At 41.8% G+C, this 57671-nt stretch carries 51 protein-coding genes, 1 pseudogene and 1 riboswitch (1 of these 53 cut by a window edge); of the genes and pseudogenes, 38 read left to right on the top strand and 14 right to left on the bottom strand.

What is annotated here, in order from left to right:
* Window positions 1-1061, bottom strand: the 5' portion of a protein-coding gene (locus tag DK428_RS07345) for a PhoH family protein (RefSeq protein WP_420837003.1). The gene continues 16 nt to the left of window position 1, outside the view; 1061 of the gene's 1077 nt are visible here — the first part of the coding sequence; it begins with the start codon at window positions 1059-1061; its stop codon lies beyond the left edge, outside the window.
* A gap of 657 nt (window positions 1062-1718) precedes the next feature.
* Here DK428_RS07345 and DK428_RS07340 point away from each other — a divergent pair.
* From DK428_RS07340 to DK428_RS07275, 14 genes are all read left to right on the top strand, one after another.
* Window positions 1719-1964, top strand: coding sequence for a Flp family type IVb pilin (locus DK428_RS07340; protein ID WP_109063452.1), 246 nt, complete (start codon window positions 1719-1721; stop codon window positions 1962-1964).
* A 75-nt stretch (window positions 1965-2039) separates the two neighbouring features.
* Window positions 2040-2255, top strand: a complete 216-nt coding sequence (locus DK428_RS11885; protein WP_109063451.1) for a Flp family type IVb pilin — start codon at window positions 2040-2042, stop codon at window positions 2253-2255.
* Window positions 2256-2269: 14 nt separating this feature from the next.
* A complete protein-coding gene (locus tag DK428_RS07330) occupies window positions 2270-2698 on the top strand; it encodes an A24 family peptidase (RefSeq protein WP_109063450.1) in 429 nt (142 codons plus the stop codon).
* Between the two features lie 46 nt (window positions 2699-2744).
* Window positions 2745-3569 (top strand): CpaB family protein, encoded by an 825-nt coding sequence (locus DK428_RS07325; protein ID WP_109063449.1) that lies wholly within the window; start codon window positions 2745-2747, stop codon window positions 3567-3569.
* 1 nt (window position 3570) lies between these two features.
* A complete protein-coding gene (locus tag DK428_RS07320) occupies window positions 3571-4965 on the top strand; it encodes a type II and III secretion system protein family protein (RefSeq protein ID WP_109063448.1) in 1395 nt (464 codons plus the stop codon).
* The gene (locus tag DK428_RS07315) at window positions 4962-5465 is read left to right on the top strand and encodes an RcpB protein (protein ID WP_109063447.1); all 504 of its coding nucleotides are present in this window, start codon (window positions 4962-4964) and stop codon (window positions 5463-5465) included. The genes DK428_RS07320 and DK428_RS07315 overlap by 4 nt, the downstream gene beginning before the upstream one ends.
* 14 nt (window positions 5466-5479) lie before the next feature.
* Entirely contained in the window at window positions 5480-6601 is a 1122-nt protein-coding gene (locus DK428_RS07310; protein WP_109063446.1) for a P-loop NTPase family protein, read from the top strand.
* 13 nt (window positions 6602-6614) lie between these two features.
* Window positions 6615-7898, top strand: coding sequence for a TadA family conjugal transfer-associated ATPase (locus tag DK428_RS07305; protein ID WP_109063445.1), 1284 nt, complete (start codon window positions 6615-6617; stop codon window positions 7896-7898).
* The gene (locus tag DK428_RS07300) at window positions 7895-8779 is read left to right on the top strand and encodes a type II secretion system F family protein (protein WP_109063444.1); all 885 of its coding nucleotides are present in this window, start codon (window positions 7895-7897) and stop codon (window positions 8777-8779) included. The genes DK428_RS07305 and DK428_RS07300 overlap by 4 nt, the downstream gene beginning before the upstream one ends.
* Complete coding sequence (locus DK428_RS07295; RefSeq protein WP_109063443.1) at window positions 8776-9642, top strand: type II secretion system F family protein; 867 nt, start codon at window positions 8776-8778, stop codon at window positions 9640-9642. The genes DK428_RS07300 and DK428_RS07295 overlap by 4 nt, the downstream gene beginning before the upstream one ends.
* A complete protein-coding gene (locus tag DK428_RS07290) occupies window positions 9632-10393 on the top strand; it encodes a tetratricopeptide repeat protein (protein WP_109063442.1) in 762 nt (253 codons plus the stop codon). The genes DK428_RS07295 and DK428_RS07290 overlap by 11 nt, the downstream gene beginning before the upstream one ends.
* 13 nt (window positions 10394-10406) lie before the next feature.
* Window positions 10407-10985, top strand: coding sequence for a TadE/TadG family type IV pilus assembly protein (locus DK428_RS07285; RefSeq protein WP_109063441.1), 579 nt, complete (start codon window positions 10407-10409; stop codon window positions 10983-10985).
* Between the two features lie 38 nt (window positions 10986-11023).
* The gene (tadF, locus tag DK428_RS07280) at window positions 11024-11611 is read left to right on the top strand and encodes a tight adherence pilus pseudopilin TadF (protein ID WP_109063440.1); all 588 of its coding nucleotides are present in this window, start codon (window positions 11024-11026) and stop codon (window positions 11609-11611) included.
* A 15-nt stretch (window positions 11612-11626) separates the two neighbouring features.
* Window positions 11627-13438, top strand: a complete 1812-nt coding sequence (locus DK428_RS07275; protein ID WP_109063439.1) for a pilus assembly protein TadG-related protein — start codon at window positions 11627-11629, stop codon at window positions 13436-13438.
* A gap of 174 nt (window positions 13439-13612) precedes the next feature.
* On the opposite strand, the gene gshAB is transcribed toward DK428_RS07275, so the two are convergent.
* Window positions 13613-15886: a bifunctional glutamate--cysteine ligase GshA/glutathione synthetase GshB gene (gshAB, locus tag DK428_RS07270; RefSeq protein ID WP_109089980.1), complete on the bottom strand. Its 2274-nt coding sequence runs from the start codon at window positions 15884-15886 to the stop codon at window positions 13613-13615.
* Between the two features lie 231 nt (window positions 15887-16117).
* Here gshAB and DK428_RS07265 point away from each other — a divergent pair, with 231 nt between their 5' ends.
* From DK428_RS07265 to clpX, 3 genes are all read left to right on the top strand, one after another.
* Window positions 16118-17719: a phosphoethanolamine transferase gene (locus tag DK428_RS07265; RefSeq protein WP_109063437.1), complete on the top strand. Its 1602-nt coding sequence runs from the start codon at window positions 16118-16120 to the stop codon at window positions 17717-17719.
* A 249-nt stretch (window positions 17720-17968) separates the two neighbouring features.
* On the top strand, window positions 17969-18550 hold the full coding sequence (clpP, locus tag DK428_RS07260; protein WP_109063436.1) for an ATP-dependent Clp endopeptidase proteolytic subunit ClpP: 582 nt from the start codon (window positions 17969-17971) through the stop codon (window positions 18548-18550).
* A 9-nt stretch (window positions 18551-18559) separates the two neighbouring features.
* Window positions 18560-19807, top strand: coding sequence for an ATP-dependent protease ATP-binding subunit ClpX (gene clpX / locus DK428_RS07255; RefSeq protein WP_109063435.1), 1248 nt, complete (start codon window positions 18560-18562; stop codon window positions 19805-19807).
* A 50-nt stretch (window positions 19808-19857) separates the two neighbouring features.
* Here clpX and DK428_RS07250 read toward each other — a convergent pair whose 3' ends face one another.
* From DK428_RS07250 to DK428_RS07240, 3 genes are all read right to left on the bottom strand, one after another.
* A complete protein-coding gene (locus tag DK428_RS07250) occupies window positions 19858-20703 on the bottom strand; it encodes a DUF817 domain-containing protein (RefSeq protein ID WP_109063434.1) in 846 nt (281 codons plus the stop codon).
* A 71-nt stretch (window positions 20704-20774) separates the two neighbouring features.
* Window positions 20775-22934: a heavy metal translocating P-type ATPase gene (locus tag DK428_RS07245; protein WP_109063433.1), complete on the bottom strand. Its 2160-nt coding sequence runs from the start codon at window positions 22932-22934 to the stop codon at window positions 20775-20777.
* Window positions 22935-23255: 321 nt separating this feature from the next.
* A complete protein-coding gene (locus DK428_RS07240) occupies window positions 23256-23468 on the bottom strand; it encodes a heavy-metal-associated domain-containing protein (protein WP_109063432.1) in 213 nt (70 codons plus the stop codon).
* Between the two features lie 94 nt (window positions 23469-23562).
* On the opposite strand from DK428_RS07240, the gene DK428_RS07235 reads away from it, so the two are divergent.
* Window positions 23563-23949: a MerR family DNA-binding protein gene (locus DK428_RS07235; RefSeq protein WP_109063431.1), complete on the top strand. Its 387-nt coding sequence runs from the start codon at window positions 23563-23565 to the stop codon at window positions 23947-23949.
* A gap of 71 nt (window positions 23950-24020) precedes the next feature.
* On the opposite strand, the gene tsaA is transcribed toward DK428_RS07235, so the two are convergent.
* The gene (tsaA, locus tag DK428_RS07230; protein WP_109063430.1) at window positions 24021-24758 is read right to left on the bottom strand and encodes a tRNA (N6-threonylcarbamoyladenosine(37)-N6)-methyltransferase TrmO; all 738 of its coding nucleotides are present in this window, start codon (window positions 24756-24758) and stop codon (window positions 24021-24023) included.
* A gap of 112 nt (window positions 24759-24870) precedes the next feature.
* Between tsaA and DK428_RS07225 the strand changes: the two genes are divergently transcribed.
* The 3 genes from DK428_RS07225 (at window position 24871) to DK428_RS07215 (ending at window position 27912) form a co-directional block, all read left to right on the top strand.
* The gene (locus DK428_RS07225) at window positions 24871-25776 is read left to right on the top strand and encodes a 1,4-dihydroxy-2-naphthoate polyprenyltransferase (RefSeq protein WP_109058868.1); all 906 of its coding nucleotides are present in this window, start codon (window positions 24871-24873) and stop codon (window positions 25774-25776) included.
* A 51-nt stretch (window positions 25777-25827) separates the two neighbouring features.
* On the top strand, window positions 25828-26328 hold the full coding sequence (gene rraA, locus DK428_RS07220) for a ribonuclease E activity regulator RraA (RefSeq protein ID WP_109063429.1): 501 nt from the start codon (window positions 25828-25830) through the stop codon (window positions 26326-26328).
* Window positions 26329-26520: 192 nt separating this feature from the next.
* A complete protein-coding gene (locus tag DK428_RS07215; protein WP_109063428.1) occupies window positions 26521-27912 on the top strand; it encodes a DASS family sodium-coupled anion symporter in 1392 nt (463 codons plus the stop codon).
* Window positions 27913-27977: 65 nt separating this feature from the next.
* On the opposite strand, the gene yjgA is transcribed toward DK428_RS07215, so the two are convergent.
* The gene (gene yjgA / locus DK428_RS07210; protein WP_109063427.1) at window positions 27978-28511 is read right to left on the bottom strand and encodes a ribosome biogenesis factor YjgA; all 534 of its coding nucleotides are present in this window, start codon (window positions 28509-28511) and stop codon (window positions 27978-27980) included.
* Window positions 28512-28630: 119 nt separating this feature from the next.
* Between yjgA and pmbA the strand changes: the two genes are divergently transcribed.
* Entirely contained in the window at window positions 28631-29992 is a 1362-nt protein-coding gene (gene pmbA / locus DK428_RS07205; RefSeq protein WP_109063426.1) for a metalloprotease PmbA, read from the top strand.
* 242 nt (window positions 29993-30234) lie between these two features.
* Complete coding sequence (hpt, locus tag DK428_RS07200) at window positions 30235-30777, top strand: hypoxanthine phosphoribosyltransferase (RefSeq protein ID WP_109063425.1); 543 nt, start codon at window positions 30235-30237, stop codon at window positions 30775-30777.
* A gap of 74 nt (window positions 30778-30851) precedes the next feature.
* Here hpt and DK428_RS07195 read toward each other — a convergent pair whose 3' ends face one another.
* The 3 genes and pseudogenes from DK428_RS07195 to DK428_RS11870 form a co-directional block, all read right to left on the bottom strand.
* Complete coding sequence (locus DK428_RS07195; protein ID WP_109089979.1) at window positions 30852-31991, bottom strand: glycerate kinase; 1140 nt, start codon at window positions 31989-31991, stop codon at window positions 30852-30854.
* A 24-nt stretch (window positions 31992-32015) separates the two neighbouring features.
* A complete protein-coding gene (locus DK428_RS07190) occupies window positions 32016-33272 on the bottom strand; it encodes a GntP family permease (RefSeq protein WP_109063423.1) in 1257 nt (418 codons plus the stop codon).
* Window positions 33273-33396: 124 nt separating this feature from the next.
* A pseudogene (locus tag DK428_RS11870) lies at window positions 33397-34464 on the bottom strand (sugar diacid recognition domain-containing protein).
* A gap of 189 nt (window positions 34465-34653) precedes the next feature.
* Here DK428_RS11870 and DK428_RS07180 point away from each other — a divergent pair.
* The 6 genes from DK428_RS07180 to DK428_RS07155 are packed head-to-tail and all read left to right on the top strand — an operon-like array spanning window position 34654 to window position 43770.
* The gene (locus DK428_RS07180; protein WP_239493755.1) at window positions 34654-35838 is read left to right on the top strand and encodes a glycosyltransferase family protein; all 1185 of its coding nucleotides are present in this window, start codon (window positions 34654-34656) and stop codon (window positions 35836-35838) included.
* 44 nt (window positions 35839-35882) lie between these two features.
* The gene (locus DK428_RS07175; RefSeq protein ID WP_109063421.1) at window positions 35883-37133 is read left to right on the top strand and encodes a glycosyltransferase family 4 protein; all 1251 of its coding nucleotides are present in this window, start codon (window positions 35883-35885) and stop codon (window positions 37131-37133) included.
* A 9-nt stretch (window positions 37134-37142) separates the two neighbouring features.
* The gene (locus DK428_RS07170) at window positions 37143-38333 is read left to right on the top strand and encodes a glycosyltransferase family 4 protein (RefSeq protein ID WP_109063420.1); all 1191 of its coding nucleotides are present in this window, start codon (window positions 37143-37145) and stop codon (window positions 38331-38333) included.
* A gap of 18 nt (window positions 38334-38351) precedes the next feature.
* Entirely contained in the window at window positions 38352-40205 is a 1854-nt protein-coding gene (locus DK428_RS07165) for an ABC transporter ATP-binding protein (RefSeq protein ID WP_165819771.1), read from the top strand.
* Between the two features lie 40 nt (window positions 40206-40245).
* Window positions 40246-42564 carry a phosphotransferase family protein gene (locus DK428_RS07160; RefSeq protein ID WP_109063419.1) on the top strand — a complete coding sequence of 773 codons (2319 nt, stop codon included), beginning with the start codon at window positions 40246-40248 and terminating at the stop codon, window positions 42562-42564.
* A gap of 36 nt (window positions 42565-42600) precedes the next feature.
* Window positions 42601-43770: a nucleotide sugar dehydrogenase gene (locus tag DK428_RS07155; protein ID WP_109063418.1), complete on the top strand. Its 1170-nt coding sequence runs from the start codon at window positions 42601-42603 to the stop codon at window positions 43768-43770.
* Window positions 43771-43852: 82 nt separating this feature from the next.
* Here DK428_RS07155 and DK428_RS07150 read toward each other — a convergent pair whose 3' ends face one another.
* The 3 genes from DK428_RS07150 to pnp all read right to left on the bottom strand — a co-directional run bounded on the left by DK428_RS07150 (window position 43853) and on the right by pnp (window position 48885).
* Window positions 43853-45655, bottom strand: a complete 1803-nt coding sequence (locus DK428_RS07150; RefSeq protein WP_109063417.1) for a DEAD/DEAH box helicase — start codon at window positions 45653-45655, stop codon at window positions 43853-43855.
* A gap of 106 nt (window positions 45656-45761) precedes the next feature.
* On the bottom strand, window positions 45762-46667 hold the full coding sequence (nlpI, locus tag DK428_RS07145; RefSeq protein WP_109063676.1) for a lipoprotein NlpI: 906 nt from the start codon (window positions 46665-46667) through the stop codon (window positions 45762-45764).
* 88 nt (window positions 46668-46755) lie between these two features.
* Window positions 46756-48885 carry a polyribonucleotide nucleotidyltransferase gene (gene pnp / locus DK428_RS07140; protein ID WP_109089978.1) on the bottom strand — a complete coding sequence of 710 codons (2130 nt, stop codon included), beginning with the start codon at window positions 48883-48885 and terminating at the stop codon, window positions 46756-46758.
* Window positions 48886-49154: 269 nt separating this feature from the next.
* Here pnp and nanQ point away from each other — a divergent pair, with 269 nt between their 5' ends.
* Window positions 49155-49625, top strand: a complete 471-nt coding sequence (gene nanQ, locus DK428_RS07135; RefSeq protein ID WP_109063415.1) for an N-acetylneuraminate anomerase — start codon at window positions 49155-49157, stop codon at window positions 49623-49625.
* Between the two features lie 472 nt (window positions 49626-50097).
* Here nanQ and ampD read toward each other — a convergent pair whose 3' ends face one another.
* Window positions 50098-50652: a 1,6-anhydro-N-acetylmuramyl-L-alanine amidase AmpD gene (gene ampD / locus DK428_RS07130; RefSeq protein ID WP_109089988.1), complete on the bottom strand. Its 555-nt coding sequence runs from the start codon at window positions 50650-50652 to the stop codon at window positions 50098-50100.
* A gap of 124 nt (window positions 50653-50776) precedes the next feature.
* Here ampD and DK428_RS07125 point away from each other — a divergent pair, with 124 nt between their 5' ends.
* The 8 genes from DK428_RS07125 (at window position 50777) to DK428_RS07090 (ending at window position 57465) form a co-directional block, all read left to right on the top strand.
* Entirely contained in the window at window positions 50777-51226 is a 450-nt protein-coding gene (locus tag DK428_RS07125) for a pilin (protein ID WP_005701262.1), read from the top strand.
* Window positions 51227-51250: 24 nt separating this feature from the next.
* Entirely contained in the window at window positions 51251-52660 is a 1410-nt protein-coding gene (locus DK428_RS07120) for a GspE/PulE family protein (RefSeq protein ID WP_109063414.1), read from the top strand.
* Window positions 52653-53891: a type II secretion system F family protein gene (locus DK428_RS07115; RefSeq protein ID WP_109063413.1), complete on the top strand. Its 1239-nt coding sequence runs from the start codon at window positions 52653-52655 to the stop codon at window positions 53889-53891. Before DK428_RS07120 ends, DK428_RS07115 begins: the two co-directional genes overlap by 8 nt.
* On the top strand, window positions 53888-54580 hold the full coding sequence (locus DK428_RS07110; RefSeq protein WP_109063412.1) for a prepilin peptidase: 693 nt from the start codon (window positions 53888-53890) through the stop codon (window positions 54578-54580). The genes DK428_RS07115 and DK428_RS07110 overlap by 4 nt, the downstream gene beginning before the upstream one ends.
* 52 nt (window positions 54581-54632) lie before the next feature.
* The gene (gene coaE, locus DK428_RS07105) at window positions 54633-55253 is read left to right on the top strand and encodes a dephospho-CoA kinase (protein ID WP_109063411.1); all 621 of its coding nucleotides are present in this window, start codon (window positions 54633-54635) and stop codon (window positions 55251-55253) included.
* Window positions 55246-55458 (top strand): DNA gyrase inhibitor YacG, encoded by a 213-nt coding sequence (gene yacG / locus DK428_RS07100; RefSeq protein ID WP_005701268.1) that lies wholly within the window; start codon window positions 55246-55248, stop codon window positions 55456-55458. Before coaE ends, yacG begins: the two co-directional genes overlap by 8 nt.
* Window positions 55458-55724 carry a GNAT family N-acetyltransferase gene (locus DK428_RS07095; RefSeq protein WP_005704566.1) on the top strand — a complete coding sequence of 89 codons (267 nt, stop codon included), beginning with the start codon at window positions 55458-55460 and terminating at the stop codon, window positions 55722-55724. The genes yacG and DK428_RS07095 overlap by 1 nt, the downstream gene beginning before the upstream one ends.
* Window positions 55725-55871: 147 nt before the next feature.
* Window positions 55872-55988, top strand: a riboswitch (glycine riboswitch).
* Window positions 55989-56091: 103 nt separating this feature from the next.
* Complete coding sequence (locus DK428_RS07090; protein ID WP_109063410.1) at window positions 56092-57465, top strand: alanine/glycine:cation symporter family protein; 1374 nt, start codon at window positions 56092-56094, stop codon at window positions 57463-57465.
* Window positions 57466-57671 lie beyond the last annotated feature (206 nt).

Below are 57671 nucleotides of genomic sequence, written 5' to 3'. Positions count from 1 at the left end.
GCTTTACGTTGATCCGCCAAGTCGCAACGACGAATTTCTTCCTGCGCATCCCAAGCGTCATACGCTTGCACCACTTTCGCCACCACCGGATGGCGCACAATGTCTTTGCTGTCGAAGTAATTAAAACTTAATTCTTCCACGCCGGACAACACTTCAATGGCATGACGTAAGCCGGATTTTTGCGAGCGAGGCAGGTCGATTTGCGTAATATCACCGGTAATCACCGCCTTAGAATTAAAGCCGATACGGGTCAAAAACATTTTCATTTGTTCCACGGTGGTATTTTGACTTTCGTCTAAAATAATAAAACTGTCATTTAAAGTTCGACCGCGCATATACGCCAACGGCGCAATTTCAATCACATTGCGCTCCATGAGTTTTTGCATGCGCTCAAAACCTAACATTTCAAATAACGCATCATATAATGGGCGCAAATACGGCTCGATTTTTTGTCCTAAATCACCCGGCAGAAAACCCAGTTTTTCACCGGCTTCCACCGCAGGGCGGGTCAACAAGATACGACGAATTTCCTGCCGTTCTAAGGCTTCTACCGCAGCGGCAACCGCTAAAAAGGTTTTTCCCGTCCCAGCAGGCCCAATGCCGAAACTGATGTCATAACGCAAAATATTGTGCAAATACTGAATTTGATTTGGCCCGCGCGGTTTAATTAAGCCCCGCTTGGTTTTAATGGTGGTGCTATACACTTTATTTTCATCGCGATGATCTGCGACAGATTCCGCATCGCCTTGCGCCAACGCCCGACTTTCCATTAATGCGATATGAATGTCTTCTAAATCCAACTCTTTGATCTGCCCCCGCACCGGCGCGGTTTGCGCATATAAATCATGTAATAAATCCACCGCACTTTGCACCACACCGACATAATGTGACGCAGGATTGTTATCTTGCGGTTGAATGGTGAAATCAAAGCCACGACGGGAAATCGACAGGTTGAATGTTTTTTCAATAAGCGCCAAGTGAGCATCTGCTGCACCACATAAGGAACGCAAGCGTTCATTATCTTGCGGCTCAAGCGTAAAGGTTTGACTAAAAGGTTGCAAAATATGACCTCAATAAATAGGAGGAATAAAGTAAACACAATATAGCACAACTTATAGGAAGGTTATATGCGTGGCTATATCAAAACAGGTAAAAACATTAAAAGAAGTAAAATTGATTTATTGCAAATAACTCTCTTTTATCTCCAATAATGAACTTAATTCAAATAAGGTTATTATTCCTAGTAATAAGCTCAGTCTAAATAAGGTTATCATCTTAAATAATAAGCTCAATCCAAATGAGGTTATTTCCAATAATAAGCTCAACCTCAACAAGGTTATTATCTCCTAAAACCTGCCAAGACTCTTCCAATATCAAATAGTAAAAACAGGCATGATCAAATCCACATATATTTAAATCTGTTTTTTGTAATAAATATTAAAATTTGTAAATTTACTGTAAAATAAATTCAAAAAATAGAGATTAGACCACTTACATAGTGTCTCATCCCATTGATAAAAAACAACATTTACCACACAAAATAAACATGACTATATACCGAATTTATCACTTTTTAAAATTTGATTTTTAATTTCTTAGGACTATAATGCACCTCGTTTATTTAATCGTACACTTATTAAATAAATGACATTAATTCTCATAAAAGAATTCTTAAATTCTATTTTCCACAAAAAAACCAAAAATTAGGAGCATAAAAAATGTTAAACGCATTAAACTCTTTAACCACTAAAGCATATATCAAAACAACTGAAGCAATCCGTGAATTTAAAAATAATCAACAAGGTGTAACTGCAATTGAATACGGTTTAATCGCTGTAGCAGTAGCGGTATTAATTATTGCTGTATTCTATAAAGAGGGTGGTTTCATTGATAAACTAAAAGCTCAATTTGCTGAATTAGCGAAGACTGTTGGTGGTGAAAGCCTGAAAAAAACAGGTAACTAATTAGCACTTAAGTTAAATTAAATATATTGGTTAACCTCTGATAGAGGAGGTTAACCTTTAGTTTTTAAGTATAAAATGTTTTTTTATTACATAGTCGTATACTCCTTTGTTCAAAGATTCTACAAAAATCAAAAAGGAATAACGTCAATTGAATACGGCTTAGTCGGGCTTGCTGTTGCTACACTTGTAGTTGCCGTGCTCTATGGTGAAAATAACTTCATTAACGTATTAACCGATAAGTTTAACGCGCTTGCTGATCTGGTAATCTCAGTCATACTTAACAAAAGCTAACACAATAATAAACAATGAACTGGCTTATTAATTTATTAGTAATCACCATCGCTCTATTATTGATCACATTATCTATTACGGATATTCGTTCCAGAATCATCAGTAATCGGATCGTTCTTCTGTTACTAATCACAATTATTCCACTCAGCCTATTAAAATATCAGACCATTTTCTTGATTCCCGCATTATCTACTTTCGCTATTGGTTTTATGATCTTCACTTTAGGAATAATGGGCGCCGGTGATATTAAATTGATTTCTGTTTTAATGCTGGCGATTCCGCATAATGAAATTATTTACTTTTTCTTCTTTACTGCATTTTTCGGATTGCTGTTAATCATTGTAGGTTGGCTGTTTTTTCGTAAATCCATTAAAGAAAACGGTTTACCTTATGGTGTGGCAATTAGCCTTGGCTTTATGACTAACCTAGCTCTATCAAGCTAATTTGATAGCGACTAACTTTACTTTATTAAAACAATAAGGGTAAAAAATGAATTATAGAACGCTCTTGATCATTTCCGTGCTTACACTTGCCGTCGGTATCGGCGGTATTATGTTTATGCCCACAGAGGGTGATGGTTCAGAAAATCAACAAACGACTACTCAACCTCAGCCGGTAGCTCAACCGGAGAAAAAACCGGAACAAGTCATTCTTATTGCGGAATTAAAACGTGACATTGGCAAAGGTCAATTATTACAGGCTGATGATTATGCACTAAGCGAAATTTCCGTCACTGAAGATAGTCCATTGCTAAACAATAATTTGAAAAATGTTGTTGCTGCTAATGGTATTCAAGGTTTACAAGGTTACCTCATGGCTGAAAACATGAAATCCGGTTCCTTACTTTCCGATAAAACCATTATCAGCCCCACAGATCCAAGATTCTTTACTGCAAGTTTAGATCCTAACCAAGAAGTTGCTTATAGAGTCTATTTAAAAACAGGTGACGACTATATTCTTAACACTATTCATGGTGGCGATTATGTTGTTATTTATAATCAACAAGTTGCAAAGGACTCCCGTAACACTTACGACCGTAAAGAATTAGTCAAAGTCTCCGGTAAGACTTTAGTTTTGCAGACAAAGTCTTTTGCTGAAGAAACTGCAAAAAATCCCGGTGATGAAAAATCCGCTGATGGAATTCCTAAAAACCAAGAATACGCAGGTTACGTTGCACTAAAAGTTACCGGTGAACAAGCCAAAAAATTCTATTCACTCGATCAGGGTTCAAAACTCGTTATATTACCTGCCGAAGATAATGATCAAAATATCGATTCACGCGGTGTATTCATTAGAAAATTAAGAGGTCAATAAGATGCTAACTTGGAAACACGCACTTAGCAAAAAACAATTGGTGTGCTACGCCGCTCTCGGAGCCATGTTCTCATTGAACGCTTACGCACAAAACTTCTCACTAGAGAAAGGTGCTACACAATTAGTTCAAACTAAAGAAAAAATCGATACTATTTTCGTATCTTCCCCAAATGTTGCCGACTATGAAATTTTAGACGACAACACTTTTATCATTTATGCCAAAGACGAAGGCAAAGCAGAAGTCACCGCGTTTGGTGCTGATGGACGCCCTCTGACTTCAGATACCGTCAATGTAGATAATGCTGTTGCAGGCATCACAGACACAAATAAACAACTTAAAGCCCGTTTCCCAAATACCGACCTTTCCGTGAAGAAAGTCGGCAAAGCCTATGTCATTGAAGGTAAGGCGCGCACTCAGGAAGAAAGCGATGAAGTCCGCCGTATCGTAGGTGAGGCATTAGGAAACGGCCGAAAAGTAACCGAAACAAAATTTAAACGAGATGGTGGGGACGAACATTTACCATTTCTTGATAAATATCAATATGACGGCGTAATTGATTCAACAAATGTCAGAGACACAACCCAGATTAATGTGAAACTGACTGTTGTTGAAGTAAATAAGAAACTCTCTGAAGCTATGGGCATTAACTGGAGCCACATTGCGGGAAATGGTCCGCTATTAGGTGGAAACTTTAGTGCCGGAGGCGGATTTAACGGCACTCAAGGTATATTACGTTTGGACGCACAAGGTATTTCTGCCTTTATTAATGCGTTGGATAATCAATCTAACGGTAAAGTCCTAGCGGAACCAAATATTTCTATGTTATCCGGTGAAACTGCCGATATTTTAGTCGGTGGCGAGATCCCTTTTGCACAACGAGACAAAGAAGGTTCTCCAACCATTATCTATAAAGAATTCGGTGTAAAACTATTGGTCGGCGCGAAATTACAAAAGAATAATCGTATTCGTTTAGTGTTAGATCAAACAGTAAGTACCATTGCCGGTAACTATAATTTTGAAGGTCTCGGTACTATCCCTTACTTTAATACACGTAGAGCAAAATCCTTATTTGAAGTTGCTAATGGTGAAAGCTTTATCATTGGTGGTTTATTTAGCTCAAATGATATTGAAGGAATCAATAAGGTGCCATTGTTAGGCGATATTCCTATCCTAGGTTCATTTTTCCGGAATGCAACAACCGATCGTGAAAAGAAAGAATTGGTTATTGTGGCTACTGTAAACGTAGTTAAACCGGTAGATGAAAAAGATATCGTCTATCCTGACTTTGAACAAACCGGAACAATGGAGAGATTTTTCCATACGACTCCATTAAAGAATGTTTATCACAAAACATTAACGTCTAACTTCTTAAAAAATAGTGGGTTTATTCAATGAGAAAATTAGTTATTTCGGCCACCATTGCTTTGGCCTCAATTACGGCTCCGGCAACCACATTCGCAATAAATGAACTAGTTAAAGATTCGAGCGTAGCCCAACCAACAAAAAATAGTGAGTTTAATCGTACTCAATTAGTTAATCGCTATGCACTACCGGATTATTCTAATGTGAGTTACAGCAATTTATATCATTCTGTAATTCGTGATATTGGTAGCAATAACCAAAAGCAAGTGAATATTGTTTGGCGTGATGCTACCGCCAAAAAAGCCGCCGCAAAAATTCGTGCGAGATTAGTGAAAGACGGAGTAAACAGCAAATCTATTTATATCGAGAAAAAAGCACATAAAGCAACAACTTATCCGATTTATGTGGAAGTCGCACAAATTGCTGCTAGAAAAGCGGTTTGTACTCCAAGAAGAGGGGAAGTTGTATTTTGGAATTCAAATGAAACTTCTTGCGCAATTAAAAGCAATCAACGTGTTCAACTGAAATATTAATAGAAGGTATTTGTATGTTATTACTGGATCAAGAGACCATTACGGTTGACAGTGCACGTACCATCGTTGTTGTTTCAAACCGTGAAGAAATTCAAGCTGAAGTAGCGCAAATATTGCGTACTCGTGGACTAGAGAATGTTGAAGTAGTTAAAAAAGATTTTTTTACCTCATCTGATGAAATTTCATTTTCAGCAGAGGATTCTATTGGTGTCATCATTGATATTATCAATGAAGCCAATGTAAAGACTATTGTTGAACGTGTATTTAGTTCTGTACCACAAAATGTATGGTGTTGCTTAATTGGGGATAGCGACTCAATCTCACTATCTCAAAAATTATTAGATGAAGGCATTCTTTACTTTAACTCACACACACAATTAAGCCAGATGGTAGGCAAAATCATCTCAGGTGTAAATGTTCCTCGGGTGAGAGATTCGGTAAAAATTGCCGTACTAAGTTGTAAAGGTGGTATTGGTGCGAGTTTAATCAGCTCACATATTGCCAATGAAATTGTTGTCAATAAAAAGATCCCCGTGTTATTAGCGCAAGGCACTAATGGTTCACAAGATTTGGATCTATTATTTGATAAAAAATTGTCCGGTAGCATAGTGGAATACACCTCTAACCTAGATTTATTTAATGGTGATTTAGGCTCATTAGCACCTGCGACAACCGAAAAATATAATTTTATTATTTATGATCAACCTATTTATAACGTTAAAAAAGATAACTTCGTTCAACTTTTAGAAAGTTATAGTAGCTTTGTCTTGGTTGTCGAAAGAAAAATTGGCTCACTACGCTTAGCAAAACAATTCTTAGATGAATGTGAGCGTATCCGTAGTACAACAGGCAAACCTATCCGTACCTTTATTTGTATTTCTGATAGCAGATTGGAAACATCCAAATTAATGGCTAAAAATGATATTGAAACGTTAATTGGCTCTCAGGTGGATGCTGTAATTCCATTTATCAAAAATACCAATACCAAAACTGTTTTGGGAATGAATCTAGGTCGTAATGGGCAAAAAGAAATTAACTCTCTGATGATGAAAGTGATTGGTGCAGTATCTCGTAATAGCAAGCCCAAAGAAAAACAAAGTTCAATTTCTTCATTATTTGCCAAACTCATTAAATAACTAGTGACTAAAAATGCTAACCAAAGAACAACAAATCTTCTTTAGAAGTGAAGTATTAAGCAATCTTGATATTGAAAAGATTGATGAACTTCAAAGCGAAAGAAACTTACTGGTAAACGAACTGGTTCAGATTGTTAATCGTGTTGCAAGTAAAAGCGGTACTTATTTGACGTCTGCGGACACATTAGTGATGGCAGAAATCGTTGCTGATGAAATTGAAGGTTATGGTCCATTACGTGATTTAATGGCTGATGATACAGTCAATGATATTTTGGTCAATGGACCAAACGATATCTGGGTTGAGCGCGCCGGTATCTTGGAAAAAACCAATAAAGAATTTGTAAGCAATGAACAATTAACAGATATTGCAAAACGCTTGGTTTCGCGTGTTGGTCGTCGTATTGATGATGGGAGTCCTTTAGTGGACTCCCGTTTGCCCGATGGCAGCCGTTTAAACGTCGTTATCGCACCAATTGCACTAGATGGAACATCGATTTCAATTCGTAAATTCAGTAAGAATAAAAAAACCTTACAAGAGCTTGTAAACTTCGGTTCAATGACTCGTGAAATGGCTAATTTCTTAATTATTGCCTCAAGATCGCGAGTAAATATCATTGTTTCGGGGGGGACAGGTTCAGGTAAAACAACCTTACTTAACGCTTTATCTAACTATATTTCTCACACCGAGCGGGTTATTACATTGGAGGATACGGCGGAGTTACGCTTGGAACAGCCCCATGTAGTCCGTTTAGAAACCCGTTTAGCCGGAGTAGAACGTACCGGAGAAGTGAGTATGCAAGACTTGGTAATTAATGCTTTGCGTATGCGTCCGGAGCGAATCATCGTTGGTGAGTGTCGTGGTGCAGAAGCATTCCAAATGTTGCAGGCTATGAATACCGGTCATGACGGTTCTATGTCAACTCTGCATGCGAATAGTCCGCGTGATGCCACGTCCCGTTTGGAAAGTATGGTCATGATGTCTAATGCATCTCTTCCATTGGAAGCCATTCGTCGCAACATTGCCTCCGCAGTAAACATCATTGTACAAGCCTCCCGTTTAAATGATGGTTCAAGAAAAATTATGAACATCACTGAAATTATGGGAATGGAAAATGGACAAATCGTACTACAAGATATTTTCTCTTACAAAGCGAGTAAATATCGTGATAAGAACGGCAAAATCGTAGGGGAATTTGTTAACCATGGTTTATTAACCCGTTCCGTAGTGTACCAAAATGCGCAAGTATTTAATCTTAGTGCAGAATTACAAAGCATTTTTGGAGACGTTCAACAATGAATATACTCTATTATGCCATTTTAACTTTTGGTGTCGTATTACTTTTATATACAGCCAGAGGTTGGTTTTCTGCTAAAAGAAAAATTAATGAACATGATGTATCTGAGAGTAAATTTTCTATTTTTCTCAGAACGACAAAAGCTAAAATTGGCTTATGGGCATATTATTTTACAGCAGGAAATAAAAAGAATTTACCTCGTAGTATTATCATAAGCTGTTTTGCTTTTTTCACTCTATTCGTTGTAAATATTGCGTATATTAAAATTGATAGGCTTCTCTTCAGTATCTTGTTTCTTGTGGTATTTATCGTATTAGTTTGGAAACTGGGACAACGACGCAACCAAAAAATTTTTAATGCGATGTTCCCTGAAGTCATCCAAATTTTAAACGCAGCAGCAACCTCCGGGGCAGGTTTATTACAAGCATTAGAACGTTGTGGCAAAGACCTGGCCGGACAATTAGGTGAAGAATTTAAAAGTATTCATAAACGCCTAGCAATTGGTGAAGAACCAATGGCCGTATTTGAGGACAGTTATAGACGTTATCCATATAAAGAGTTCTATTTCTTTATTACGATTGTTCGTACTAACTTAACTAAGGGTGGCCAAATCAGAGAGGTTATCTCCCGTTTAGGCCGGGTTATCGCCGATAGTAATAAAATGGAGAAAAAGAAAAAAGCCATGACATCAGAGGCGCGTATGTCGGCCATGATTGTCGCCTGCTTCCCTATTGCTTTCTTTTTATTCATGCAATTTACTATGCCTGACAACTTTGATTTCTTAATTAATGATCCTAGCGGGCGATACATACTTTACTACGTTTTTGGTAGTGAATTATTTGGGATGGGAATCATTTGGTGGCTGATGAGGAAGTCAACATGACACTTAAGATATTCCTAATTTATGCATTACTAACTATCTTTGGTCTAGCCGTCTTATTTGTAGCGCTTTCTGCAAGAAAAAAATTCCAATATAGTAAAGAAATTATTTTGGGAGAAAGACCAAAAGATACTAATAATGATGAAGATCATAAAGGTAAAACAAAACAGCAAATAGAACTTGAGCTTTTATTAATTAATAACAATCCGGTATTAAAAACATTGGGTCTTATTGATAAAAACATAAAACTTAAGTTGTTTATTATGTTTGCGGCCTGTGCTCTGTATTATTTATACCTATTAAAAGATGGCGAACCGGATTCTTCATCCTTATTTATTGGCTTTCTATTAATTTTAATATTTACGATTATCATCCCGGGAATATTAATTGGCTCTATTTTGAAAAGTAAAATCAAAAGAATCATGAATGATTTAGCCGGTTTTATTGACTTGGTAGCGGTTAATGTTCAAACCGGTATTAGTATTGAGGCGGCATTAAAGCAAGTTGCCACTGATTTTAAAAAACTAAATCCTGATTTAACTTATGTCATGCTACGTATCATTCGTAAATCAGAAATTACCGGCATGTCTCAAGCATTACAGGATCTTTCAATTTCATTGCCAACAACAGAAATTAGAATGTTCTGTACGGTAATGCAACAAAGTTTAAATTTCGGTTCCTCTATTTATCATCAGTTAATTCAATTATCGTCTGATATTAGAGAACTACAATTACTGGCAATAGAAGAAAAACTTGGTACTCTCTCGGCCAAAATGAGTATTCCTTTGATTCTATTTATTATGTTTCCAATTATCATCTTAATCCTAGCACCAGGTGTAATGAGGGTATTTCCACATGTATTCTAAATCTATCAAAACAGTTTTATTTTGCGGCATGGTTCTGTCTATCACAGCTTGTTCCGCAGTACTAAATAAAAAACCATTAAGCGCAGATAAAGTTACTGCAAAAGAAACGCTTTACCAAAGCACTCAAAATAATGATGCATTGGTTAATATGTATCGTGACATATTGAAAAATAAAGAAGATCCAATTATTCGTTATAAATTGGCTGAAACCTACTATAAAAAAGGCGATAGCAACTCTTCTCTATTGTATTTACAACCATTGTTAACAAATGGCGGCAACTTAACTGAAAAAGCTAAAATTCTACAAGCGAAAAACTTGAATCAATTAAAACGTTATCAAGAAGCTTTGGAAGTTGAAAATAGTCTGTTAGCTACATCACCAAAAAATGGTGAAGTCTATAATATTCGTGGTGTTACCTATGCATTAATGAATAACCCGAATAAAGCGAGCGAAGATATTAATAAAGCGCGTGAATATTTCTTAAATGATGCCGTAGCAGTAAATAATCTTGCTATGTTAAGTATCGTTAATGGAGATTATCGTAATGCCGTTTCATTATTATTGCCTCAGTATTTAAATGGTGTAAGAGAACAACGTTTAGTTCATAACCTCATTTTTGCTCTAGTGAAAAACAATGATATTGATTATGCAAAAGATATTATTGTTAAAGAAAATATTAACTCATCTCCTGATGACTTAATTAATGCATTGAAAAAAACCGAACGAGTCTCTAACAATATCGCCAGATAAATAAGGTTTTATAATGAAAAAATTCCTATCAAATAAGAAAGGAGTATCAACCGTCGAGTTTGCCTTGACGGTTGCATTTTATTTCTTTGTCGTATGCTTAATTTTAGAATTTTGTCGTATTTCTATAACTACTGCATACTGGGACTTAGCCATTACGGAAAGTGTCAGAGAAGCTAAGAATCAGGCTGCTGCAGGAAATGATTATAAAACAGCTTTTGAAAAAGCATTGCAAAACCAAAAAATAACGCAAGATAATTCTCCAATTGGTTATTTAGCCTTATCCTCTAAAAATACTTATGATGTGCAAGTCAAATATGTCGATTGTCTTCAAGGTAGAAACTGTATAAAGGCATTACTTGCCGATAAATATAAGATGAAACCGGACCCGTCAGATCCTAAAAAACAAATCTTATCTAATGATGGAACATTAGCGACTTTGGCAGTTTATACGATAGACTTTAAATACAACTTTATGTTCTCACTACCGTTTTTATCAACAGCGCCGGTTGACCGATTAATCAAGCGTGAATTTATTACTGTACAAGAACATAATAGATCACAATTCCAATTCAACACTCAAAATAATAACTAATAATTTATTGGTTTTGAGAGTCATTTATGGTAATAAAAATGAAAGAGAATTTCTTATCAAAAATTAAAGATTTTTTACCCAATAAACGTGGTTCGGTAACAATCGAATTCATTTTTATGTTAATGCTATTAACCTTTATTTTTGCTTTTTTGGCAGATTTTGTTATTGTGCGGTCAACACAAGGTAAATTAGATAATGCCTCTTATTCATTAGTGAATGTTTTACGTGAACGAGTACAACTATTTGGAGATAATGGCACCGCTAATTTAACGGATGATGATCTACATGATTTTGAAAAAGTCGCTCGTGGATTATTATATGGCGATAAAGATGATGACAACCAAAAAGTCTTTATTGTATTGGAACACTTTTGGAAAGATCCGGTATCTAAAAAGAATCAATTTGAGAGATTTCCAAAATCATCAAATGGCTGTGAGCCTTATCGAAATATTGAAAGTTTAGTCAATTTATCACCTAATTCTGAAATCAATGACGGAAGAAAAATTCCACTTTACCAAGTGACCCTCTGTGCAGAAACAAATAGTTTTTTTAAAAGCCTATATCTCAGCAAAGAAAATCAATCTCTTGGTTTAATCCGCTCTTCTTCATTAGCGGTTTCACGATAACTTGTAGGTAATTTTATGAACAGAAAATTAAATGCGACCCGATATATTTATCGTCAATTTAAGCTTTTTTACATAAACCAAAAAGGCGCTTATGCCGTAATGACAGCGTTATTGGCTTTCCCTTTGCTCTTCTTAATTGCATTCACGATTGATGGTACAGGAATGTTATTAGATAAAGCGCGCTTCGCTCAAGCAACTGATCAAGCAGCATTGTTATTAGTCGCAGAGAATAATGCATATAGAAAAGGCAACGATCACAATGACCTCAAACGTCAATCCGTGCCACAAAATGAACTTGATGCTTATAAACGTGAATTCCCATCTGATGAAAAGCCTAAACGTAGCCTACAAACCCAAAAACGTAATCAGGAATTAGTTCAAGGCATAGTTAAACTCTACTTACGTTCCGATGACAGCAATGGCCAAAGCAATAGCTCGCCAATTACCATTCCAAAAGATTTCATTGCTGATTGTAGAATTTCAAGTAAAACCCGAACTAACGGGGAAGCAAACACTGTGGCTTGTAAAGTTGACGGAGACGTTGAACGTAAATTCTTTTTACCTTGGAGCCGTACACTAACCAGTAATAACCAAGATAAAACCGCTATTGGTTCCGGTACGTCTTATGCCGTTAAAGAAAAAGATGTTGTTGTGCCAATTGATTTAATGTTGGTTAATGACTTCTCGGGGTCTATGGAAGACCCTCCTCCAGGTCAAAACAAACCTAAAATTAATATTCTTAAGAATGTGGTTGGAAATATTGCGGATGAGTTGATTAAAAAAGATCTCCCGGAAAATATTAGCCAATATAATCGTATCGGGTTTGTCTCTTTCGGGTTCGGTGCACAACAATTAAGTCAATTAACTGCTGATCGTGGTCAATGTGTATTGCCGTTTGATGGTAATGCCGGTGATAAAGTAAGAGTTAGGGTAGGCCACTGGGTATATCCTAACGGTGGTCGCTCTCCCTATATAGGTAACGCATACGGAGTTCTAAGCAGACAGTTTCAGCTTAAAAATAGTGATTATAGCACTCCGTTTAATCCAAAACCTCAATATAACGATGGTTATATGTATATTGAAGATAATGCCGTCAAACTTGCTTCAGCATTCTTAGGAGAATGGGTGGATAATACTATTGCTTACTCAGATACAGAGCCCGAAAATCCAATTAAAACGGTTTTTTATAAATATTTTGATATAGAAAAAACATTAAACAGAATTGATGCCTTTGATGGTTCTCCTAAAAAATACGATATTGTTTTTACCAAAGGTTCGCCTTGCTTGAAAGATAGACAGACAGGCAGTATTCAAAACACAACAAATATTTGGTATAGCAAAGGAGAGAGTGAAAAATTTAAAGTGGAAATGAACGCACTTAATCCGGAAGGGTGGACATTGGCAAGTTCGGGAGTCTTAATCGGCGCAAATCTGTTAATGGATAAAAATACAGATGCCGGAGCAGCCCCGGCAAAATTAAGAACAAACACTCAACGAATTCTCATTGTATTATCTGATGGTGAAGACAGAGGTTTACATCACCTAACAGAAGAATTGATTGAGAAAGGAATGTGTACCAGAATTAAAAATCGTTTGGATACATTACAAGACACAGGATATCGCAATCTGCCGGCCAAAATGGCATTCGTTGCGTTTGGTTATAAACAGACCGATAGTGTTAAAAAATCATGGAAAAGCTGTGTTGGCGATGATAATTATTATCAAGCAGATGACCCACATACCCTGTTAAAAGTCTTTAAACAAATTATCGGTTTAGAAGAAGAAGTCGGTCGCTCATCTTCCTATGCACCTGACTTATTCAAGTAATACATTGCTCATAAACAAAAACCGTCTTTGCCTCCAAAGACGGTTTTCTTTTACCCAAAGTGCGGTGGATTTTCCACGTGTTTTTACATACGAAAAAACGCGACAAAAAACGACCGCACTTTTAGGCCAAACAAAAAGGCGAATCCTCAGATTCGCCTTTGCGTTCTTGGAATATTATTTCAACTCCGGAAAAAGCATCTTCAGCACATTTTGCGTCACCCGACGGGATTGTCCTGCGTACGGGAAGATGTGCATCATCATCATCGGGTTGAAATTGGCTTCAATCACGCCCCAAGATTGCAAACTTGGCTCGGCGGGTTTGGTTAAATCGGGAATGATTAAATCCACGCCACACACAGCGGCGCCCATGGCTTTGGTAATACCGACCGCCAAGGCTTTGTAGCTTGGATGCATTTGGTCGGTCATGTCAATAGAATCGCCACCGGTGCTGATGTTGGAATTGGCACGTAGCTGCACCAACTGATCTTTTGCTGGCACACTATCAACGGTTAAGCCCTGCTCTTTTAACTGTAACTGTTCGATGTCGCCCAACGCAATTTTCTTCAATGGCGTACGGCTTCCATCGCCACGCAACAGATGATCGTTTTTCTGTGCCACTAATTCCGCCACCGTATGCACGCCGTCGCCAATCACATTCGCCGGCACGCGTAACAACACAGCAAGCGTTTCATCACCTAGCACGAAGAAACGATATTCCGTGCCAGTGAGGTAATCTTCCACCATTACTTCTTTATCTTCACGGAAAGCAATTTCAATAGCTTTGGCAAAATCCTCACGATCATACACACCCTGTTGGAAAATACTGATGCCCAAACCGTAATTGGTGGATTTCGGTTTAATCACTACGGCACGTCCTGCAAATAAAGCGTAATTGGCCACGGCTTGTTCAACGCTAGTAAATTCCACGCTTTGCGGCACGTTAAAGCCGGCTTTCGCCAAGACTTTTTTGGTCACCACTTTATTTTCCATAATGAGTGGCGAAATGTAGCTGTCGTGAGAGGTCATGTTGCCGTTTTTCACATATTCCAAGTGGTCGCCGAATTGCAGACTTAAGAACTGATCGCGCTCGTCTAAAATCTCCATTTTTAGGCCTTTTTGAATGGCATCAAACATCAGCGCTTGGGTGGAAAGTTCCATGTTGTCGAAAGCCGACAACGCATAAAAACGTTCAAAGGCTTGTTTTTTGTAACGAATCGCCAGTTCCGCGCCCAGTTTTTGATAGCCGCCATGCGCTTCGATGGCATTGACCAAACGGGCACCAAGGGTTTGACTAGGATCAGCAAACTGAGCCAATTTCTCTTTGACGATAGATTCCATTTCCTCGTCAGCATGAATTTCCGTCAACATCGCTAGCAATTGCTGTAAAATGCGCTCCCCTTCCGCTTGGAAGGCCGTTGCCGACAATGGATTTTCCCATGCCACTTGGGCTAATTTTTCTTTGCCTAATTCCACCGCACTTTCCAAGGATTCTTCGTCCAGCCACGCCATTAATAAAATAAAATAATGCACAAATTTGGCGTCATTTAATGCAATACCATAGGCTTCAAAAGGGTTCAAATCGAACAAACGGAATTCCAAATATTGAATGCCATTTTGTAGCAATTCACGCGCCTGTTTCGCGCCACGCAAACGCACGTTGGAATAAAATTCTTTTTCGGCAATAAGCTGTCCGCTGTTGACCGCGTGTTCTAAGGTATTCACATAATCGTTTAGGCTGTCATAAGACACTTTCACGCTTGGATCATTCACATAACCATACCGGCTGGAACGCAAACTACGTACATACTGCCCTACTTTTAACGGCGTGCCGTTGCGGAAATAATTGGCGTCAACGGTTGGAGTGGCAGCTAATAAATAGACGAGAATCCATTGGTAACGTAAGAAATTGCGGGCAACTTTCAAATATAAATCGTTCTGAAAATCCACCGCACTTTGATATGTGTTTTGCCCTGCGAAAAGCTGTTGAATAAAGGTTGGATCGAGTTGGAAATTATAGTGAATGCCGCTGACCATTTGTTTGTTTTTGCCATAAGACGCTACTAAATGCTCACGGTAGGCCACATCTGCCGGATTTTCCAATTGCGCCACTTTGATTTGGTCTTCCGGTGGCAATCCGGCTGGCATACTCAAGGGAAAAACAAATTCGTCCTCCGGTAAAGAGCGTAACACCACTTCATGGATAGCAGATAACCAACGCAGGCTATCTTCAATTTTTTTATTGGGCGGAGTGATTAATTCAAGTTGGCTTTCGGCAAAATCTGTTTGAATATAAGGGTGATAAGAACGGCTGCCAAAACATTTCGGGTGCTCGGTAACCACAATAGATCCGTCTGCGTGAACACGTTGGCTTTCTTTTTCAATGCCGAACGAGCCTTGTTGAAACAATAACTCCAAACGATTATCTCTAATAACTTGCTGAATTTTCATAATATTTCCTTTTAGCTAAACCAGAAATCTAGCAATTTCAATCAGTTTTACTTGCATAAATTTCTAAAAAATAGCCACATTATTAAAATTAATGGGCTTAAATGCAAATAAAAAAATCGAATTTCTCATAAACGATAGTTATAACTTAATGTACTGCAAGGAAAATACTTTATTTTAGGGAACAAAGAGACTAAAATTTTGCCTTATAAAAAAACATAACCGGTAAACTAGATGTCTCAGCTAAAAAAATCTCACATTCTCTATCACAATTTCACTTTTGTTTTACTGTTATTGAGCTTTGCTTTCCTTTCTCACATTGCATTGGGAATTTTAGATAATTATCTCACCAACGCGTTAAGCATTTTGGCATTGGGATTATTGCTTTTTACTTTAAAAAAACACAGCAATAAATTCTTTCTGATTGCGTTGATTTTTGTTTTTGTTATCGCCTTTGGTTACATCCCTTCAGGCATATTATATGGCCCGGCATCTATTGGCGTCATTGCCTCCGTGTATGAAACCAACTTTAGCGAAACCTTAGGTTTCTTTCGCGCAATGCCATTATCTATTTATATTTTCACTTTCGTTTATCTTCTTTTATTTATTGTTTTATTATTTATCAGCCGCCATATTACACCAAGTAAAAACAATAAATCGGCATATTATCTTATTTATCTTATTCTTCTCGTATTTGCCTTATATCAACCTGTTTCAAAAGAAATCACCAATACCGATAAAGAAAAAGAATTTAGCATAGCGGACTTTTTTAAAGCCTCTCATTTTTATCCTGTCAGTTTTATTTCGAATACCCTTAAAGTCAATCACACCTATTTGACCCAACGGGATTTATTAAACGACGCATTAACCAAAACACCGGAATGGAATATCCTTTCCGTTGAGCCCAAATATCAAAATTATGTGTTAATTATCGGCGAAAGTATGCGTCGTGATTACACGTCATTATATGGTTATCCACAAAAAACCACGCCGTTTTTGGAACAAGTGAATGGCTTGATTTTTAATCTTTACGTCGCCGCCGGCCCGAACACGCAACCGTCTTTACAACGCACGCTCTACCGTTCTATCAATGATAATGAAGAGACGGTTTACACGGATAATATTATTTCTCTCGCCAAACTTGCCCATTACAAAACCTATTGGCTATCCAACCAAGGTAAAGTCGGCGAATGGGACACCATGGCATCGCGTATCGGTATTCAGGCTGATGAATATTTCTTTACCAAAAAAGGCGGCTATGATTCCGGCAACACTCCGGACACCGTATTATTGGAACCGTTAAAACAGCTATTGGCGAAAGATAAAGATCAAACCAAATTGATTGTTTTACATTTAATCGGTTCCCATCCGACATTTTGTGCGCATTTAAATGGCGAAGCGCCGAAATTCCATTTAGTCAGCCAAGAAATGTCATGTTATTTGGACACCTTAAAACAAACGGACACATTATTATCGGAGATTAATACAATTCTGAAAGAACAGAACCAAAGCTATTCCGTCATTTATTTTTCGGATCATGGTTTAGCCCATTTAGGCGAAGGAAAAAATCTTTCCATGTTAAATAATAAAGAATACAAACAAAGTTACGAAGTGCCGTTTGTTCGTTTTTCCAGCGATGATAAGAAAAGAACGATGATTAAAAATCCGCAAAGCGCTTTTAACTTTATTCATGGTTTTGCACAATGGTTAGGCATTAAAGAAAGCCATTTAAGCCAAGAAGATTTTTTTAATCCGAAAAAACAATCGATTAAAGTATTTAACTGGCGCGGGCTGGTTGACTACAACACATTAAAAGATGACCCTGCAAAAAAATAGTACGATAAACTTAGGCATGGTCACTTTCAAAGTGCGGTCATTTTTTCAAACGAATTTTTTGCAAAGGATACCCGCACTGTTATTTTTGTCCGAATGCAATTCAGCAAAGGTAAATTTTCAGGTAGAATACCCCCCATTCTCGACGAAACCTCGTGGTTTCCGCGGCACTATTCATAAAATCAACGCGCAAAAAACGTTGCTTTTTTTTAACCGCACTTTTTTCACCTATCAGCTAACATTGAGGAACATATGAGTGTAATTCCTATGGTCGTTGACCAAACTTCCCGCGGCGAACGCGCTTATGATATTTATTCCCGTCTATTAAAAGATCGCGTCATTTTCCTAAGCGGTGAAGTGGAAGACAATATGGCCAACTTGATTGTGGCACAGCTACTTTTCCTTGAATCGGAAGATCCCGATAAAGACATCTATTTATATATCAACTCACCGGGCGGATCCGTTACCGCCGGCATGGCAATTTACGATACCATGCAATACATCAAACCTGATGTACGAACCATTTGCATCGGGCAAGCCTGTTCCATGGGGGCTTTTTTATTAGCCGGCGGTGCTGCGGGCAAACGTGGCGCATTGCCTCACGCTAGAGTGATGATTCATCAACCTCTCGGCGGTTTCCGCGGACAAGCATCGGATATTCAAATTCATGCCAAAGAAATTTTGAAAATTAAAAGCACCTTAAATGAACGCTTGGCTTTCCACACCGGACAACCCATTGAAACCATTGAAAAAGACACCGACCGCGACAACTTCATGTCTGCCGAAGAAGCCCAAAATTACGGCTTGGTCGATGAAGTGTTCACTAAACGTTAAGAGATAAAAATGGCAAAAGATAAAGAATTGCATTGTTCTTTCTGTGGCAAAGAACAAGAGGAAGTCAATAAATTAATCGCCGGCACGTCCGGTTACATTTGTAATGAATGTATCGAATTATGTCACGATATGTTGCTTAATGAAGAACATAGCGAAGAAACAGAAGCTGAAGCGGAAACGCCAAAAGAGCAGGAGTTACCGACGCCTCACAAAATCCGCGCCCATTTAGACGATTATGTTATTGGTCAAGATTACGCGAAAAAAGTCTTGGCGGTGGCGGTGTATAACCACTACAAACGTCTGCGCACCAAACATCAAACCGATGATGTAGAATTGGGTAAAAGTAATATTTTACTTATCGGACCGACCGGTAGCGGTAAAACCCTCTTAGCGGAAACCATGGCGCGTATGTTAAACGTGCCTTTCGCTATGGCGGATGCCACCACCTTGACGGAAGCCGGTTACGTGGGCGAAGACGTGGAAAACGTGTTACAAAAATTACTACAAAACTGTGATTACGACATTGAGCGCGCGGAACAAGGCATTATCTATATCGACGAAATCGACAAAATCACCCGCAAATCAGAAAATCCATCCATTACCCGTGATGTTTCCGGTGAAGGCGTACAACAAGCCTTGTTAAAACTGATTGAGGGCACTATCGCCTCTATTCCGCCACAAGGTGGACGCAAACACCCGCAACAGGAAATGTTGCGCATTGATACGTCAAAAATTCTGTTTATTTGCGGCGGTGCTTTTGCCGGCTTGGATAAAGTCATTGAAAAACGCACCAGCGTCGCCACTGCCATTGGTTTCGGCGCAGAAATCAAGAGCGAAAAAGACAAAGCCACGTTGACGGATTTATTCAAACAGGTAGAACCGGACGATTTAATGAAATACGGCTTAATCCCGGAATTTATCGGACGTTTACCGGTGGTTGCGCCGTTAAGCGAATTAGATGAAGAAGCCCTTGTACGCATTCTGACCGAACCGAAAAACGCTTTGTGCAAACAATATCAAGCGCTATTTGGTTTGGAAGACGTGAAACTGGAATTCACCAAAGAAGCCTTAATCGCCATGGCGAAAAAAGCCCTTGCCCGTAAAACCGGCGCTCGTGGCTTACGCTCCATCATCGAAGGCGTCTTGCTCGACACCATGTACGACTTGCCTTCTTTAGAAGGATTAGAAAAAGTGGTGGTCAACGAAAGCGTCATCAACGACAATCAATCTCCGGAATTGATTTATTCCAACGAATAAGAAAGTGCGGTCAAAATTCATTGTGTTTTTTGACCGCACTTTTTTCTTTCCTAATCCCTCGACACCTGAATCGTCTGCTTAATATGTTTGAGATTTGCCACGATGGTAAATGTCATGACGACCAATAACGCCCAAGCGCTCCACTTACTCACGTGCACCAAAGACCAGGCACCGATTTGATTTGGATAGCGCCAAATGCCAATCAGCGTGCCGAGATTCTCCGCTAACCAAATAAAGAAACCAATCAACATAAAAGACAGTAACAACGGCATGCGGCGAGGTTTATCATAAGGCGTGAAATATACCGCTGTGCGGGCGTAGAGCCCCAATGCGAACGCCGCCAAATACCACCGATAATCACCAATGTAATGATGGGTGAAAAAATTTAGATAAATGAGAACTGCGGTCAGTGTCGATAAAACATAGGGCGGATGACTGCGAATTTGCAAACCAAACAAACGCCACGCCTGAATAATATAACTGCCTACCGCGGCATACATAAATCCTGTGAATAAAGGCACGCCGAAGATTTTAGTGTAAGCAAAATCAGGATACGCCCAAGATTGAATCGAAGAGGAGGTTTTGAACAATTCCAAAGCAAAACCCACGAGGTGAAACAGGGTGATGGATTTGATTTCATCTAATGTTTCCAGCTTGAAATGAAACATCAGATATTGCACCGCTAAAGCAAAAATTAACAATAAATCGTAACGGGGAATGCCGGCAATACCGTTTTTCGGCATGAGGAACATGGCGATAAAAAACACACCGGCAAATAGACAGGCTCGGGCTTCTTTCAAACCGAAAAACCAGAACTCGACCCAAAAACGTTTGATTCCTTTCAACTGAGGATTAGGCTGATGATTCATCAGCCATAAATCAATTTTATTCAACATGTTATTCTTCTTATTGCATAACAAAATGTCGCTTATTATGCCCGAAGTTCCTCAAGTTGAATATGACTTGCCTATGTGATTTTCGTCTTTTTCAAGCGTAACGCATTGCTTAATACGGAAATAGAACTCATCGCCATCGCCGCGCCTGCAACCACCGGACTGAGCAAACCCAATGCGGCTAACGGAATGCCTAACACGTTATAAATAAATGCAAAAAATAAATTTTGTTTAATGTTTTTCAAGGTCGCGCGGGAGATCAGTAAGGCATCCACCAACTGATTGACAGAATGCTGCATCAGGGTTGCCGACGCACTGTGTTGCGCCACATCCGCACCATCATGCATGGCGAAACTCACATTCGCTGCAGCCAATGCCGGCGCGTCATTCACCCCATCCCCTACCATGGCGACCACGTTGCCATTTTCTTGTAGAATTTTGACCGCACTTGCTTTATCTCGCGGCGACATATTGCCCTGCGCATGTTGAATCCCAAGCTGATTAGCAATGTATTGCACTACGTTCGGATTATCGCCGCTCATGATATATACATCGATATTATGTACCTGCAAACGCTGAATTGCCTTTTGACTATCCGCCTTTAAGGCGTCCGCAAAGGCAAATGCGGCGATAGGTTGGTCATTTACAGCGACTGCCACAATGCTAGCGATCTGCCACACCGGTTCAAGATCGGTCGGTAACGTCAAACCGCAATAGGCAGGTTTCCCCACTTTCACCGTGCCGAGATGTTCAATCTCCCCTTGAATCCCCTGCCCCACCTCGACCTGGATATGTTGCACCGCAGGCAACGCCACATTTTTTGCCATCGCGGCTTGCACAAGGGCTTTTGCCAGCGGATGTGTCGCGCTTTGTTCAATGGCGGCCGCCAACGCATAAATTTCATCTTCAGAATAGACCGCACTTTGCGCCTGCCAAAAAGCAACTACTTGCGGTTTGCCTTCTGTGAGCGTGCCGGTTTTGTCCAATACCACCGCATTCACATGGGCGGATTCTTCCATAGCGGCAGCATCTTTAAACCAAATGCCCTGCTTCACTGCTTTGCCCATGCCAACCATGATCGCCGCAGGCGTGGCTAAGCCCAAAGCACAAGGGCAGGCAATCACCAACACCGCAACCCCATGAATTAAAGCCGTCACCAAATCTTGTTGAAGCCACCAAGTAAGTAAAAACGTCACCAAGGAAATGCCTATTACCGTTGGCACAAACACTGCCGCCACTTTGTCGGCAAAACGGGCAATAGGCGCTTTGCTGCCTTGCGCCTCAGAAAGAGCGTTCATCATATCGCCGAGCAACGTTTGGCTTCCGAGCTGTTGCGAGCGATAAACCAAACTGCCGTCCGTCACCATCGCGCCCGCCAACACACGACTGGTCGTTGTCTTCATTTCCGGCACAGATTCGCCGGTTAAATGGCTTTCATCACACCAGCCTGTGCCCTCTTCCACCACGCCATCCGCTGCAATGCGTTCACCTTGGTTAGCGCGTAACAACTCGCCTACTTGGATTTGATTTAACGGCACGGTTTGCCATTCGCCGTTACGTTGCACGCGCACCTGTTTCGGCGTCAGCTGTAACAATAAACCAAGGCTATTTAGGCTGTGCTTTTTGGTACGATCTTCTAAGAATTTTCCTAAACTCACAAAGCCCAACACCATGACGGAGGCTTCAAAATAAATATTTTCCGAGGCATGATCGTGGCTCATATGTGGCAGATAAAACAGCATAAAGACGGAATAAAAATAAATGGTGAGCGTGCCAAGACTGACCAACACATCCATATTGGCCAAGCCACCTTTAATACTACCCCAAGCACTTTTATAGAAGGGAATCGCCAGGCCGAATTGCACAATCGTGGCTAACACCATTTGCCACATCGGCGGCAACATCCAATCATGCCGCCCCAGCATCATGCCGAACATACCGATTAAAAACGGCACGTTAATCAGCCACAATAAAATCAACCGCCACGAGATGTTTTGCTCTTGCGGCAACTCTGCCTGCTCTTGCTTGAGCTGTGCCGTGAAACCGGTCTTTTGAATAATTTGGATCAGCTGTTCAACGGAAGTTTGCTTTTCATCAAAAGTGATCTGCGCTTCTTCACTGGCAAAATTCACGCCCGCCTGCTGCACAAAATCCTTTTTATTCAACACCTTTTCAATCCGACTGGCACATGACTGACACGTCATGCCGCCAATTTGAAGGGAGACTTTTTGCATAACATCCTCTTTTTATTTCCTTTCACAGAAAAGTGCGGTGGGTTTTCAACTCGTTTTTACGCTGTCAAATAAGACAGTATTTTCATGCCGCATTAACAAGCAGAAAAATTACACCACTGCCGCATCAAACCCGGCATCTTCCACGGCTTCCACCAACGCTGCCGGTTGCACTTTATTTTCATCAAAACTAACGACCGCTTTCGCTTTTTCCAAACTTACCCCGGATAGCGCGCGCCTCCCAACGCGTGCTTACAACAAAGCAACAATCAAAAGGCTGCATCAGGAGATGCGCGCCATCAATGAATAAGCAATAAACAAAACTCATGCCACTTCGGCATCAAACCCGGCATCTTCCACGGCGTCCACTAACACTGTCGGTTGTACTTTATTTTCATCAAAACTAACGACTGCTTGCGCTTTTTCCAAACTTACGTCTGCTTGCACCACGCCATCTAATTCACTCAATACGCGAGTCACGCTTTTCACACAACCACCACAGGTCATGCCATCAATTTTTAAGGTTACGTTTTGCATCATTTGCTCCTTTAATCATTAAGTTAAACCTTGCCGATTTTTGTCGGTGAGATTACTATAAACCTTAACATTAGGTTAAGGTCAAACACTTTTTATGAATATCAGTCAAGCAGCCAAACTCACCAGCTTATCTGCCAAACAAATCCGTGATTACGAAAAACTTGGCTTACTCAAAGCCAATAACCGTACTCTTGCAGGCTATCGCCAATATGAAGAAAACGATCTCGCCCGTTTGCGTTTTATCCGCCACTCGCGAGACGTGGGTTTCTCCCTGCAACAAATCGCCCAACTATTACAACTCCAAGATAACCCACATCGCAACAGCCGTGAAGTGAAACAACTTACGGCACGACATATCGAAACCCTCAATGCACAAATTCATGCACTACAAAAAATGGTGGCTGAACTCCAACGCTGGCACGACAACTGCCAAGGCAACGACTGCGCGGAATGTTCGATTTTAGCGGGGTTGAGTGAATAAGAAAGCATGAAAAGTGCGGTGAAAATTTAAAATATTTTCTCATCAGAAATACACTTCAAAAAGTCCGCAGATTAATCTTTCTGATGATTTACTAAGGTTTCAATTTGCACAATTTCCGCCACATCCACACTCTCCGCTTTAATCCGCCATTTCACATTCAAGTCATACAACGAAATGCCGTAAAGGCGATCGGTGGCTTTGCCTTGTTGATACGCCGGGCGGGGATCTTGTTGGATAACTTCAATAATAAAACGTTGTAAGTGCGGTCGATTTTTACTGTGTTTTTTGACCGCACTTTCCGCCTCCAAAGTAAATTCTACGCATAGCAACGGTTTCGGCTCGCTTTGTGCGAAACCTGAAATTGCGTTAGGTTCACTGTCCGCGTAGGCAAGATAAGGTTTGATGTCGAGAATCGGTGTGCCGTCCACTAAATCTACGGCACCGAGATGTAACAACACCTTGCCGTTTTTACATTCTACGTGGCGCAATTCCACTTTGGATAAACCAATAGGATTCGGGCGATGTGTAGAGCGCGAGGCAAACACCCCAACCCGCTGATTGCCACCTAAACGTGGCGGGCGCACGGTAGGATGCCATTTGCCTTGCGGGATTTGATCAAATTGAAAAATCAGCCAAAGGTGGCTGAATTGCGCTAAACCGCGGACGGCTTCCGCTTGGTTGTAGGGGGGCAACAATTCGACAATGCCAGTGCCATCCTGCACCAAATTAGGTTGACGCGGTATCGAAAATTTTTCTTTGTAAGGCGTGTGAATCACAGCAACGGGCTGCAATGTGAGAGAATCGGACATATTTTCCTTAAAACAGTTAAAATCTGCAGAATAACCTTGTAGAATAGCGCCTATTTTAGCTAAAAGTGCGGTGAAAAATCGCTTTTTTTTTTTCGTTATTCGCGTGGAAATTATGACCAAAAATACAATAAAAATGTGGATTGAGACGGCACGGCCGAAAACCTTGCCTTTGGCGTTGGCGACGATTCTAACAGGATCGGCGTTGGCTTACCGGGCGGGACATTTCCATTGGGGCATCACAATATTGTGTTTATTAACCACGTTATTTCTGCAAGTTCTCTCCAACTTCGCCAATGATTACGGTGATCATCAAAAAGGCTCCGACACGGCAGAACGTATCGGACCGCTACGCGGCATTCAACAAGGTGCTATTTCTGCGGCACAGTTGAAAAAAGGGCTTTATGTGATGATCGCCTTGAGTTTCCTTTGCGGCGCATTATTGATCGGCATTGCCTACCAAAATGTGAGTGACTTAATCGCCTTCTCGCTTCTCGGCGTGTTGGCTATTGTTGCCGCCATCACCTATACCGTGGGCAACAAACCCTATGGTTATTTAGGTTTAGGCGATATTTCCGTGTTGATTTTCTTCGGGTTATTGGGCATCGGCGGAACCTATTATCTGCAAGTGCATGACTTCTCCGCCGTCATTTTACTTCCTGCCATTGCGAGCGGTTTACTCGCCACAGCTGTATTAAATATCAATAACTTGCGTGATATTGAACAAGACCGCAAAGCAGGCAAAAACACCCTTGCCGTGCGCCTAGGCCCGCATAACGGGCGGGTTTATCACTGTATTTTACTTGCTGTTGCAGCATTGTTTTATTTGCTCTTTGCCTTGTTCAACTTACACCATCTGCTTGGCTTTATTTTTCTGTTAACTTATCCGCTTCTGCTTAAACATGCCCTGTTTGTGTATTCTCACAAAGAGCCGACTGCGCTACGCCCAATGTTGGCGCAAATGTCGTTGATTGCGTTATTTACCAATGCGTTATTTAGTTTAGGCTTGCTTATCGGTTAACGATCGGACTATACTAGCCCGCAGTATTCATCTTAAAAAATAGGGTCTTTTATGTACATTGATACTTCAGAACTTTGCGATATTTACCTTGATCAAGTGGATGTTGTTGAGCCCATTTTCTCCAGTTTTGGCGGACTAAGTTCGTTCCACGGCAAAATCACCACGGTGAAATGTTTTGAGAATAACGGATTAATCGCCGAGCTGTTGGAAGAAAACGGTGAAGGTCGAGTATTATTGGTCGATGGCGGCGGTGCAGTGCGCCGTGCATTGATTGATGCGGAATTGGCACAATTGGCCGCCGATAATAACTGGAAAGGGATTATCGTTTATGGTGCAGTGCGTCAAATTCAGCAATTGGAAAATATTGATATCGGCATTCAAGCCCTCGCACCGATTCCGGTAGGTGCAGACGAAAGTAGCCACGGAGAAACGGATGTCCCGGTGAATTTTGGTGGTGTGACTTTCTTCCCGGAAGATTATATTTATGCAGATTTAACCGGCATTATTCTCTCGCAAGAGCCGTTAGATTTAGACGAACCGGAACAAGAATAAACGCCTGTAAAAAGGGATTCCGACAAAGTGCGGTCGAAATTTTTACCATTTCAACCGCACTTTTTTTTGCGCGACTTCACAAATCCGTAAAAAAAGCATTGCTTTTTATCAATGTAATGATAATTTTCTAACATATTGTTTACATAATTAGACAATATGTCGATCTTCTATTTTATTTAAAAGGACAAAACCATGAGCAACACAACACTAAATAAAAATAGGATCAATAAAAGCGTGATTATCTTAATTTCTGCGGTTATTCTATTTTTTGTTTTACTTTATACATTGCCTTTCGATCGAAATGCCAATAGCGGATTGGCATTATTAGCGCTGGTTGCCGTGTTATGGTTAACTGAAGCGTTACACGTTACCATCACCGCCTTAATCGTGCCGTTATTGGCGATTTTCCTAGGTTTGGTAAACACCAGCACAGCGCTCGCCACCTTTGCCGATCCGAACATTTTCCTTTTCTTCGGCGGTTTCGCACTTGCCACAGCCTTACATATTCAGCAATTAGATAAAATGATTGCGAATAAAATTATGGCATTAGCAAAAGGAAAATTATCTGTTGCCATCATGTATTTATTCTCCGTCACGGCGTTTTTATCCATGTGGGTGAGTAACACCGCCACCGCCGCCATGATGTTACCTCTTGCCATGGGCGTATTAGGCCGTTTAGATCGCAATACAGAACATAACACCTATGTTTTTGTGCTCTTGGGGATTGCCTACAGCGCCAGCATCGGCGGTATGGGAACCTTGGTCGGTAGCCCGCCAAATAACATTGTCGCAACACAATTACACCTCACCTTCGCCGACTGGTTATGGTATGGCTTGCCGATTATGTTAATCCTTATGCCATTAATGATCGGCACACTTTACATTGTGTTCAAACCGAAGCTAAACGTGCGTTTTGAACAAGAATTTGAAAAAGTGGAAATGAACAAATCCCGTTGGATCACATTAGGTATCTTCGTATTCATCGCCTTAAGCTGGGTATTTAGCAGCCAAATCAATCCGATACTTTCCGGTCTACTCGGTCTTAGCGGCAAAATCGGTAGTTTTGATAGCGTTATTGCTTTAGCAGCGGCTGTGATTATTTGTATCACCGGTGTGGCCAACTGGAAACAAATTCAGGACAACACCGACTGGGGTGTATTAATGCTATTCGGTGGTGGTTTAACCTTAAGTGCCGTATTAAAAAATTCCGGTGCCAGCAAAATCTTAGCCGACGGCATCGTATTCTTAATTGAAGGAGGTCACTTCTATCTTATTGGCTTATTGGTTGCTACCTTCATCATTTTCTTAACAGAATTTACATCCAATACCGCCAGTGCAGCCTTATTAGTGCCGATCTTTATTTCCATCGCACAATCGTTAGGCATGCCGGAAATCGGTCTCGCCTTGATCATCGGCTTAGGGGCATCTTGCGCCTTCATGCTACCGGTTGCCACCCCGCCGAACGCTATTGTTTTCGGTACGGGCGAAGTGAAACAAAGCGAGATGGTGCGCGCCGGATTTGTGTTGAATATCGTCTGCATTTTCGTTATTGCAACCATTGGCTACTTCTTCTGGTTACATTAATCCTGCCATAAAAAATAGCCCCTTAATAATGCGTTTATTAAGGGGCTAAATTATTTAGAATCTCGTTAATCTTCCAACACGATTCCCTTTAAATATTGAAAAATTTCTCGATAGGCTTTCGCGGGCTTACTTTGCTCTTTTTCTTTCTTAGCAGCACGAATGAGATTGCGTAGCTGTTGACGATCCCCTTGCGGGTAATCGGTTAAGAACTTGGTTAATGCATTGTCGCCCTGCTCGATCAATTCATCACGCAATAATTCTAATTTATGTAACATAGCTTGTTGTTGCTGATGTTTATTTTCGAGCTTATCTAAAGCCTCTTGAATCGGCTCTACGTCAATGCTGCGCAACAACTTACCGATATATTGCAACTGACGGCGACGGGCTTCTTTTTGCAAACGTTGCGCTAAATTAATCGCCTCTAGCAATGTGTCTTCCAAAGGAATTTTGTCTAACTGGATTTTAGTTAAATCCACCAATTTTTCACCCACTTTTTTTAAGGCTTCCGCATCGCGTTTAATTTCGCTTTTGCTCACCCAAATAATCTCTTCCTGTTCTTCATCCTGCCAATCAAAATCATCTTGTTTACGTTTTGCCATAATCTTTCCCATCTTGTATCTGCGTAAAAATGCGGGCATTTTAGCACAAAAGTCGAGGTTAGCCTTAAAAAGAAAAATAGGCTAAAATTAGGGCATTTTTAACCACGAGAAATCCATTTATGTCAGCAAAAACACTTGAAAATCAGACCGCACTTTTACAGCAACAAGAACAACAATTACGCGGTGCGGTCAGTCTCGCCATTGAAATTGCACAAAAAGCCGGCGCAGCCGCCGAAGTGGGGGTCACGAAATCCGGTGGATTATCGGTTTCTACCCGTTTAAAAGAAATTGAAAACGTTGAATTTAATAATGATGGGGCATTAGGCATTTCGGTTTATTTAGGTCAACAAAAAGGCAACGCGTCCACCTCCGATTTAAGCCCGGAGGCCATTAAAAATACCGTAGAAGCAGCCTTGGCGATCGCAAAATACACATCCCCTGATGATTGCGCAGGCTTAGCCGATAAAGAATTAATGGCGTTTGATGCCCCGAATTTAGATTTATACCACGCCGCCGATATTGATGTTGATCGCGCTGCGCAATTGGCATTAGAAACAGAAAAGGCGGCATTGGAATTCGACAAACGCATTGTCAACAGTGAAGGGGCTTCTTTCAATGCTCATACCGGCGTGCGTGTGTATGGCAATAGCCATGGAATGTTGCAAAGCTATTTATCCAGCCGCTATTCGTTGTCTTGCTCGGTCATTGCCGAACATGAAAATCAACTGGAACGGGATTATGAATACACAGTTTCCCGTAATATCAATTCGTTAGAAAGTGCGCAATGGGTGGGGGAAAATGCAGCACAGAAAACTATTGCCCGTTTACAACCACAAAAAATTGCCACGCAGCAGGCGCCGGTTATTTTCTTAAATGACGTGGCGACAGGATTAATCAGTCATTTGGCGTCAGCCATTAGTGGTGGCAGTTTGTATCGTAAAGCCAGTTTCTTATTGGATCACCTCGGCAAACAAGTATTGCCCGATTGGTTTCATATTAGCGAAAAACCTCATTTAATCGGTCGATTGGCCTCTACACCATTTGATAGCGAAGGCGTCAGAACGCAAGATCTGGAGGTTATTCGCCAAGGAATTTTGCAAACCTATTTACTCACCAGTTATAGCGGTCGCAAGCTAGCTATGCAAAGCACAGGGCACGCAGGTGGCATTCATAATTGGTTGGTACAACCCAATTCATCAGGAAAATTGACCGCACTTTTACACCAAATGGAGAGAGGATTATTGGTTACCGAAGTGATGGGGCAAGGTGTGAATTTGGTCACAGGCGACTACTCACGTGGTGCCGCCGGATTTTGGGTGGAAAACGGTGAAATTCAATATCCGGTGGCAGAAATCACTATTGCAGGAAGATTGCAGGACATGCTGCGTAATATTGTGGCGGTAGGTGATGATATTGAACATCGCTCAAATATCCAGACCGGTTCTATCCTACTGGAAAATATGAAAATTTCCGGAAATTAAGAAATCTTCAATCAAATGATAATAATTCTTATTGACAATAATAAAAACTCTGATATGATTAGCCCCATCTGTTAAGTATTGCAGTTGAGATGATGGGTAGTCATTTTGAAGTTTGCATAGTACTCCATAACAGGTAGAGTAGAAAGTAAATTCGTTAGGGTATTTAAAAGACTGAAGTTTAAACTTCAGTCTTTTTTTTGCTAAAATATCCGCACGTTATATCCTTTAAAGGCAACCATTTTATGAAAAAACACCATGTTGACACTCTCATTTCCGAACAGGATGTGCGTTCCCGCATTACCGAATTAGGGCAAGAAATTACCTGTTTCTATCAACATAAAAATACTGATACGCCACTGGTTGTTGTAGGTTTACTGCGTGGTTCCTTCATGTTCATGGCGGATTTAGTACGTGAAATTAACCTGCCGGTGGAAATCGACTTCATGACGACGTCAAGTTATGGGGACTCCATGAGTACCAGTCATGATGTGCGCATCCGTAAAGATCTTGATGGCGACATCAAAGGCAAACACGTTTTGATCGTGGAAGACATTATTGATACCGGTTACACCTTACAAAAAGTGCGTGAAATTTTAAATTTACGCGAACCGCTCTCACTGACGATTTGTACGTTATTGGATAAACCTTCACGTCGCGAAGTAGATGTACCGGTAGATTGGGTGGGTTTCACTATTCCTGATGAATTCGTTGTGGGCTATGGCATTGACTACGCCCAACATCATCGTAATCTTGGTTACATCGGTAAAGTCATTTTAGAAGAATAGCTATCAGCATAACGAAAACGGCTTATCAAATGATAAGCCGTAAATTCATCCCAAAAATCAACCGCACTTTTGCACTAAAATGTGTCTTTTAACGCCAATAATCGGGCAATATTTTGCGCGCTTGACGTAAGATTCTCACGTCCTTGTTGTAGAATTTCTGACAAGTCGCCCAACTGGCAAATAATCGGGAACACCGCATCAATGCCATGTTCGTACACCACCTCATAATCCTCACGCAAGCAACCCACTATGGCAATCACCGGTTTATTAAACTGTTTTGCCGTACGCGCCACACCAATAGGGGTTTTGCCTAAAATGCTTTGCGCATCCATTCGTCCTTCGCCGGTAATCACCAAATCAGCCTCCCGCACGCTTTCCGCCAATTGCAAATTATCCAACACAATTTGCACACCGGCTTTTAGTACTACATTTGGCAATAATAACAAGCCGCCGCCCATACCGCCCGCCGCACCGGCGCTGGCCTGCTCCTTAATATTTTTGCCACAATCCCGTTGGGCTATCTCGGCAAAATGCGCTAATGCGGCATCAAGCTGCGCCACCATTTGCGGCGTTGCACCTTTTTGCGGTCCGAAAATCGCCGAAGCGCCCCGTTCACCACAAAGAGGATTATTCACATCACACGCTACCTCAATATGCACTTGAGCCAAGCGGTTATCTAGCGCATCGGTATCAATTCGCTCAATTTCCGCTAACTGAGCTCCACCATAGCCAATGTCTTGGTGTTGCTTATTGAGGAATCGGATGCCTAAGGCCTGTAACATTCCCACGCCGCCATCATTTGTCGCACTTCCGCCAATGCCAAGAATAATGTGTTGTACACCAAGAGCCAATGCGCGTTTAATTAATTCACCGGTGCCGTAACTGGTGGTATTTAACGGATTACGTTCATCCTTCGGCACTAAATGCAAACCGGAGGCTGCCGCCATTTCAATAATGGCGGTTTTTCCATCCCCTGAAAGCCCAAAGAAACTTTTTACGCGGTTACCTAGCGGCGCGATAACATCACATGCCACTAATTTACCGCCGGTAGCATCCACCAAGGATTGTACAGTGCCTTCTCCGCCGTCAGCCATAGGTAATTTGACATATTCCGCCTGCGGAAAAACTTTTTTGAATCCGGTTTCAATGGCTTCGGCAACTTCCAACGCCGTTAAACTTTCCTTAAAAGAATCGGGAGCAATTACAATTTTCATACTAACCTCCTGATGGTAATGATGTTAGGCAAAAACGCCGAAGATAAGGGTTGAAACAATAGTCATGATTAAACCGACCGCACTTTCATAAGGAATAAGTTTTAAGCGCTCTTTAATATCCATGTTCACGCTACCACCGGTAGCATGGAAGAAAGAACCATGCGGCATATGATCAAAGATCGTGGCACCAGCATGAATCATCGCCGCCGCAGCCAATCCGCTAACGCCTAATTCTAATAAGGTGCCGCTAAACACATTGGATGCTACCGCCGTCCCGGCGGTAGTAGAGGAGGTAGCTAAGGACATTAAGGCACCGGAAATCGGCGCTAAGATATAAGAAGGTAAACCGGAATGTTCCAAGCCTTGAATTAATACGTCTTTTAAACCCGAATTGGCAATAATGCCTGCTAATGCTCCGGTACCAAGCAACATAATAGCGACCGGCGCCATTTTCCCTAACCCACTTACGGCATAGCGATTGGCATGGCCTATTTTGCCCATGCATAGTGCACCGACCAAACCACCAACCGGCAAGGCAATCAATGGATCGACTTTAATATCAAATAACGGGCGCAAGGCAAGTAACAAAATGGCACAAAGAGGGGCAATCATTGCTGTGCCAAAGTTCGGTAAATCCTGCTTATCTACCACGACGACCTCTTGTTCTGACACTCTACTGCCTTTTTTCACCAAACGCTTGGCAAGGAAATAAGTTAAAATCAAACCAAAAACAGCAGGAATAATTCCCGCCATCATGACCGAGGTTAACGGCAAATGGAAGGTATCCGCGGCGGCAATGGCATTTGGGTTGGGAGAGATAATATTTCCGGCTTTTCCACCACCAATCATTGCCAACAAAATCGCCGGTTTTGATAAATCGGTACGACGGGCAAGTGCCAACGCAATCGGTGAAACCGTGATGACCGCCACATCAATAAACACGCCAACCGACGTTAAAATGAGTGTAGCTAACGCCAATGCCAATAAGGCTCGAGTTTCTCCTAACTTATTGGTGATGCTTTCGGCAATGGTATTCGCCGCGCCGGAGTCAATCAACACCCCAGCCAACACACCTGCAGCCAGAATACGCATTACTGCAGTAGTAATCCCTTGCGCACCACTAATCATCAGAGTGACGGTTTGCGTTAAATCCGCGCCACCAATTAACCCGCCAATTAATGCGCCGGCTAACATACCATAAACCGGTGACACTTTTTTCAAAATTAAGAAGATCGCGACCGCTAATGCAATAATCGCGCCTAAGGCAGATACTGTCGTCATGATGTTCTCCTCTATTATTAAATAAACAGAACAGATTATTATGCTTTGATGAGAAAATTACTTTAGACAAAAAAACAAAAATATACTTTTAGAAAACTTATTTTTTGTAAATTAATACAATTTATTAGGCTAATACGGTGCTTAAATAGAGACTCAGTTTGTCTTCTATCTTATTGAAAGATAAATTAGTTACTTGCTCAATTTTAGCCAGGCGATAACGCAACGTGTTGGGATGAATGAATAATTTCTGCGCAGTGAGAGCCAGATCACAATTTGACAAAAAATAATACTGCAAGGTTTTAAGTAGCTGAGCATTTTCTTGCTGAAATAACCCTTTTAATGGTTTTAATAACTCCTCAGCCTGCCAACTATCGGCAATTCCCGCCAACAACACCGGCAATCGATATTCTTCAAAAGCATACAATGTTTTACGCGGATAGTGCTTCAAGCCATAGTGCAAGGTGCTCATCGCCGTGCGGTAAGATACATATAATTGTTCGTGAACAGGGCATTCAAGATGAGCACCAATGGCAATTTTATAATCCTGTTGCGAATAATGCTCCGGTAATAATTTTTTAAGTTGTTTATCAAATTGAGAAAAAATGATAAATGGCCACTTCTTGTTCAAATTGCAGTTGTTCTAAATAACTCACTAAGTGTTGCAAAGAATCTATGCTCGGTTTTAATAATTTAATAATAATTACTATGCGCGGAATAGTTAAAGAAAAAGAAAAAAATTTAGCTTGCTCTTCTACCTCTGTTAGAGATAAATTGCCTTTTACCAACTGTAAAATAAATTCTTCTTTGTAACGCCGATTCCAACTTTCTTTTTCTAATAAAATATGCTGTTCAACAATTAATTCAGCCGTCATTTTTACTAATTCCGCATAAGATTTCACTTGCTCGGGAACACCTGAAACACCAATAACGCCAATATTATGCCCAAGATATTGAATCGGTACATTAATCCCCGGTTGAGCTTCAAAATTCCATTTTCCTGCCAATTTTTCATCCACTTCCACCATTCGGTCCTGTCTCAACGCTAACACTGCTCCGATATGTAATTGATTTAAACGGGCAGGGTTACCTGACGCAATAATCACGCATGATGATCCATGACATTCACCGAACAGTTGATGATACTCATTGTTCTTTTTACAATATTTTGCGCAATAACTTTATCTAACTGCATAATTTTCACCATTAATTTTTATTTATTAAATTCGTTAAAAAAATAACCGCACTTTTGGGATCTAAAAATAATCCAACAAATTTATTTTATGAACTAAACAAATTTTCACCTGTCTGACTGGCGGAGTTATTTTAATTAATGGACTAAACTAGTCAAAGTTATCATTTATTGATTAGGAGCAACCCCGCTATGCAAAAGATATTAGCGTCTCATTCGACCTCGGACGTAGTAAGAATAGCGTTTTATTCTCACGACACCATGGGATTAGGTCATATTCGTCGGAATATGCTACTGGCCCAATCGGTACTACAAGCCTATCCAAATGCGGAAGTGTTATTATTATCCGGCGTGCGTGAATCCGGAGCATACAAATTGCCTAAAGGGGCAGATAGCGTTACCCTTCCGACCTATTTTAAAACGGCGCAGGGCGAGTATATTCCTCGTTCATTAGGCACTGAAGTTAAGCGATTAGTAAAAATCAGGCGACAGACGATTCATGCTGCATTAGACGCCTTTGAGCCGCATATTTTTATCGTTGACAACGTACCGCGCGGCGCAATGAATGAATTAGATAGCGTATTACCCGTCCTAACTAATCGCGGAACCCATATTGTATTAGGCCTACGCGACATTATCGATGAACCTCCCGTGGTTCTCCAGCAATGGAAGAAACTACAAAATTTAGAAATTATCCGTTTGTATTTTTCATCTCTTTGGATCTATGGTGATCCGAACCTCTTTGATTTTGTTAAAGAATATAATTTAGATAGCGATATTGCCAATAAACTCAATTATGTTGGCTACTTGGATCAAAAACGCCGTGTGGAACATCAAGGTCCGAATAGCAATGACATTGAAATAAAGCAACCTTATATACTTTGTGTTGTAGGTGGCGGACAAGATGGCTTTCAATTAGCCAAAGCCTTTATGCAGGCAGAATTACCGAAAAATCATCAAGGCTTGTTGATTACCGGTGCGTTAATGCCTGAAGAGCAATGTCGGGAACTGCACCTTATGAATAAACAACGTCCCGACATTCATTTATTGGATTTTGTTACCGAACCACTCAAATTGCTACAAAATGCCGATCGCGTGATTGCAATGGGCGGTTACAACACGACAACCGAGATTCTATCCTTTAATAAGCGCGCGCTGATTGTGCCACGTATCACGCCGCGTAAAGAACAATGGATTCGCGCCTCCCGCTTAGCTGAAATGGGTGTGATAGATTGTATTCACCCGACTGATCTCACTCCACAAGCATTAACGCATTGGTTGCAGAAAAATAATTCTACTATCAATGCACGCGATGTCCTAAATTTCAATGGGTTAGATAATGTGGTCACCCAAATTCGCCACATTTTATCTGCATAACATTAAACCGAATAATATAAACTCGTACTTTAACGGATAACATTATGAATACACCATTTAATCAAAACGAACAAACCCCAATGTATATCGGCTACGTATTAAAACGCTATCCGCGTTTTTCTGAAACCTTCGTGGTAAATGAAATCTTAGCCCATGAACGCGCCGGCACTCAAATTGATATTTTTGCTCTTGGACCGGTGATGGAAACCCATTTCCAAGACAGTATTTCACAGGTCCGCGCCCCGGTTAATCGATTAATGGATAAACAACGCAATCCGGAAACTTTCTGGGCATTGCTTGAACAAGGCTTCCAGCGTCTGCCGAATTTCGCTGCAAAATTAGCGCAAGCTCAGGGTGATGTACATGAAATCGGGCAAAGTATTATTTTAGCGTTAAAAGTATTAGATAAAGGCATCCAACATTTACATGCCCATTTCGGCACACAGGCTACTACTGTGGCAAGACAGGCAGCAATTTTTGCCGACATCAGCTACACCTTTACCGCCCATGCTAAAGACATCTATTTTTCATATGAAAAATCCACCGCACTTGATCACAAAATGCGTGATGCGGCAATGACGGTTACCGTTTCCGATTACAACTTAGCCTATTTGCGTGAACAATACGGCAATGATGCAGAAAAAACCGTACGAATTTATAACGGTATGGATTTACACAAATACCCTTACTATACAGGCGCCCGACAACCCTCACATATTTTAGCAATAGGTCGATTAGTACCCAAAAAAGGCTTTAGCGTATTGTTGGAGGCCTTGGCAATACTAAAACGACGCAATGTATTTGTCGATTGCACCATAGTGGGTGACGGCGTGTTAAGACAAGAATTAGAAGACAAGATTAAGGCATTAGATATTGCCGATCGCGTCCATATGTTCGGGCCAATGCCACAATCTGAAATTATTGAATTGCTTCGAAATGCCAAAATGTTAGTAGCTCCTTGTGTGATCAGCGAAGATGGAGATCGCGACGGCTTACCGACAGTATTGCTTGAATCAATGGCAATAGGCACCCCGGTAATTTCCACACAAGTCGCCGGAATTCCTGAATTAGTACAAAATGAAAATACCGGTTTATGTATTCCGCCACAAAATCCGCAACGGCTCGCCTACGCCATAGAAAAATTGTTAACTGACTATGTGTTATGTCAAACCTTATCACAAAATGCCCGTGCGCTCATTGAACGGGAATATGATGAAGATAAGAACGCTGCGTTGCTGAGAGATGTTTTCCGTCAAGCAATTGCTCAACATTCAAATGTTAACGATGCAAATTAAGGAGAAATCATGCGAGTAGCTTATATTTGTGCAGATCCGGGCATTCCGGTATTTGGAACTAAAGGTGCTTCAGTGCATGTGCAAGAAGTCATTAAAGGCATGTTACAACGCGGTTTAGATGTCACCTTGTTTGCCCAACGTTTAGGCGGTGAACCACCGGCTGAATTAAAAAACATCAAAATTCGTACTTTACCCGAATTGCCTAACCAATCTGCTACGGAAAGAGCATCTGCAGCGTTGGCACTCAATAAGACGGTGGAGCAAATGCTTGCCGAAGAAGTCCCGTTCGATTTGGTTTATGAACGCTATTCACTATGGAGTAACGCCGGTATGCATTTTGCCAAAACGCATGATTGCGTTGGCATCCTAGAAGTGAATGCACCACTGATTGAAGAGCAGAAAAAACATCGTGAACTGCCGTTAGAAAATGAAGCGCAAGCCATTGCAGAATCGGTTTTTAGCCAAGCTGATGCGATGATCGCCGTATCCCCGGGGGTACAACATTATTTGGAAACATTCCCGCGAGCCCGAGGTCGGGTTCATGTCATTGCTAATGGGGTAGATTTAGCCCGTTTTGCCGCCGCAGCCCAACATAACGCGGAGAAATTTCACAACCTCTTGGAAAGCAAGACAAGCGAAATTCCGACCATTGGTTTTTTAGGCACATTAAAGCCTTGGCATGGCGTAGAAACACTTGTTCAGGCTTGGGCATTATTACATCAACAAGGACACAAAACCCGCTTATTAATTGTTGGGGATGGTCCACAATATGAGTCTTTACAGGCAGAAATTGCACAATTTGGCTTATCGGAATATGTCCAATTTAGCGGAGCTGTTGCCCCGGAAACCGTCCCACAATGGTTGGCGCAAATGCACATTGCTACCGCACCTTACCCTAACTTGGCTGATTTTTATTTCTCTCCGTTAAAGATTTACGAATACATGGCTGCCGGTTTACCGATTATTGCTACCCAAGTAGGTCACTTAGCACAGGTCATTGACGAAGGCTATAACGGTATTTTAGTGGAAGCGGAAAATCCGCAAAAAATGGCCGAAAGTTTAGCAGGATTGCTAAATTCTCCAAGAAAATTACTGGAACTGGGACAAGCCGCCCGTTTAACGGCAGAGCAGAAACACAGTTGGTTAGCTGTGGTGGATCGCGTTTTACAAATTGCAGAACAATGTAAAATCCCCGCATAACTTAACGGAGCAGAATCAATGAATAAAAATTCGTGGTGGTCGGTAGCTTACCGACTGAGAGACTATATTCGACCGGAACGAATGATTGTCATCGGAGCATTAATAGCGTTGTTGCTTTCTACGGCAATGCGCTTACTCAAACCGCTACCGTTGGCCTTTGTGGTGGACCATGTGTTACTAGACGGCGTCAAAGTATCTACCGATGGCGCGTCTAATGCAGCAACACAACAAGCACCGGCGCATCAAGGCTTACTTGATACACTATTAGCCTCGGTAAATACCACATATTTATTATGGGGCTGTGCTGCCGCCGTCATTTTAATTGCCTTGCTGATGGCGGCCACCAGTTATTTCAGTACGGTCGGATTAGCCTTAGCCGGTAGCCGTATTTTAAGTAACGTGCGTAAAGATTTATTTGCACATTTACAACGTCTTTCTTTGCGATTCCACTCCCAAGCCCGCACCGGTGATTTAACCATGCGCTTAATCAATGACATCGCTATGTTAAGGGAAGCTGTGATTACCGCACTTATGCCGATGTTGGCGAATATTTTGATTCTGGTGGGAATGTTCGGCACGATGTTGTATCTCAACTGGCGCTTAACTTCTCTGGCTTTATTATCTATTCCGATATTGTGGTGGAGCACCACCCGTGCTAGTCGCAAAATCCATGAAGTTAGCCGAGCACAACGCAAACGGGAAGGCAGCATGGCTTCGAAAGCGGCAGAATATATCGCTTCTATTCGTACTGTACAATCCCTTTCCCTTGAACAGGAAACGATGCGTAGCTTTGCCGGTGATGATGCGGAAAGCCGCAAACAAAACGTACAGTCAAAACGTCTTTCCGCCGGTTTGGAACGTCGTGTTGATGTGATCGTCGCCATCATTTCTGCACTGGTCTTATTATATGGCTCTTATTCCGTCTTAAACGGCAAGATGTCCACCGGTGATCTGATCATTTTTATGTCTTACTTAACTAACTCTTTCCGCCCTGTGCGTGAGTATGCCAAATACACCGGCAGATTATCCAAAGCCTTGGCAGCCGGAGAACGCGTGGTGAATTTATTGGACGAACAACCGGACATTACCGACAAGCCAAATGCAAAAGTATTAACCTCTGCGCGCGGTGAAATTCGTTTTGAACACGTTAAATTCAGCTATGACATGCAAGATGAACAACCTTTGGCAGTATTAAATGACATGGATTTTCTCATTAAACCGGGGGAAAAGGTTGCCATTGTCGGCCCTTCCGGTGCAGGAAAATCAACGCTTACCAGTCTACTGTTAAGACTATATGAACCTGAAGAAGGCCGCATTTGTCTGGATGGTAAAAATATTCAGGATTACACCATCGCCAGCCTGCGCTCTCAAATTGCTATCGTGCCACAAGACAATTTGTTATTCGGTTTAAGTGTGCGAGAAAACATCGCCTTAGGTGCCATTAACCAGACTGAGAAAATTACCGATGAAGAAATCATTCAAGCCGCAAAATTAGCCAACGCACATGATTTCATCATCGCCTTACCACAAGGCTATGACACAATTCTTAGCGAACGGGGCGGCTCGCTTTCCGGTGGGCAGCGCCAACGTATTGCTATTGCTCGTGCAGCCATGAATAAAAGTGCGGTATTAATTTTGGATGAACCAACCGTTGGTTTAGACCAAGAAAATGAGGCTCATGTCATTAGTGCCTTGGAAAACCTAATGCAAAATCGCACGACATTAATGATTACCCACGATCTAGCGTTAGCCGCCAAAACCGATCGTATTTTATTCGTCAATAACGGGATGATTGAAGAGCAAGGCAACCATCAGCAATTGTTGGCGAAAGGCGGTAACTACGCCAACTGGTGGAAATTACAACTGAGCTAATGACCCAAACCAGATTTAAATAAAAAGAAGGATAGACAATATGCTTACTCATGCAGACAAACAGATTATTGCAGGCGATACTGCGTTGCCCGGCTTGGCAGCATTACTCGATTCCGACTTGATGTTAGGTAAACTGCAAGAGTTGCCGGGTCTGCAAAGTGCGGTCAAAATTCAAGTTAAATATTTACGCTACAAACCTACCAACAGTTGTGCTTGTACATTGAAAGTACAATTAGCCGATGGTTCTGTACAATATTATTTTGCCAAGGCGCTAACGCCTAAGCGTTTTGCCCAATCTTGGAACAACCCCAAGCGTCAAAAGCTAATCCAAGAGAATGTTCCGCATCCGCCAATGGCCTTATTTGATCTCAACATTATATTGTTACACCCTGCCTACGATCATAGCATTCGTTATTTGCGTTGGTTGATAGATCCACAGGCTCGCCGTGAAATTATGCAGTTATGCGGTTTAGAAGAAAACCTGAATGACGCTGTGGATATTGATATTTTACGTTACAAACCGGAGCGCCGATTAGTAGCAGGTGTTCGTTATAACGACCGTTACGTGGCGGTAGTACGTTGTATTTATCCGGAAGATTTCGGCAAAGTGTTAACTGCCTCTGCGTTTGGCGTAGCGCAAAACGAATTACAGCTATTGGGAGTGGACGGTACAAATTGTACATTAGTAACCCGTTGGTTGGAGGGGCATAGCCTCTGCCCGGAAGAGCAGGTGATTGCCTCCGATGAAATGCTTGCACACTTGGCAAATAAACTACATAAACTGCACCAGAGCCGATATCAACCAACTATAAAGTATGGTATCAGCGATGAAATTCAGGCAATGCAAGGCGTATTATCCACATTTAATGCCATTTTGCCTCAACAAGCCACATGTTTTTCCGAGCTAATGGAAAAAATCACACAGGGCTTGGAACGACAAAAAGACGTTTTCCGATTAATTCATGGCGATTTTTCTTTAGATCAAGTCGTAGAAGAACAGGGTAAATTGCATCTTCTCGATTGGGATCGTTGCGCAGCAGGAAACCCGTTAATGGATTTGGCCACCTTTATCGCAAGGCTGGAATTTCAAATTATTGAAGGCGTTTTACCGGGCTGGCAAGCAAATAAATTGGTGAAAACTTTTCTTCACCACTATCAAGAAAAGGCTCATGATGATTTAAGCGGTCTCACTTATTTTGTCGCCTCTGCACTCTTACGCTTGGCAACGGAACCCTTTCGTAAACGTACACTGCAGTGGCCGGAATATACCTTGCAACTATTACAACGGGTAAGCTGTTTGCTCAATAAAAAAGACGATTTGTATTTGTCCGCAGAAGGAAAAATACTCTCTTTTGAGAGCGATCCGCTACTGACCGTTCTCACTCATCGGGATCACATGCAATCCCGCCTGATGAAGGTTTTACCACCGACATATCAAGGCCGATTAATCACTGCTGAGGTACAACGTTACAAACCGCAACGACGTGCCATAGTGGACTATATTATCGACACTAAAAAATTGGGCCGACAATGTATTATTGGGAAATACCGTCGCAAAGGATTGGATTCCCGCGCATTTAATATTCAACAATCGTTGTGGCAGGAAGGCTTTAACGACAGTGCCCACATCAGTGTTGCCGAACCGCTAGGCACATTAGCGGAACAACATACTTGGTTACAACAAAAAGTAAATGGGCAATGTCTTGGCGATTTGCTTGTCCAAAGTAATGGACGTCTTGCCTTTTTAGGTGAGTCTGTTGCACGGGCATTAAACCAATTACATCAAAGCAAAGTGGCACAACAGTTGTCGTTGCCTGTTTGGACAATAGACGATGAACTGGCTATTTTGCGCGATCGTTTAACCCAGGCACAAATCTTATTACCTGCCTTAGCCGAACGCATTGGCCGAGTGCTATCAGGCTGTGAAAAACTCACTAAAAATTTAGATGCGGCGCAAAATTCAGTGAATTTTTTGACCGCACTTGAAACGGTGTCAGTACATCGGGATTTCTATCAAGACCAAATTTTAGAACGCAACGGTCGCCCGGGTGATATGGTTTTATTAGATCTCGATCTGCTTTGTCAAGGTCATGCGGCCTTAGACGCAGGTAATTACTTGGCACATATTATCGAATTCGCCCTTCGTCACTATGGCGATATTCACGCATTACAACAACATCAAGACGCATTTCTTTCTACATTTTTAACCTACAGCGCAACCGCCAACAAACAAAGTGTTGATATTTATACAACACTTTCTCTTGCCCGTCATATATACCTAAGCACGCAATTTGCCGATCGCAAGCACACCACAGAAACCCTGCTTGCACTCTGTGAACAGCGCTTAGGTAATGACTAAACAAAATTTATTTTAGGTAAACTCAAGGAGTAATATATGAAAATTACCGTTGTCGGTGCCGGTTATGTTGGACTTTCCAATGCAATATTATTAGCACAACAACATGATGTGACCTTGGTGGACATTTCCCCTGAAAAGGTTCAACTGGTTAATAGCAAAGTATCACCGATTCAAGACGTGGAAATCAGTGAATATTTAGCTAATAAGCCACTAAATTTACACGCAACCATTGACACTGCCGCAGCTTATGCCGATGCCGATTACATCGTTATTGCAACCCCGACGGACTACGATCCTGAAACCGACTCTTTTGATACGCGTTCCGTAGAAGCCGTATTAAAAAAGGCTCGAGCTCAAAATCCGATGGCCTACTTGGTGATTAAATCCACCATTCCGGTCGGTTTCACCCAAAAAATGCGTAAAGAGTTTAATACAGAAAAAATTATGTTCTCACCGGAATTCTTACGCGAAAGCAAGGCGTTGTATGACAATCTCCATCCGTCTCGAATTGTAGTTGGCGATCGTAGCGATGCGGCGCAAAAATTTGCCGAAATATTACGCGATTGTAGCCTAAAACCTGACGTTCAAATTGTACTGACCGACCCGACAGAAGCGGAATCTATTAAATTATTTGCCAACACTTATTTGGCATTGCGGGTTGCATTCTTCAATGAACTTGATTCTTTTGCAGCGTCTAATAATTTAGATGCCTCATATATCATCGATGGCATTTCATTGGATCCGCGCATCGGTGGGCATTACAACAACCCTTCTTTTGGTTATGGTGGTTACTGCTTGCCAAAAGATACCAAACAATTGTTGGCCAATTACGAAGACATACCGCAAAACTTAATCAGTGCTATCGTACAATCTAACGATACCCGAAAAGATTTCATTGCCGGTGAAGTGTTAAAAAGAAGTCCATCTACCGTCGGCATTTATCGCTTAACCATGAAATCCGGTTCCGATAATTTCCGTTGCTCTAGTATTCAAGGCGTCATGCAACGAATCAAAGAACAAGGTATAGAAGTGATTGTGTATGAACCGGAATACGGTGGACAAGAATTTCTGGATTGCAAAGTTGTTAGCGATTTAAATCATTTTAAACAAAAATCCGATGTGATTTTAGCTAACCGCCTAACACCTGATATTGAAGATGTAATCGACAAAGTGTATACCCGCGATCTCAAGGGCAACGATTTATAATTTCCATAAAAAACGGCTTATCTAACGATAAGCCGTAAATTCATCTAAAAAAACGACCGCACTTTATGTGCGGTCTTCATTTTTATTTTCGAAACTCACGTTTTTCTTTAAAAGTGCGGTGAGATTTTTCTTTAAATTTACGATCACCCTTGAAGCCTTTTTCTTCAAAACGACCTCCGTGACGTTTGGCACCGAAATAGTCACCACCACGCTCGCCTTTCACTTCGGCGATAAAGGACATACGCATTTGTTTATTCAACACACGGGTTTTACCAAATTGTTGTAACAATTCTTTCGGCATACCTTGTGGTAGCTCGATAGTGGAATAATCGTCATACAATTTAATATGACCAATATAGCGACTATTAATATCGCCTTCATTGGCAATAGCACCGACAATGTGGCGTACTTCGACACCGTCTGCACGCCCAACTTCGATGCGATATAAATCCATCGGTTGCGGATTACCATAGCCTTTACGTTCGCCGCGACGTTCTGCCGAACGTGGATTTTCACGGCGATCACCGCGTTCACCACGATCACGACGAACTTTTTTATCTACAATTGGATCCGGTGGAAGAATCAATTTTTGTTTGCCTTGTAACAACATCATCATTGCAGCGGCAATGTCTTCTTGTGATTGATCGGCAGTAAACATATCTTCCAACAATTCACGATAAAGCTCTAAATCATGGTGTTCCAACTGCGTAGTAATTTTATCTTTGAATTTTTTACGACGACAGGCTTGTAAGACTTCATGATTCGGCAATTCCACCTCTTCAATATTTTTCTTGATCAGGTGTTCAACATTACGCAACAAACGACGCTCACGCGGTTCAACGAACAATAAGGCTCGACCGGAACGCCCTGCACGGCCGGTACGACCGATACGATGCACATAGGATTCTGCATCAAGCGGAATGTCGTAGTTCACCACAAGGCTAATACGTTCGATATCAATACCACGCGCCGCCACGTCTGTCGCTACGACAATATCTAAACTACCGCTACGCAAACGATCCAAGGTTTGTTCGCGTAACTGCTGAGTCATGTCACCATTCAATGCTGCCGCACGAAAACCATGTTTTTCTAATAATTCGGTCACATCTAACGTGCCGGTTTTGGTGCGGGTAAAAATAATTGCCGCATCAAAATCTTCCACTTCCAAGAAACGTAATAAGGCGTCATTTTTACGGAAACCGTGGACATACCAACAACTTTGCGCAATATCCGGCGCACTTTGTTGGGTTGCTTTAATTTTGACCTCCTGCGGATCTTTCATAAAGCGTTTGGTGATTCGACGAATCGGTTCCGGCATCGTGGCAGAAAACAGTGCGGTTTGGTGATGTTCCGGCAATTCCGCCATCACAGTTTCCACATCTTCAATAAAGCCCATGCGCAACATTTCATCTGCTTCGTCTAATACGATCGCCTTCAGTTCGGCAAGGCTTAACGTACCGCGGCGTAGGTGATCCAAAATACGTCCCGGCGTTCCCACCACCACTTGTGCACCCTGTTTTAATGCACGCAACTGGATGTCATAACGTTGACCACCATACAAAGTGACGATATTAATGCCTTTGGCATATTTCATGAATTGTTCGCATGCGTCGGCGACTTGAATTGCCAATTCGCGGGTCGGCGCCATCACCAATAATTGCGGGTGTTTTTCAGCCGGGTCAATCTTTGCCAAAATCGGTAAAGAAAATGCAGCGGTTTTTCCACTACCGGTTTGCGCCATGCCCAGTACATCACGGCCTTCTAATAAGTGCGGTATGCAAATTTGTTGAATTGGAGAAGGTGTTTCAAAGCCAAGATCGGAAACAGCATTAAGGATGAATTCAGGCAAGCCTAAATCCGCGAAAGTCATTTTAGTTTCAGTCATTTAAAATACTCGAATGTATAAAAAGGAAAGCTCAATCAAGGCTTTCAGGTTAATTACAATGTGTCGTTTTACGCTATACAACGCGTCCGGTTAAATCAACTAACCGTTATTCCGCTTGAGCCTGTTGTCCTAATTTTGCCAGCTCAAACACCGCAAAACGATACTCCACAAAGTTATACACCTGATTTGCAACAGCCAGTTTGAATAAGGTCTCCGCCTCATCAACCCGCCCCATATTGAGTTTTTGTTTTGCTAGATAGAAGTAGGTTTCAGTAAGAATTTCCGCATATTGCGTAGAAGTCTGCGCTGCAAAATGTTGTGCTTTATTTTGCAATTCTTGTACTGATAACTTGCCCAAATAATACTGGACAATATAGGTACCCCAATAATCATTAGAAAGCCCAATTGCACGTTGAGCCAGATTTTTTTGCGCTTCGGCAGGTTTGAATTTCAAGTCATTCAAATAAAGCCATAAGACACGATAAGGATCAGATTTATTGCGTTGATAAAATTCTAAGAAATCCTGTTCGGCCAGGTTATATCGCTCCACATAATAGAAATTTAATGCTCGATTAAGGAAGGTATATTCATAGTCCGGATCAAGGCTGAAAACCGTATTAAAGGCCTCTAAGGCGCCTTCATAGTCTTCATCAAGTAATAAATAAAGCCCTAGATAGTTATACACTGCCGCCATTTTGGGTTGCAATGCAAGTGCTTGAGTAAAATCATAACGCGCTAAAGCCCAAAGCCCCAAACTATCGTAAAGCACTCCTCGTTCGAAATGGAGAGATGCACGTTCTTCATTACTCATTTTTCCCACAAGCAATACTTGGCTAATTCGAACAATCATCACTTCCTGTTCAAAATGCTGGCTTGGATGTTGCTCGGCTAATACCACTTTATTTTTAGACACAAAAGCGTCACTCAAGCCAACACAGCCTGATAACACAAAGACCGAAAATAAAATTGTGAAGAAAACCGCGAAATTAGACAACCCATTACGTTGTGCCATTTCTTTATAAGCCTTAAAGCATGGAATTGCTTGTTGAGAATAAATGTTACGGTACATAAGATACCGTAACATTTTGAAAAAATTTAAATTATGCCTGTTCTACCGCGTCATCAAAAGATTGTTGAACAGTTTCTGCTTTCGGTGCAAGCTCTTTCATGGTTAAGCGAATACGCCCTTGACGATCGATTTCAACCACTTTAACCGTGACTTCTTGCCCTACTTGTAGATAATCACTGACTTTTTCTACTCGCTCTTCTGCGATTTGAGAAATATGAACCAAGCCTTCTTTATTACCTACGATAGAAACAAAAGCACCGAAATCTGCTAAACGAGTCACTTTACCTTTGTAAATGGCACCGGCCTCTACTTCAGCAGTAATGTCTTCGATACGTGCCATCACATCTTGTACGGCATTCTTATCAACCGCAGCGATTTTTACTGTACCATCGTCATCAATATCAATGGAAGTACCGGTTTCTTCGGTCAATGCACGAATCACCGCCCCCCCTTTACCGATAACATCTTTGATTTTCTTCGGATCAATTTTCATGGTGTAAATACGCGGAGCAAAATCGGAAATATCTGCACGTGGCGCTGGAATCGCTTGTTCCATGACACCAAGAATATGCATACGTGCACTTTTCGCTTGGTTTAATGCAATTTGCATGATTTCAGCAGTGATACCTTCAATTTTGATGTCCATTTGCAGTGCAGTCACACCTTGACGGGTACCGGCCACTTTAAAGTCCATATCGCCTAAGTGGTCTTCATCACCAAGAATATCGGAAAGCACGACAAATTTGTCATCTTCTTTCACCAAGCCCATAGCGATACCTGCTACTGCCGCTTTAATCGGCACACCAGCATCCATTAGAGCTAAAGAGGCACCACACACGGAAGCCATAGAAGAAGAACCGTTGGATTCGGTAATTTCAGATACCACACGTACCACATACGGGAATTCCGCTAAAGTTGGCATCACTGCCGCCACACCACGTTTTGCTAAACGACCGTGACCGATTTCACGACGTTTTGGTGAACCGATCATACCGGTTTCACCCACGGAATACGGAGGGAAGTTATAATGGAATAAGAAGTGATCTGAACGTTCCCCGGTTAATTCATCAATGATTTGCGCATCGCGTTCAGTTCCTAAAGTGGCAACAGCCAACGCTTGGGTTTCACCACGGGTGAAAATCGCAGAACCGTGAGTACGTGGTAATACGCCGGTGCAAATATCTAATGCACGCACGGTATCCACGGTACGACCATCAATACGCGGCTCGCCTGCGATAATACGTCCACGCACGATTTGGCTTTCAAGTGCGGTGAAAATATCAATAATTTTTCCTTCTGCAACCTCTTCGTCTTCAGCAGTAATCTGTGCAATAATATCCGCTTTAATAGCATCGATTTGCTCATAACGGGCTTGTTTTTCGGTAATACGATATGCGTCGCCTAAACGAGCTTCCGCAATGGCTTTCACTTTATTGATTAAATCAGTATTTGGTTCAGGTGCAACCCAATCCCAACGTGGCTTGCCGGCTTCTTTTGCAAATTCTTTAATTGCTTCCACCACCACTTGTTGTTGCTGATGACCGAATACCACTGCCGCTAACATTTGTTCTTCAGTGAGAATATCCGCTTCGGATTCCACCATTAATACGGCTTTGTCAGTACCTGCAACGACTAAATCCAAACGGCTTTGTTTTTGTTCGTTGATGGTTGGGTTTAATACGAATTGATCGTTGATGAAACCGACACGCGCCGCACCAATCGGGCCATTAAAAGGCACGCCGGATAAGGTTAATGCAGCAGAAGCACCAATCATAGCCACTAAATCCGGGCTGATTTGCGGGTTCACGGAAACAACCGTAGCAACCACTTGAATTTCATTGAAAAAACCTTCCGGGAATAATGGACGAATCGGACGGTCGATTAAACGGGCAATTAAGGTTTCGCCTTCGGACGGACGACCTTCACGCTTGAAGAAACCGCCCGGGATACGACCGGCAGCGTAAGTACGCTCTTGATAGTTAACAGTTAATGGGAAGAAATCTTGACCTTCTTTCACATCTTTTTTTGCCACCACGGTAACGAATACGGTGGTATCATCCATGCTGGCCATCACAGCAGCAGTTGCTTGACGGGCAATGGCGCCGGTTTCTAAGGTTACGGTATGTTGACCGTATTTAAATTGTTTAACAATTGGATTCACAATGTTTTCCTTTTTAAATGAATAATAACAATGTTTTATTTTCCAATTTGCGACTAGCAAAAATAATCTCAAAAATGACCGCACTTTTATCGGCTACGACACAAAATCATTTTTGTTAGCCGCACGCTAATCCAGAAAATAAAACGCGTGCATTATACAGGGCTTTTGTCTTGATGGGTAACTTTTTTGCGTATTTCCGATTTATTACTACCTGAAAAATAAGGATAATGATAAAATCACTCCAGTTTTCAAAAAAAAAAGGAGAAACTATGTTAATTGGAGATTTAACCCGCGTCGACTTCAAACTCGGTTTACCACAAGTCATTGCCGAAACCTGTGAGTATTTAAAAGGTTTGGATTTAGAAAAATTAGACGTTGGTCGTCATGACATTACCGATCAAATTTATATGAATGTGATGGAACCCGAATTGGCCGAGGCTGATAGCAAACAAGCGGAATTGCATCATAAGTATTTGGATATTCAAGTGTTGATTCAAGGGGTAGAAAACATTGAATTCGGTGTGACCTATCCTGATTTAGCCAAATATGATGCTTACCGTGAAGATGACGATTATCAACTTACCCCACAAATTGAAAACAAAAGCACCCTCACGTTAGTGCCGAATATGTTTGTGGTCTTCTATCCGTACGAACCGCACAAGCCTTGCTGTAATGTCGATGGTAAATCCGCCAAAATCAAAAAATTGGTGGTCAAAGTGCCCGTTGAACTTGTCAAATAAGCGCCAATACCTCAAGGTAACCCTTGAGGTATTTTTTTACTTATTCACATGGTGTGCATAACCTTGTGAATATCTCTGCAAAAATTCACAATAATCTGTCATTTATTTTTTATGAAATCTCATAGCAACACGATGAATGGCATGTTGTTTAAATTTCAAACACAAAAAATCACCTGATACACTTTATCCATTTTCTTCATATTTTTTGAACAAATCATGTTTAGCAAATAAACATCGTCATTTTCCATGATTTCATAAGGGATTATTTTTAACCGGTTTGTGAGTTATTCAGTATTTCTGTGGATAAAATTGTGTTCTTGTTAAGGGATAACTCAAAATAAATTTGAGGCATTTATCCCTTGAAAAAAATTGATAAAAAATTTTCTTTATTGGTCATTGAGATGCTAAAAAACAAACGGCATTTTTAGGTAACCTACAAATGCCGTTTTATACTGTCTATTTATTATTCAATTTATAACTGACCTAAATATGTTGCCCAATCAAAATACTGACCGGGATCGATTTTCCGTCCCGGCGAGACATCACAATGTCCGACAATACGTTCTTTGGTAATTAACGGATAAGCCCGCATAATCTCTTGTGTTAAACGCTGTAAAGACGCGTATTGTTGTGTCGTAAACGGCTGTTCATTGCTCCCTTCCAATTCAATACCGATGGCAAAATCATTACATTTCTCCCGTCCCTCAAAACAGGAAACGCCCGCGTGCCAAGCACGATCATTAAAATTCACATACTGGGTTACCTCGCCTGCCCGATTAATCAAACAATGCGCAGACACCCGAAGTGTACTGATCTCGGCAAAATAAGGATGACGATTGGGATCCAATTTGCCTTGAAAAAAATCATCAATGTAACTGCCGCCAAACTGCTCCGGCGGAAGGCTGATGTAATGAATAATCAATAAAGAAATATCTTGCGGATTGGGACGTGCATCAAAATGGGGGGAAACCACTTTACGCGTATTGGTCAACCAACCCTTATCAATTTTTAATGTTTTTTTCATCATGAGAATTTTATTTTTGCGATCAGGATCCCACAAAAGTGCGGTGAAATTTCACTGCGTTTTCTTTGCGCACCAAAATACCCCTGCCAAATTTTGTGCATTTTATTTTTTAACAAAGGTATTTTTTATGAAAATTCAGTCAGCATTTCTTTCTGTGAAATCCGTTAAAAAAGGATTTACATTAATTGAATTAATGATCGTGATTGCGATTGTCGCCATTTTGGCTACTGTCGCGATTCCATCTTACCAAAATTACACCAAAAAAGCGGCAGTTTCCGAATTGTTACAAGCCTCTGCTCCACTTCGTTCCGAAGTCGAACTGTGCATTTACAATACGGGTAGTGTTGAGAACTGCACCGGCGGAAAAAATGGCATTCAAGCCGATGTCGCCGACGCTACCGCAAAATATGTGAAATCAACCGCAGTGAAAGGCGGCATCATTACCGTGGTCGGAAAAGGTAGCTTGGATAAAGTGTCTTACACACTAACCGCGGCAGGTTCTGCAACTGCCGGCGTCACATGGACAGCCTCTTGCGGCACTAACGCCGACATCTTTCCGGCCGGCTTCTGTTCATAACTGCCGATAAAGGACGGTGATTTGATGCAACATTCGATGGAACAACCTTATTCTATCTGTAGCAAACAGGGCGACATATTTATGATTACGCCCGAGTTATGGCAACAAAACCAACAGCAACAAACCGTCCTTTTGCGTTATTTGGCGCTGCCATTAAAAGAAGAACCACAAAAATTATGGCTGGGATTGGATTCCTTAACCAACCTTGCCGCTTGTGAAGCGTTTTCCTTTTTAACGGGGAAAAATATCGAGCCGGTACTTATTGAAAGTGCCGTGTTAAAAACGGCACTGCAAGATTTGGCGCCACATCGAGAAAAACTCGATGAAAATCAACCGCTCTTTTATTCCGTCACGCCTCAGGAGCAACAAGAACAATCCTCGGATGAGCCGACGATTCAATTGCTTAACCAAATTTTTGAAAACGCCACAACAAAAAAAGCCTCCGATATTCATTTAGAACCGCAAGCGGATTTTTTACAAGTCCGTTTTCGTATTGACGGCGTATTACAAGTGCAAAACACCATTGCGCAGACACTCGCCAATCGACTGATTTCCCGTCTGAAATTACTGGCTAAATTAGACATCAGCGAAACCCGCCTGCCGCAAGACGGACGATTTCAGTTTAAAACGACGTTTTCCGATATTTTGGATTTTCGCTTATCCACACTCGCTACGCATTTTGGTGAAAAAGCCGTATTGCGTTTACAACAGAACCGCCCCGTGCAACTGGCTTTTAGCGAACTGGGCATGACGGAACAACAGCAACAAACATTTCGTCATGCGCTCAGCCAACCGCAAGGGTTAATTTTAGTCACCGGCCCCACGGGAAGCGGTAAAAGTATTTCTTTATATACGGCATTACAATGGCTCAATACCCCCGACAAGCATATTATGACGGCAGAAGATCCCATTGAAATTCAATTGCCGGGCATTATACAAAGCCAAGCGAATCCTCAAATCGGCTTGGATTTCAGTCGTTTGTTACGCACTTTTTTGCGTCAAGACCCCGACATTATTATGCTGGGTGAAATTCGTGACGAAGAAAGTGCCGCTATGGCCTTACGGGCGGCACAAACCGGGCATCTGGTATTATCGACGTTACACACCAATGACGCTGCCTCAGCCATCTCACGCCTGCAACAACTTGGCATTCAACAACACGAAATCGACAGCAGTTTATTATTGGTTATCGCCCAACGTTTGGTGCGTAAACGATGCCAAAAGTGCGGTGAAAATTCCACGCGTTTTTGCGATTGTCATCAAGGCTACAAAGGTCGAATCGGTGTTTATCAATTCCTTCAGCCTGATGTGTCACAAAACCAAGGTTATCAATTGGATTTTCAGAATTTATATGCCAGCGCCTTAGAAAAAGTGAAGTCGCAAGTGACGGATTTAGCAGAAGTGCAACGGGTATTGGGGCAACCGAATGCGTAAACTGAAATTATTTAACTGGCACGGTGTTAACCGTTTACAGCAAAAGCAGAAAGGCACTATCGTGGCGGAAAGCGCCGTGATAGCACAACAACAGCTGATGTCACGCGGTTTACAACACATTAAACTGCAACAAAATTGGCAATTAAACAGCAAACCTAAAAACGCGGAAGTCTGTGCGTTGCTTTCTCAGTTGGCGACCTTATTACAAGCGGCGGTTCCGTTAAAAAATAGTCTGCAAATTTTGTTACAACATTGCACCAATATTGCGCTAAACAGTTGGTTGCGCCAACTTTTAAAGGATATTGAAAGCGGTTTAGCCTTTTCCCAAGCCTTAGAAAAACAAAACGTAGAAAAACAAAATCAATATTTGACCTATCAAGATCGCCAATTAATTAAAGTCGGTGAAATGACGGGCAAGTTACCCACCGTGTGCCATGAAATCGCGCAACACAAACAGCAGGCATTGGCGTTGCAACGCAAGATTCGAAAAATTCTGCTTTACCCAGTGTTGGTACTTGGCATATCGCTGATTTTAACCGCACTTTTACTGCTGTTTATCGTGCCGCAATTCGCCGCGATGTATGACAATAGCAGCGCGCAACTCCCGACTTTCACACAGGTGCTACTCACACTGTCGCAAGGATTACAGGATTATTGGCTGCATCTGTTGATTTGTATGGCATTGACTACCCTATTTATTCGCGTCCGCCTAAAGCACTCCCCTTGGTTTAATCGGCAAAAAATTCGATTAATCAATGCCATGCCGGTACTGAATCGCATCGTGCAACTTTCCCGTTTGGTGGGATTTAGCCGCAGTTTATTTTTAATGTTACAGGCAGGCGTGCCGCTGAATCAGGCTTTGCAGTCGTTTTTACTGCAAAATCCAAGTTGGCAAAGATCGCCAAACGTGCAAGGCGATTGGCTGTTAATCGAAGAAGTGCAATCCATTTTACACTGGCTACAACAAGGTTATGCCTTCTCCGCCAGTGTGAGCGGTCATATTTTTCCGTTGGCGGCACAACAAATGCTACAGGTGGGCGAACAAAGTGGTCAGCTCCCTAAAATGTTGCAATTTATTGCCAACGACCATCAACAACAATTGGACTATCAGATCGATCTGTTGTCACAAATGCTGGAGCCGCTATTGATGGTCATTATCGGTGGGCTTATCGGCTTAATTATGCTCGGAATGTATTTGCCGATTTTCAATATGGGCGCGTTAGTGCAATGATAGGCATAGCATTTGTATTCGCAGGCTGGCTTATAGGGCGCGTGATTTATGGCTATGTGCATCGCTTCGCTTTCCGTTTAAGCCAAGAAATTCATGCCGCCTACATTGAAATTTACCCAGAAAACCCACCGCACTTTGCGCCGAAGAAATCCATATTGACGCCCATGAAAACCAAGATTTCCCAACCTTATTACTGCCTCTTTTTCGCCTTGTTATTTGCCCTTTGTTATTGGCTAAATGAGAACATTCTAACGGCGATATGTTGGGCGTGTTTTTGTAGTTTATTATTCGCCATCTCGGTGGTGGATGGGTATTACCGCTTAATTTCGCCCGCCCTATGCCAAAACCTGTTTGCCCTCGGATTGGGGGCAGCCTATTGGCAAATTACGCCCCCCACACTGGAACAAAGCCTACAAAGTGCGGTCATTTTTTTCGCCGTTTTTTCTCTTATCTACTACGGCACCAAATGGTATTACAAACAAGAAGCCTTCGGGCGTGGCGATTGCTGGCTCGCCTTGGGATTAGGCGCGTTTTTCTCTTATGAGCAATTACCCGCCTTTTTATTACTTGCCTGCCTTTCGGGCTTGGTTTATGCGCTTTACGGCAAGCTAAACAAACGCCACTTAACGGCCATTCCTTTCGGCCCGTTTCTTTCATTGTCCGGCGTACTGTGTCGGTTGCTTAATTGAAGCCATGGCCTTATGATCTACACATTCTCAATAGGCTTTTCAGGAAATCAACATGACTTATGTGGTAGGTCTCACAGGGGGAATCGGTAGCGGCAAAAGTACCATCGCCAAATTATTCGCCGAACTTGGTGTACCGGTTATTGACGCCGATATCGTGGCGCGTCAAGTGGTAGAAAAAGGCTCGCCTTTGTTACAACAAATCGTTGCACACTTTGGCACGGAAATGCTGTTAGAAAACGGCGAACTCAATCGTGCCGCCTTGCGGGAAAAGGTGTTTAATCACGAAACCGAAAAGCAATGGCTGAATCAATTATTACACCCCGCCATTCGCACCGAAATGCTTAACCAACTGGCACAACAACGTGCGCCTTATTGCATTTTTATGGTACCTCTATTAATAGAAAATAAACTGACCGCACTTTGCCAACGGGTGTTGGTAGTGGATGTGAGCGAACAAACCCAACTGACGCGGGCAAGTCAACGCGATAACAATCAATTGGCGTTAATCAAAAATATCATGCAATCGCAAGTCAGCCGCTCGGAACGCCTACAACATGCCGATGATGTCATCAATAACGATGCAGATTTAAGCGAAAGCCTGCCGCAGTTAAAGCAAAAAGTGTTAGACTTGCACCATCATTATTTACAACTTGCGGAGAAATTTAATGACTGACGAAACCTTTAGCGTGCCTTGCCCGATTTGTCATAAACAGGTTGAATGGTCGGAACAAAGCCTCTACCGGCCATTTTGCAGCAAACGCTGCCAGTTAATTGATTTGGGCGAATGGGCGGCGGAAGAAAAAGCGATTCCTTGTGATACCGCCGATTTTGCCGAAAACGGTTTATTAAATGAAGACAGCGATTGGGTGAAACACTAATGCAAATTCAACATGAAGAAAATCACGCGCAAGGCGCTTTTTTTATTTTAGATGATCAACAACAACGCGTTGCGGAGTTAACCTATTATTTTATCGATGAAAAAACGATTAATGCCAATCATACTTATGTGTCCGAAACCTTGCGCGGACAAGGTGTGGCGGATAAGTTATATCAAGCGTTGGTCGCTTTTATTCAAGAAAATCAACTGAAATTAGTGCCAAGCTGCAGTTATATTGCAAAAAAATGGCAGCGGGATAACCCGTGAGATTGAGATTTTGACATTATCTTGCTAAAATCCACCGCACTTTATGTGCAAACATAAATTGTTCGGATGAAGGTAGCTGGAGAGCGGGGAATTGACCCCACGCCGACGAGGTAAAATCTTTCAGGCGCGATGGCAGGGACTGTTACTGGACGAACCCTTGGAGAGATCCGTGTGCAACATTTAGCACTCACGGACGCCGAAGGCGCAAAGAAGCCATAAAAAAAGGCTTTTCAAACGCTCAGGCAAAAGGACAGGGGCAGGAGATTTTGGTTGGCATAACTCAATTTTATTGGGTTATTTTCTTTATTATCTATCCGCAAAATTCTTTTCGCCTCCTTGTAATCAGGTTATTTACGAGGAACCTCAAATGTCATTAGAAGACGTTTTATCTGCAATAAACACATTCGTGTGGGGCCCGCCCCTACTTATTTTATTATCCGGCACGGGATTATATTTAACGCTACGGCTGGGTTTCATTCAAATCACACAGTTACCGCGCTCATTGCGTTATTTATTCAAGCGAGATTCCGGTCTTCAGCAAAAAGGGGATGTGTCCTCTTTCGCCGCCTTGTGTACGGCCCTCGCCGCCACTATTGGTACGGGGAATATCGTGGGGGTTGCCACAGCCGTGCAGGCCGGTGGTCCGGGCGCCATTTTCTGGATGTGGTTGGTCGCATTACTCGGCATGGCAACCAAATATGCGGAATGTTTACTGGCGGTGAAATATCGCGTGCGTGACAAAAACGGCTTTATGGCGGGCGGTCCGATGTATTACATCGAACGCGGTCTCGGCTTAGGCTGGTTAGCCAAATTATTTGCCATCTTCGGCGTATTGGTGGCTTTTTTCGGCATCGGTACCTTCCCGCAAGTGAATGCGATTACTCACGCTATGAACGACACATTCAACGTACCGATAGAAATGACAGCTGCCATCATTACCTTGCTTGTCGGGTTAATCATTCTTGGCGGTGTGAAGCGCATTGCGTTAGTGTCATCTTATATCGTACCCTTTATGGCGGTATTTTATGTGGCGACATCCCTCATCATCATTTTATTAAATTTAGATAAAATTCCGACCGCACTTGGCCTGATTTTACACAGCGCCTTTAACCCTCAGGCCGCGTTGGGCGGTGCACTAGGTTTCACGGTAATGAAAGCCATTCAGTCAGGCGTGGCGCGGGGGATTTTCTCCAATGAATCCGGCTTGGGAAGCGCGCCGATCGCCGCTGCTGCCGCGCAAACTAAAGAGCCGGTACGTCAAGGGCTAATTTCTATGACAGGGACGTTCCTTGATACCATCATCGTCTGCACCATGACGGGAATCGTATTAGTGCTTACCGGCGCATGGCAGGCACCGGGCATGGAAGGCGCCGCGGTGACGAACTATGCTTTCTCGCAAGGTTTGGGTTCATCTATCGGTGCGACCATTGTCACCGTCGGCCTATTATTCTTCGCCTTTACCACGATTCTAGGATGGTGTTATTACGGTGAACGCTGTTTCGTGTATTTGGTCGGCATCAAAGGCATTAAGTTCTATCGTATAGCATTTATCATTTTAGTCGGCTTTGGTTCATTCATTCACTTAAACTTAATTTGGGTTTTGGCGGACATTGTGAACGGCCTAATGGCGATTCCTAACTTAATCGCATTAATCGGCCTGAGAAAAGTCATTATTGAAGAAACCAAGGACTATTTTACCCGCTTGAGCATCGACAAGTCGGATCGTGATGAAATGGCTTAATTGCATGAAAGATAAAGTGGATATTCAATGCAATATCCGCTTTATCATAACAATTTTCCTCTGTAAAAAAAGTTTCTTTTTTCAATTTTCAGACCTGGATCATGTTTTTTAACTTTTCTCATCAAACCACTGAAAAACCTCTTGAAAAATCATATCAACATAACTATGTTGTAGCTAAGGATTTCAACCGGGTCGCTCGACCCATT

Source organism: Aggregatibacter kilianii (assembly GCF_003130255.1).
Classification (GTDB): domain Bacteria; phylum Pseudomonadota; class Gammaproteobacteria; order Enterobacterales; family Pasteurellaceae; genus Aggregatibacter; species Aggregatibacter kilianii.
Note: the sequence above shows the minus strand (reverse complement) of the source record. Positions and strands in the feature narration are given on the sequence as shown.

Bases quoted from the DNA above. Each gene is read 5' to 3' on its own strand.
- DK428_RS07265 (WP_109063437.1), top strand. From the start codon at position 16,118: ATGTCTCAGCTAAAAAAATCTCACATTCTCTATCACAATTTCACTTTT.
- DK428_RS07110 (WP_109063412.1), top strand. From the start codon at position 53,888: ATGATAGGCATAGCATTTGTATTCGCAGGCTGGCTTATAGGGCGCGTG.
- tadF (WP_109063440.1), top strand. From the start codon at position 11,024: ATGAAAGAGAATTTCTTATCAAAAATTAAAGATTTTTTACCCAATAAA.
- DK428_RS07320 (WP_109063448.1), top strand. From the start codon at position 3,571: ATGCTAACTTGGAAACACGCACTTAGCAAAAAACAATTGGTGTGCTAC.
- DK428_RS07150 (WP_109063417.1), bottom strand. From the start codon at position 45,655: ATGACTGAAACTAAAATGACTTTCGCGGATTTAGGCTTGCCTGAATTC.
- DK428_RS07290 (WP_109063442.1), top strand. From the start codon at position 9,632: ATGTATTCTAAATCTATCAAAACAGTTTTATTTTGCGGCATGGTTCTG.
- DK428_RS07250 (WP_109063434.1), bottom strand. From the start codon at position 20,703: ATGTTGAATAAAATTGATTTATGGCTGATGAATCATCAGCCTAATCCT.
- DK428_RS07310 (WP_109063446.1), top strand. From the start codon at position 5,480: ATGTTATTACTGGATCAAGAGACCATTACGGTTGACAGTGCACGTACC.
- coaE (WP_109063411.1), top strand. From the start codon at position 54,633: ATGACTTATGTGGTAGGTCTCACAGGGGGAATCGGTAGCGGCAAAAGT.
- DK428_RS11885 (WP_109063451.1), top strand. From the start codon at position 2,040: ATGTTTTTTTATTACATAGTCGTATACTCCTTTGTTCAAAGATTCTAC.
- DK428_RS07195 (WP_109089979.1), bottom strand. From the start codon at position 31,991: ATGAAAATTGTAATTGCTCCCGATTCTTTTAAGGAAAGTTTAACGGCG.
- yacG (WP_005701268.1), top strand. From the start codon at position 55,246: ATGACTGACGAAACCTTTAGCGTGCCTTGCCCGATTTGTCATAAACAG.
- yjgA (WP_109063427.1), bottom strand. From the start codon at position 28,511: ATGGCAAAACGTAAACAAGATGATTTTGATTGGCAGGATGAAGAACAG.
- DK428_RS07275 (WP_109063439.1), top strand. From the start codon at position 11,627: ATGAACAGAAAATTAAATGCGACCCGATATATTTATCGTCAATTTAAG.
- ampD (WP_109089988.1), bottom strand. From the start codon at position 50,652: ATGATGAAAAAAACATTAAAAATTGATAAGGGTTGGTTGACCAATACG.
- DK428_RS07300 (WP_109063444.1), top strand. From the start codon at position 7,895: ATGAATATACTCTATTATGCCATTTTAACTTTTGGTGTCGTATTACTT.
- DK428_RS07245 (WP_109063433.1), bottom strand. From the start codon at position 22,934: ATGCAAAAAGTCTCCCTTCAAATTGGCGGCATGACGTGTCAGTCATGT.
- DK428_RS07180 (WP_239493755.1), top strand. From the start codon at position 34,654: ATGCAAAAGATATTAGCGTCTCATTCGACCTCGGACGTAGTAAGAATA.
- rraA (WP_109063429.1), top strand. From the start codon at position 25,828: ATGTACATTGATACTTCAGAACTTTGCGATATTTACCTTGATCAAGTG.
- DK428_RS07170 (WP_109063420.1), top strand. From the start codon at position 37,143: ATGCGAGTAGCTTATATTTGTGCAGATCCGGGCATTCCGGTATTTGGA.
- gshAB (WP_109089980.1), bottom strand. From the start codon at position 15,886: ATGAAAATTCAGCAAGTTATTAGAGATAATCGTTTGGAGTTATTGTTT.
- DK428_RS07240 (WP_109063432.1), bottom strand. From the start codon at position 23,468: ATGCAAAACGTAACCTTAAAAATTGATGGCATGACCTGTGGTGGTTGT.
- DK428_RS07215 (WP_109063428.1), top strand. From the start codon at position 26,521: ATGAGCAACACAACACTAAATAAAAATAGGATCAATAAAAGCGTGATT.
- DK428_RS07095 (WP_005704566.1), top strand. From the start codon at position 55,458: ATGCAAATTCAACATGAAGAAAATCACGCGCAAGGCGCTTTTTTTATT.
- DK428_RS07120 (WP_109063414.1), top strand. From the start codon at position 51,251: ATGCAACATTCGATGGAACAACCTTATTCTATCTGTAGCAAACAGGGC.
- DK428_RS07175 (WP_109063421.1), top strand. From the start codon at position 35,883: ATGAATACACCATTTAATCAAAACGAACAAACCCCAATGTATATCGGC.
- DK428_RS07225 (WP_109058868.1), top strand. From the start codon at position 24,871: ATGACCAAAAATACAATAAAAATGTGGATTGAGACGGCACGGCCGAAA.
- DK428_RS07315 (WP_109063447.1), top strand. From the start codon at position 4,962: ATGAGAAAATTAGTTATTTCGGCCACCATTGCTTTGGCCTCAATTACG.
- nlpI (WP_109063676.1), bottom strand. From the start codon at position 46,667: ATGGCACAACGTAATGGGTTGTCTAATTTCGCGGTTTTCTTCACAATT.
- DK428_RS07125 (WP_005701262.1), top strand. From the start codon at position 50,777: ATGAAAATTCAGTCAGCATTTCTTTCTGTGAAATCCGTTAAAAAAGGA.
- DK428_RS07155 (WP_109063418.1), top strand. From the start codon at position 42,601: ATGAAAATTACCGTTGTCGGTGCCGGTTATGTTGGACTTTCCAATGCA.
- DK428_RS07165 (WP_165819771.1), top strand. From the start codon at position 38,352: ATGAATAAAAATTCGTGGTGGTCGGTAGCTTACCGACTGAGAGACTAT.
- clpX (WP_109063435.1), top strand. From the start codon at position 18,560: ATGGCAAAAGATAAAGAATTGCATTGTTCTTTCTGTGGCAAAGAACAA.
- pmbA (WP_109063426.1), top strand. From the start codon at position 28,631: ATGTCAGCAAAAACACTTGAAAATCAGACCGCACTTTTACAGCAACAA.
- hpt (WP_109063425.1), top strand. From the start codon at position 30,235: ATGAAAAAACACCATGTTGACACTCTCATTTCCGAACAGGATGTGCGT.
- clpP (WP_109063436.1), top strand. From the start codon at position 17,969: ATGAGTGTAATTCCTATGGTCGTTGACCAAACTTCCCGCGGCGAACGC.
- DK428_RS07305 (WP_109063445.1), top strand. From the start codon at position 6,615: ATGCTAACCAAAGAACAACAAATCTTCTTTAGAAGTGAAGTATTAAGC.
- DK428_RS07160 (WP_109063419.1), top strand. From the start codon at position 40,246: ATGCTTACTCATGCAGACAAACAGATTATTGCAGGCGATACTGCGTTG.
- nanQ (WP_109063415.1), top strand. From the start codon at position 49,155: ATGTTAATTGGAGATTTAACCCGCGTCGACTTCAAACTCGGTTTACCA.
- DK428_RS07115 (WP_109063413.1), top strand. From the start codon at position 52,653: ATGCGTAAACTGAAATTATTTAACTGGCACGGTGTTAACCGTTTACAG.
- DK428_RS07190 (WP_109063423.1), bottom strand. From the start codon at position 33,272: ATGACGACAGTATCTGCCTTAGGCGCGATTATTGCATTAGCGGTCGCG.
- DK428_RS07295 (WP_109063443.1), top strand. From the start codon at position 8,776: ATGACACTTAAGATATTCCTAATTTATGCATTACTAACTATCTTTGGT.
- DK428_RS07340 (WP_109063452.1), top strand. From the start codon at position 1,719: ATGTTAAACGCATTAAACTCTTTAACCACTAAAGCATATATCAAAACA.
- tsaA (WP_109063430.1), bottom strand. From the start codon at position 24,758: ATGTCCGATTCTCTCACATTGCAGCCCGTTGCTGTGATTCACACGCCT.
- DK428_RS07330 (WP_109063450.1), top strand. From the start codon at position 2,270: ATGAACTGGCTTATTAATTTATTAGTAATCACCATCGCTCTATTATTG.
- DK428_RS07090 (WP_109063410.1), top strand. From the start codon at position 56,092: ATGTCATTAGAAGACGTTTTATCTGCAATAAACACATTCGTGTGGGGC.
- DK428_RS07325 (WP_109063449.1), top strand. From the start codon at position 2,745: ATGAATTATAGAACGCTCTTGATCATTTCCGTGCTTACACTTGCCGTC.
- DK428_RS07285 (WP_109063441.1), top strand. From the start codon at position 10,407: ATGAAAAAATTCCTATCAAATAAGAAAGGAGTATCAACCGTCGAGTTT.
- DK428_RS07235 (WP_109063431.1), top strand. From the start codon at position 23,563: ATGAATATCAGTCAAGCAGCCAAACTCACCAGCTTATCTGCCAAACAA.